The following is a 56,867-nucleotide window of genomic DNA, read 5'->3' as shown; positions in this document are numbered from 1 at the left end:
AGCAATCCCATGCTCCAGCCCCGTCGAGCTGGCGGCACCAGCTCTCCTGCCATGGCCAGCGAGAGCACCAGCATGCAGGCCGCACCCGCCCCTTGCAGGGTGCGAGCGGCAATGAGCCAGCCAATGGAAGGGGCCAGGGCGCACAGCAGGGAAGCCAGCGCGAAGACCCCGGTCCCCCAGAGCAGCACGCGACGCCGCCCCAGACGATCGCCGAGCCGGCCCGCCACCACCGTCAGACTGGTGATCCCAAGCAGGTAGGCCACCAGCACCCATTGCAGGCTGGCGAAGGGCACGCCGAAGTCCTGCCCCAGGGCAGGCAGCACCAGGTTGGCCATGCTGCCCGCCAGCATGGGCAGCAGGGTGGCGAGCCCGAGCCCCGCGAGACCAAGACGGCGCGTCACGGGAGGGGAAACAAGAAGTGGTGTGGACATGGCAGTCTCTCCGGCAAGTGATGATGCACTCAGGCTAGCGGGGGAGATGACAAGGCGGAAGACGCATGGATTGCAGCTTATAGTTGCATCAGGCGCCATATGAAGAGACGGCAACTCGGGTATCATGAAGGGGTCGGCCCGTCAGGCGCCGCCTGCGAGGAGACGACCATGACCCCGGATTTCAACCTGCTGATCACCCTGGATGCCCTGCTGGAAGAGGGCAGTGTGGCGGGCGCCGCCAGACGGCTAGGCCTGAGTGCTTCCGCCATGAGCCGGGCCCTGGCAAGGCTGCGGGAGACCACGGGGGATCCGCTGCTGGTGCGGGCGGGACGCGGCCTGATCCCCACCCCCCGGGCGCAGATCCTGCGGGATGAGGTCGCCCGCCTGGTTCAGGAGACCCGGGCCGTGCTACGCCCCCAGCAGGAAGTAGACCCGGCGAGCCTGGAGCGCACCTTCCGCCTGCGATCCAGCGACGGCTTCGTGGAGGCGGTGGGCCCCGCCCTGCTGGCGCGCCTCGCCGTCGAGGCCCCCGGGGTGCGGCTGCACTTTCTGGCCAAACCCGACAAGGAGAGCGGCCCCCTGCGCCGTGGCGAGCTGGACTTCGAGACCGGGGTCATCGGCACCACCACGGCCCCTGAGCTGCGCACCCAGGCCCTGTTCCAGGACCACTTCGTCGCCGTGGTGCACCCGGACCACCCCCTCTGCGACGGCACCCTGACCGTGGCGCGCTATGCCGCCGCACGCCACGTGCTGGTCTCCCGCCGGGGCCAGCCTCACAGCCCCATCGACGAGATCCTCGCAGGCCAGGGGAGGCGGCGCACCATCACCACCCTGGTTCCCGGGTTTGCGACGGCGCTGGCCCTGGTCAGGGAGAGCAATCTGGTGGCAACGGTGCCGCACCTGCACTGCGCCAGCCTGCTCGGCGATCTGGTCACCCTGCCCCTGCCCTTCGCTCTGCCAGGGATCCGGGTCGCCCTGCTCTGGCACCCCAGTCAGGATGCCGATCCGGGCCACCGCTGGCTGCGCGCCCTGATACGGGACACCTGTGCCCGGCCCCCCTATCACACCGGGGCCACCGACACCCCCTGACCGGGTCAGGCAGCTCCCGGCTCCATCACCAGCCTCTTGTGGCCCGGGCACCCGCACCCGGGACCAGAAGCGCCTTTCACCATCCCGTCACACCGACATGCCTGTGGCTTGGGCACAAGCGGTGGATCCTTCCCCCTGCCGGACGGGGATCACGGCCCCTCAGAGCGGGGCGGATCACATTGCGGGCAAAAAGATCCTATCGCCCGCTTCCGCATTTTTTATACGGTCGTATAATTGCGTACAAAATGCATACACCAGGAGCGCCAGCCAGATGCACCCCACCCGTCAGAAACTGCTCGATACCGGCCTCGCCATCGCCACCGAGAAGGGGCTGCGCGGCCTGACGGTGCGCGAGCTGGCGGCGGCGGCCGAGGTGAACCTCGGCTCCTTCGTCTACCACTTCGGCAACCGCGACGCCTTTATCGACGAGCTGGTGGAGCTCTGGTACGCCCCCCTCTATGACGAGCTCAAGGCCGTGGCAGCCAAAGGCTCCTACCCCTCTGCCATCGCCATGTTCGAGGCCACCATGGAGGCGCTGATCGGGCTGGTGGCGCGCCAGCGCGGCTTCATCAACCACCTGTTTGGCGATGCGCTGGCGGGGGAAGGGGCGGCCCAGCGCTTTCTGCTCAGCCTGCCGCGCCGTCACCCCCTGCTGCTGATCGAGCAGGTACGGATGGCGCAGGCGGAAGGGTCGCTGGTCGCGGGTCACCCGCTCCAGCTGATGATCTTCATCATGGGGTCGGTCGGCCTGCCGCTGGTGATCGCCGGCAGCGGTCGCCAGCTCGGCTGGCTGCCCGAACAGGCCGCCCCCTTTCTCGCCCAGATAGACAACCCCGAGGCCGCCAGACAGCGGCTGGTATGGGCACTGCGCGGCCTGCGCCCCACCGACATGAAAGAAGGAGAAGCGGCATGAAACAACGCATTGCAATCCTGGCCCTGCTGCTAACCGTTATCGGCGGCTACCTCTGGTGGCAGGGGCGCCCAGCCGACGGCTCCATCCTCTACGGCAATGTCGACATTCGCGACGTCAATCTGGCCTTTCGGGTCGGCGGCCGCGTCGATCAGGTGCTGGTCGATGAGGGAGATAGCGTGAAAGCCGGTCAACTGCTGGCCCGCCTGGATCCGGCGCCCCTCACCCACAGCCGCGACAGCGCCCGCGCCAATCTGGCTGCACTCACTGCCGCCAACGCCCTGATGCACAAAGGCTATCGCAGCGAAGAGACCGACCGCGCCCGGGCCGCACTGGCCGCCGCCGAGGCCGCTGCGCTGGAGGCCGACCAGCAGTGGCGCCGCCAGAGCGCATTGGCCGCCACCGGCGCTATCTCCCGCGGTCAGCTCGATACTGCCCGCTCCCAGCGGGATCAGACCCAGGCGCAGGTGCGCTCGGCACGCGAACAGCTCGCCCAGCTCGAAACCGGCTACCGCCCGGAGGAAATCGCCCAGTCCGATGCCCAGCTGGAAGGGGCCAAAGCGGCGCTCGCCAGTGCCGAACTGGCGCTGGCAGATGCCAGCCTGACCGCCCCCAGCGACGGCATCATCATCAGTCGCGCCATCGAGAACGGCAGCATGGTGCAGAGCGGAGTGACCGCCTTCAACCTCTCCCTGACCGCGCCAGTCTGGGTGCGCGCCTATGTGGAGGAGCCCTGGCTCGGCCACTTCCCGAGCGGCGCCAAAGTGACCCTCAACACCGACTCGCGGCCGGATCAGCCCTATCACGGGGTGGTGGGTTTTGTCTCGCCCACCGCCGAGTTCACCCCGAAATCGGTGGAAACCCCGGACCTGCGCACCCACCTCGTCTACCGGCTGCGCATCGTGGTGCAGGATCCCGACCCGGCCCTGCGCCAGGGGATGCCGGTCACCGTCAGGCTGGCTCCATGAGCTGCGCCATCTCCCTCGAGGGGCTCACCAAATGCTTTGGCGAGCGGGTCGCCCTCAACGCCATCTCGGCCACCATTCCGGCCGGTGGCATTACCGGACTGGTGGGCCCCGACGGCGCGGGCAAGAGCACTTTGCTGCGCCTGCTGGCCGGTCTGCTGATCCCCGAAGCGGGCACCATCCGGGTGCTGGGGCTGGACCCGGTGAGCGAGGGGGATCTGTTGCGTCAGCGCCTCGGCTACATGCCCCAGCAGTTCGGCCTCTACGAGGATCTCAGCGTGCTGGAGAACCTCACCCTCTACGCTGACTTGCGCGGCGTACTGGAGCTCGAACGCACACCCACCTTCGCGCGGCTGCTCGCCTTCACCGACCTTGCCCGCTTCACCACGCGACCGGCAGGCAAGCTCTCTGGCGGGATGAAGCAGAAGCTCGGGCTGGCCTGCGCCCTGCTCGGCACCCCGGATGTGCTGCTGCTCGACGAACCGGGGGTCGGGGTCGATCCCATCTCCCGCCGCGCCCTCTGGCAGATGGTGCGCGAGCTGGCCAAGGGGGGGATGACGGTGCTCTGGAGTACCGCCTATCTCGATGAGGCGGAGCTGTGCGACCACGTGCTGCTGATGGCGGATGGCGAGGTGCGCACCAGCGGCACGCCGGCCGATCTGATGGGGGCCATGGCCAGCCGCTGCTGGCTACTGGAGGCGGGGCAACTGGATGGCCGCGAGCGGCGCGCCCTGCTGCGCCGGGCACTGGCTCACCCGGCGGTGATGGATGGCGCGGTGGCGGGGGAGCGGGTTCGCCTGCTGCTGCACCCGGGCATGACGCCCCCACCGCTGGCAGAGCTGCATCTCGCCAACGGCGCCTTTCAACCGGCCCAGCCCCGGTTGGAGGATGCCTTTATCGACCTGCTCGGCGGCGGCCCCGGCGGTGAGTCGAGTCTGGCAACCGGGATGCGCGAAGCGGAACTGCCGCAGGGGGTCTCCCCCGAGGCGGTGATCGAGGCGCGCCACCTCACCAAGCGCTTCGGCGATTTTGCCGCCACCGATGACGTCAGCTTTGCGGTGCGCCGCGGCGAGATCTTCGGCCTGCTCGGCCCCAACGGGGCGGGCAAGTCCACCACCTTCAAGATGGAGTGCGGCCTGCTGCGCCCGAGCGAGGGACAGGCGCTGGTGACCGGCATCGATCTGGCCCACAGCCCCTCGGCAGCGCGCCAGCGTCTCGGCTACATGGCGCAGAAGTTCTCCCTCTACAAGCAGCTCACCGTGGCCCAGAACCTCTCCTTCTTCGCCGGTATCTACGGCCTGTTCGGCCGCCACCAGCAGACGCGGATCGACGCCATGGTGACTGCCTTTGCCCTCGCCCCTTGGCTCGATCAGAAGGCGGAATCCCTGCCGCTCGGCCTGCGCCAGCGCTTATCGCTCGCCTGCGCCCTGCTGCACGAGCCGCCGCTGCTGTTTCTCGACGAGCCCACCTCCGGGGTCGATCCGGTGACCCGGCGCGAGTTCTGGTCGCACATCAACGCGCTAGCCGACCACGGCGTCACCGTGCTGGTCACCACCCACTTTATGGATGAGGCGGAGTATTGCGACCGCATTGCCCTCATCTATCGCGGCAAGCTGCTGGCCCTCGGCACTCCGGACGATCTCAAGGGGCTGGCCGCCAAAGAGGCGGCGACCTCTTTGCCAACCGGCGCCTTGCAGACCTGTTCTTTGCCAACAATGGAAGAGGCCTTTATCACCCTGGTCGAGCGGGCCAGCGAGGAGGACGCATGAGCATCAACCGTCGACGACTGCTGGCCCTCTGCCGCAAGGAGTCGCTGCAAATCGTCCGTGACCCGAGCAGCATTCTCATCGCCTTCATCATGCCGGTGGTGCTGCTGGTGGTGATGGGCTACGCCATCAATCTGGATGTGGACCATCTGCGCCTCGGCATCTGGCGCACCGACAGCGGCGCCCCGGCGGTGCGGCTGGAGCAGGCCCTGCGCGGCTCTACCGCACTGGAGATCCACAGCGGCCCGAGCAAGGAGTCCCTGCTCGCCAGTCTGGCCCGTGGCGAGATCCGCGGCCTGCTGATGATCGATGACGGCTTCTCCCGCGCGCTGGCCGGTCAGGCCAATGGCACGCCGCAGGCGCTGCTGCTGACCGACGGCTCCGAGCCCAACACCGCCAACTTCGTCACCAACTATGTGCAGGGGATCTGGCAGGGATGGCTCGCTGGCGAGGGGGTCGCCATGCCGGTGTCGATAGAGAGCCGCGCCTGGTTCAACCCGGCGCTGGTGAGCCGCAACTTTCTGGTGCCGGGCTCCATTGCGGTGGTGATGACCATCATAGGGGCCCTGCTCACCTCGCTGGTGGTGGCGCGGGAGTGGGAGCGCGGCACCATGGAGGCGCTGCTCGCCACCCCGGTCACCAAGGGGGAGCTGCTGCTCTCCAAGCTGCTGCCCTACTATGGCCTTGGCATCATTGCCATGCTGCTCTGCCTGCTCTTCTCGGTGGCGGTGATGGGCGTGCCATGGCGCGGCTCCCTGCTGCTGCTCTTTCTGGTCACCAGCGTTTTTCTCGGCAGCGCCCTCGGGCTCGGGCTGTTCCTCTCCACCGTGATGCGCAGCCAGTTCAACGCCGCACAGGCGGCGCTGATCGCCGCGTTTCTGCCCGCGGTGATGCTGTCGGGCTTCGTGTTCGAGATCGCCAGCATGCCACCGCTGCTTCGGGCCATCACCCACCTCATTCCGGCCCGCTACTTCGCGAGCTCCCTGCAGACCCTCTATCAGGCGGGCAGCGTCTTCTCGATCCTGCTGGTCAACGGTTTCTGTCTGCTGCTGCTGGCCGGTTTCTGGCTGGCCCTGACCGCCCGCAAGACGCGGCGCACTCTGGAGTAACCCATGCTGATCCGACTCTGGTGGCTGATCCGAAAAGAGCTGCAAGCCCTGATGGGCAATACTCAGGGGCGCTTTCTGCTCATCATGCCGGTGCTGCTGCAAACCGCCCTCTTCCCGTTCGCCGCCACTCTGGAGGTGACCGGCAACACGCTGGCCATCTACAACCAGGATGGCGGTGCCCAGAGCCGCGAGCTGCTGGAGCGCCTCACCCATATGCCCGCCTTCACCACCGTCATGCCGGTGCAAGGCGAGGCGGGCATGACCCGGGCCATCACCGGACAGCAGGCGCTGCTCGGGCTGATTATTCCGGGGGATTTTTCGCGCCGGCTGGCGCGGGGCGAACCGGCCAAGGTGCAGCTGATTATCGATGGCCGTCGCTCCAACGGCGGTCAGGTGGCGGCGGGCTACATCAGTCAGGTGATCGCCCGCTGGCAAAGTGAGGGCAAGGGGCAACCCGAGCTGGCGGTACGCAACCTCTACAACCCCAATGTCGAGTTCCACTGGCATATCCTGCCGGCGCTGGTGGCCATCATCACCACCACCGGCTGTCTTATCGTCACCGCCCTCTCGGTCGCGCGGGAGCGGGAGGAGGGCACCTTCGATCAACTGCTGGTTTCCCCCCTCACCGCAGGCTGGATCATGGCGGGCAAGGCGGTGCCCGGCATCCTGGTGGCGGTGGGGCAAGGGTGCATAGTCGCGCTGGCCGCCCGCTTCGTCTTTCACCTCCCCTTTGCCAGCAGCCTCAGCCTGCTGATGGCGGGCATGGTCTGCTACGGGCTGGCACTGGCCGGGATCGGGCTCTTCATCTCGTCGTTCTGCTCGACCCAGCAGCAGGCCTTTCTCGGGGTCTTCTCCTTCACCGTCCCGGCGGTAATCCTCTCGGGCTACATCTCACCGGTGGAGAACATGCCGCAGGTGTTCCAGTGGCTGGCGGCCATCGACCCCCTCACCCACTTCATCGTGCTGCTCAAGGGGGTCTTTTTGAAGGGGTTAGACTGGTCGGCCGCCTGGCCCCTGCTCTGGCCGCTGCTCGCCATCGCCGGCGTCACCCTGTCGCTGGCGCTCGCCATGTTCCGCCGCCATATTGCCTGACGCGCCACCTTGTTCAGCTGATGCCGGTCTCGCCCAGCGCGAGGCCGGCCTTTTCCGCCAGAAGTTTTCACTCCCCGGCAGTTGGTAAACCGGGCTTTCCCTCCACCATCCCTCACCCCGAGCCAGCCCAGAAATCATTAACTGGTATACCTATTTTTGTATAGTGTTGAATTTTCTCGAATTACCCCTGAGGAGATATATAAATAGACACTTGATTTGCATCAATCGCCCACCCCTGCCGACTGGGTAGCCTAGCCCCAGAATGATGTTTTATTACTCCAAACTTGAGGCAACTATGAGCAAAGTCAGACTGGTCGTTGTGGGCAACGGCATGGTGGGGCACCGCTTCATCGAAGAGCTGATCGAGCGGGCCGATCCGGGCCGCTACGAGATCACCGTCTTCGGTGCAGAACCCCGTCCCGCCTACGATCGCGTCCATCTCTCCTCCTACTTCTCCCACCACACCAGCGAAGATCTCTCCCTCGTCAAACCCGGTTTCTACGACAAGCACGGCATCCGCCTGCTGCTCGGCGAAGCGGTGAAAAAAATCGACAGGGCCAACCGCGAAGTGCACTCCAACAAGGGCACTGTGGTCGAGTACGACAAGCTGGTACTGGCCACCGGCTCCTACCCCTGGGTGCCGCCCATCCAGGGCAGTCAACACCACGAGTGCTTCGTCTACCGCACCATCGAGGATCTGAAAGCCATCCGCAGCGCCGCCAAGAGCGGCAAGAGCGGGGTGGTGATCGGGGGTGGCCTGCTTGGCCTCGAAGCCGCCGGCGCCCTCAAGGCGCTGGGTCTCGAGACCCACGTGGTGGAGTTTGCTCCGGTGCTGATGGCCGAGCAGCTCGACGGTCAGGGCGGCCAGCTGCTGCGCCGCAAGATTGAATCCATGGGCGTGCAGGTACACACCAGCAAGAGCACCAGCGAGATCCTGATGCATGGCGGCGAGCAGGCGAAACACCGCCTCGCCTTCGCTGACGGCAGCCAACTGGAAGTAGACGTGGTGGTCTTCTCCACCGGCATTCGCCCGCAAGATACCCTGGGCCGCTACGGTGATCTCGCCATCGCCGAGCGCGGCGGCATCGTCATCGACGATCACTGCCTCACCTCAGACCCCGACATCTATGCCATCGGCGAGTGCGCCGCCTGGCAGGGCCGCTTCTTCGGCCTGGTGGCGCCGGGCTACAAGATGGCCCAGATCACCGTCGACCATCTGCTCGGCGGCGACAGCCGTTTCGAAGGGGCGGACATGAGCGCCAAGCTCAAGCTGCTCGGCGTCTCCGTCGGCTCCATCGGTGATGCCCACGGCCGCACCCCGGGCAGCCACAGCTATGTGTTCCAGGACGATCAGGCCGGCGTCTACAAGAAGATCGTGGTGAGCGAAGACAACCGTCGATTGCTCGGCGCCGTGCTGGTGGGTGACGTGGAAGATTACGGCAACCTGCTGCAGATGATGCTCAACGCCCTGCCGCTGCCGAGCCACCCGGATACCCTGATCCTGCCCACCTACGCCGGTGCCAAGCCGACCCTGGGGGTAGATGCCCTGCCGGAAAGCGCCCAGATCTGCTCCTGCTTCGACGTCTCCAAGGGCGACATCGCCAAGGCGGTGGCCGAAGGTCACACCACCCTTGCCGCCATCAAGCAGCACACCAAGGCCGGTACCGGCTGCGGCGGCTGTGTGCCGCTCATCAGTCAGGTGCTCAACGCCGAGCTGGTGAAGCAGGGCATCGAGGTCAACAACCACCTCTGCGCCCACTTCCCCCACTCCCGTCAGGAGCTGTTCCATCTGGTCAAGGTGGAGGGGATCAGGAGCTTCGACGAGCTGCTGGCCAAGCACGGTCAGGGCTATGGCTGCGAGGTGTGCAAACCGACCGTCGGCTCCATCCTCGCCTCCTGCTGGAACGAGCATGTGCTGAGCCCGCGCAATATCCCGCTGCAGGACACCAACGACATCTTCCTCGGCAATATGCAGAAGGACGGCAGCTACTCCGTCATCCCGCGCATGGCCGGTGGTGAAGTGACTCCGGAAGGGCTGCTGGCGGTGGCCGAAGTGGCCCGCGACTACAAGCTCTACACCAAGATCACCGGCGCCCAGCGCATCGGTCTGTTCGGGGCCCAGAAGGATGATCTGCCCGCCATCTGGCGCAAGCTGCTGGCGGCGGGTTTCGAGACCGGTCAGGCCTACGCCAAGGCACTGCGCATGGCCAAAACCTGCGTCGGCAGCACCTGGTGCCGCTTCGGCGTGCAGGACAGCGTCGGCCTCGGGGTCTTCCTCGAGAACCGCTACAAGGGCATTCGCACCCCCCACAAGATGAAGTTCGGCGTCTCCGGCTGTACCCGCGAATGTGCGGAAGCGCAGGGCAAGGATGTTGGCATCATCGCCACCGACGCGGGCTGGAACCTCTATGTGGGCGGCAACGGCGGCATGAAGCCGCGCCACGCCGATCTGCTGGCTTCTGACCTCGACCGCGAGACCCTCATCAAGCTGATCGACCGCTTTATGATGTTCTACGTCACCAGCGCCGACAAACTGCAGCGCACCTCGGTCTGGCTCGGCAATCTGGAAGGGGGCGTCGACTACCTGCGCGAGGTGATCGTCGACGACAAGCTGGGGCTGGCCGAGACGCTGGAGCGCGATATCCAGACCCTCATCGACAGCTACGAGTGCGAATGGTCGCGCACCCTCAACGAAGAGGAAGCGTTGCAGCGCTTCAGCCACTTCATCAACAGCGACAAGCGCGATCCGGACGTTCAGTTCGTCAGCGAGCGCGACCAGCACCGACCGGCGACCCCGGCCGAGCGCATCCCCGTCTACCAGATCGAGGTGGAAACCAAATGATGAAACTTGCCTGCCAACTCAACGACATCCTGCCGGGAACCGGAGTCTGCGCTCTGATCGAGGGTCGTCAGATCGCTCTGTTCCGCCCGAGCGCGGCGGCCGAGGTGTTCGCCATCGACAACCGGGATCCCTTCTTCGCCGCCAACGTGCTGTCGCGGGGCCTGATCTGCGAACACGACGGTGATCTCTGGGTGGCCAGCCCCCTCAAGAAGCAGCGCTTTCGCCTGAGCGACGGCCACTGCTTCGACAACCCCGCTATGTCGGTACAGAGCTACCCCGTTGAAGTGCGCGACCAGCAGGTCTGGGTCGCCGTCTAACACCAGACCCCACCCCGGCCCTCCCCTTCACAGGGGAGGGAGCAAAAAGCCCCTCCCCCTTGACAAGGGGGAGGCAGGGAGGGGGTTAAAAAACAGTCAGGGCTGCCCGCGGGCGGCCCTCTTGAAGGAAACAAAAATGTATACCGAAACCATCAACAAGTGCGCCGCCAACGCGGCCCGCATCAACCGCTTCGAGCGCAGCGACAAGCTCGGCTTCTGGCTCAGCTCCGCCATGGCGGGGGCCTATGTGGGCCTCGGCATCATCCTCATCTTCACCCTCGGCAATCTGGTGGATCCCGCCATCCGGCCGCTGGTGATGGGGGCCACCTTCGGCATCGCCCTGACCCTGGTGATCATCGCTGGCTCCGAGCTGTTCACCGGCCACACCATGTTCCTCACCTTCGGGGTGAAGACCGGCAAGATTTCCATGGGGGATCTGCTGCGCATCCTGCCGCAGACCTGGGCGGGCAACCTGATTGGCTCCGTCGTGGTGGCGCTGATCTACTCCTACGGCGGCAGCCTGCTGCCGGACGCAGGCAGTCTGGCCCACAAGGTGGCGCTGGCCAAGACCCAGGCACCGGCGCTGACCCTGTTTATGAAGGGGATCCTCTGCAACTGGCTGGTCTGCCTCGCCATCTGGATGGCGCTGCGCACCGAAGGGGCCGCCCGCTTCATCGCCATCTGGTGGTGCCTGCTCGCCTTCATCGCCTCCGGCTACGAGCACTCGGTCGCCAACATGACCCTGTTCGCCCTCTCCTGGTTCGGTGCCCATTCCGAGGCCTACACCCTGGGTGGCATCGGCCACAACCTGCTGTGGGTGACCCTGGGCAACACCGTCTCCGGCGCTCTCTTTATGGGCCTCGGCTACTGGTATGCCACCCCCAAGGCTGAGCGCCCGGTTGCAGTGAGCGAGACCACCAGCACCGCCAACCAGACCCAAACCGCCTGATCAGGAGGCCCCATGGACTACTTGCCCATCTTTTGCCGACTCGACAACAAACCCGTGCTGCTGGTCGGCGGCGGCGAGGTAGCGGAGCGCAAGGCGCGCCTGCTGCTGGATGCCGGTGCCCAGCTCACAGTAGTAGCGCCCGATCTCGACCCCGAGCTGGCGGAACTGGCTGCCAACGGTAGCATCGAGTGGCTGGCCGGTGAATTCGCGCCGCAGCAACTGACGGGCAAGTGGCTGGTGGTGGCCGCCACCGATCGGCGCGAGGTGAATGCACTGGTCTACCAGAGCGCCAATCAGGCGCGGATCTTTGCCAACGTCGTGGATGACCCGAAACGCTCCAGCTTCATCATGCCGTCGATCATCGATCGCTCGCCCCTGATGGTGGCCATCTCCTCCGGTGGCAAGGCCCCGGTGCTGGCCCGTCTGCTGCGGGAAAAACTCGAAGCCCTGCTGCCCCAGCATCTGGGGGCCGTGGCGACCTTCGCCGGCAGCCTGCGGGAGCGGGTCAAGGCGCGCTTCGCCATCATGGGAGAACGGCGCCGCTTCTGGGAACGGCTGCTCGGAGCGGACCGGCTCGGGCAGGCGCTGGCACGGGGCGATCACGCTTCGGCCAATCAGCTGGCCGACAATCTGTTTGCCGACGAAAGCCAGACCGGTGGCGAGGTGGTGCTGGTCGGTGCCGGCCCCGGCGATCCGGGTCTGCTCACCCTGCACGCCCTGCGCCACATGCAGCAGGCCGACGTGGTGGTCTATGACCGGCTGGTCTCGGACGAGGTGATGGCACTGGTGCGCCGCGACGCCAAGCGCATCTTCGTCGGCAAGCAGGCGGGCAACCACTGCGTGCCGCAGGAGGGGATCAACCAGCTCTTGCTGGAGGAGGCGAAGAAGGGCCAGCGGGTGGTGCGGCTTAAGGGGGGCGACCCCTTTATCTTCGGCCGTGGCGGCGAGGAGCTGGAGACGCTGGTCGGCAGCGGCATCGGTTTTCAGGTGGTGCCGGGGATCACTGCGGCCAGCGGCTGCGCCGCCTACGCCGGTATTCCGCTGACCCACCGCGATCACGCCCAGAGCGTGCGTTTCGTCACCGCCCACGGCAAGGGTGGCGCTCAGGATCTCGACTGGCCGCTGCTGGCCAAAGATCGGCAAACACTGGTCTTCTATATGGGGCTCTCATCCTGCGCCACCATCCGCGAGCAGCTGCTGGCCCACGGCAAGGCGATCAACACCCCGGTGGCGCTGATCGAGCGCGGCACCCAGCCGAGCCAGCGGGTCATTCGCGGCACCCTCGATGAGCTGCCCGCGCTGGCAGTGGGGGTCGAGAGCCCTGCCCTCATCATGGTGGGCTCGGTGGTGACCCTGGCGGACCAGCTTGCCTGGTTCGGGCAAGGATGCGCCGCAGACGCGGCCCTGGCCTCGGCCTGATCGCTGCATCCATTCCAACGCCACCCTCGGGTGGCGTTTCTTTTTCTGCATTTACTGTCATAACCTCTTGTTTTGAGTCTGGTATCCTATGGGGTGTGTCAGCCGGACCACCGAATTCAGGAATTCTGCTTCATGTCCCTCCCCCCCAAGAACAGCGCCAAACAGCGTGAACACGACAGAGCCCGCATCCTTACGCTGCTGCTGGCCGATGACGCCCTCACCGAGAGCCTGCTCGACCCGCAAGGGGAGCAGGACGCAGAGCTTCGGGACCAGACCAGCGAGCTGACCCGGCTGGTCAACAGCCTGCCCGCCGCCGATATCGCCGATGCGCTGGAATCCCTGCCGCCGGACGAGCGCCATGTGCTGTGGCAGCAGGTGGATGCAGACAAGCACGGCCAGATCCTGGTGGAGGCGTCGGAGACGGTGTGGGACAGCCTCATCAGCGGCATGAGCGACAAAGAACTCCTGCACGCCCTGAGCACCCTCGACATCGACGACCAGATCTACCTGGGTCAGTACCTGCCCCGCAACCTGATGGGACGGCTGCTCACCTCCATGGCGCCGATGGACAGGGACAAGGTGCGCGAGGTGATCCGCTACGGCAAGCACACGGTCGGCGCCATGATGGACTTCGAGCTCATCACGGTGCGGCCCGACGTGACCCTGGCCACCGTCCAGCGCTATCTGCGCCTGCGCGGCAAGATCCCAGAGAACACCGACAAGCTGTTTGTCACCGATCGGCGCAACCGGCTGCAGGGGGAGCTGCCCCTCACCGCCGTGCTGCTGCACAAGCCCGAAACCCTGGTGAGCAACGCGATGGAGAAGGATCCGGTCACCTTCGATCCGGAAGACAACGACGAGGCCGCCGCCCGCACCTTCGAGCGGGACGACCTGGTCTCCGCCGCCGTGGTGGATGCCAGGGGCAAGCTGATGGGACGGCTCACCGTCGCCGAGGTGGTGGACCTGGTCTATGAAGAGAGCGACACCGACCTGCGCCGCATGGGGGGGATCAGCGAGGAAGAAGACGTGTTCGCCCCCGTCTCCAAGGCGGTCAAGACCCGCTGGGCCTGGCTCGCCATCAACCTCTGCACCGCCTTCGTGGCATCGCGGGTGATCGGCCTGTTCGAGCACACCATCTCCCAGCTGGTGGCGCTGGCGGCCCTGATGCCCATCGTCGCCGGGATCGGCGGCAACACCGGCAACCAGACCATCACCATGATAGTGCGGGCGCTGGCGCTGCAGCACATCCAGACAGGCAACGTCTCCTTCCTGCTGTGGCGCGAGCTGGGGGTGGCCCTGATCAACGGCCTGGTGTGGGGCGGCATCATGGGCATCGCCACCTTCCTGCTCTATCAGGATGCGGCGCTGGGAGGCGTGATGACGCTCGCCATGATCCTCAACCTGCTGGTGGCGGCCCTGATGGGGGTCATCATCCCCATGACCATGAGCCGGCTGGGGCGCGACCCGGCGGTGGGGGCCAGCGTGATGATCACCGCCATCACCGACACCGGCGGCTTCTTCATCTTCCTGGGGCTGGCGACCCTGTTCCTGCTCTAGGGCCCGAGGCTGACCGTCTGCGGCGCCTGCCATGACGCGGGGCCGCTTTCGCGCAAAAACGGCATTTCCCGCCACTGGGCAAGGAATAGTCGTTGAAATGCCAACCCCACTCCTTATACTGGATCCACCTGTTTCCAGCGGTGGATCTGACACAATGGAATACAACACTTCAGAACTGTGCGACATCTATCAGGACATGGTGGATGTACTCGAACCCATGCTCTGCTCCTTCGGCGGCCGCGCCTCTTTCGGCGGCGTCATCACCACGGTCAAATGCTTCGAATCAAACGGCCTGATCCGTGAACTCGTCAAAGAGAACGGCGTTGGTCGCGTGCTGTTGATCGACGGTGGCGGCTCCATGCGGCGTGCCCTGATCGACAGCGAGATCGCCACCACGGCGGCGGAAAATGAGTGGGAAGGGATCGTCTGCTACGGTTGCGTCCGTGAGGTCGATATCCTGGAAGATCTCGACATCGGTATTCAGGCCCTGGCGGCCATTCCGGTGGGCGCCGACAGCAAGGATATCGGGGAAACCGATCTGCCGGTCAACTTCGGCGGCGTCACCTTCCTGCCGGATGACCACCTCTATGCTGATACCACAGGGGTGATCCTCTCCCCCGATGCCCTCGACATCGAGTAAACAGCGCTGAGTGAAAATGGGAGCCCTGGCTCCCATTTTTTATGCCCGCTGATGGCGGAAAAGACGCAAAAAAAAGAGGGCCAGTAAACTACTGGCCCCTTAACTGGAAGCAATGTGAGCAATGTCGTGCCTTCACAAGAAGTCCATCACGTTGGAACAAATGAAGTCTTTCCCGGAAAACAAGTTAACAATAATCATTCTCATTTAACTATGCAAGCCTTATTTGCGAAGATCGCAAAAAAATTGACCACCCATGGGGGTGGTCAATCTCATCAGGCTTGTCGCGTAGCAGCTTGCAGGCCAGCCAATCCGGCCTCCCCCACCAGCTTGCGGCTGAGATAGCGCAGCAGCACACCGTAAAGCGGCACAAACAACCCCAGACTTATCAGCAACTTGAATACGTAATCTACGGTCGCGATCTCGACCCAGTGCTCGGCCATGAAGGGATCCGTGCTGCGCCAGAAGGCGATGCTGAAGAAGGCGATGGTATCCACCAGATTGCCGAACAGGGTGGAGGCCGCCGGTGCCACCCACCAGGCTTTCAGCAGGCGCAGGCGGTTGAACACCACCACATCCATGAACTGGCCCACCAGATAGGCCATAAAGCTGGCTAACGCGATCCGGGCAACAAAGAGATTGAACTCGGCCAGATTGCCCACCCCCTGGAAGCTCCCTTCGAAGAAGAGCACCGAGAGCACGTAGGACACGGTCAATGCCGGCAGCATCACGGTCTGGATGATCTTGCGCGCCAGGCCTGCGCCGAAGATCCGCACCGTCAGATCGGTGGCCAGGAAAATGAACGGGAAGCTGAAGGCACCCCAGGTGGTGTGGAAGCCAAAGATGGTGATCGGCAGCTGCACCAGGTAGTTGCTGCTGGCAATGATCAGGATGTGGAACAATGAGAGACGCATCAGTGCCGTCTGGTACTGAGCCGGAGTCAGGTTCATATTGTGACCTTTTTGGTTAATGGGGTTAGGGAACCCATATCGCCACCATGGCGATAATCAAGGGGCGAGATTATACGCCCCCAAATTGATAGTTCAATCTTTATGCGGTTATCTCAAGGGATTGACTCGCATCGCACGCCAAGCTCACTCCCGGGACTGCCGAGCCAGCCAGAGCAGCGCCTCCGCGTCGTCCGGCTGCACCGCCGCCAGCCAGCAGCCGCTGTAATGTTCGTACTCGAGCCGAAAGCAGCTGCCTTCAAACTCCAGCAGCCAGCTGTGGCGATCCGCCCCCCACTCCCGCTCGAGTGCCGCCAGCTCCCACTCCTGCAACAGGGCCTCTGCCAGAGTCGGGAAGCTGTCCCAGTCAAGGCCCGGGCAGGTCAGCATCACCACCCCGGCTTCCCTGTCTATCTGCGTGATACGCCAGTTCATCTGCGGCTCCTCAACTGCTGCACGAGAGCTCGCCCCCGCAATACCAGCCCGGATGCGGGGTGGCGAGATCCTCGTATTCGGGTTGGTCATCATAGGGGTGCTGCAGGGCCGCAAACAGCCGCTCGAACGGCGCCATGTCGCCCCGTTCAGCCGCCTCTATCACCTGCTGGGCCAGGGCGTTGCGCAGCACATACTTGGGATTGACCGCGTCCATCTGCCCCTTGCGCACACCATCCACGCTCCCTTCCCGGGCGAGGCGTGCCCGATAGGCCTCAAGCCACCCCTGCCAGACGGCAGGATCGGGCAACAGGGCCAGCAGGCTGGCGGGCCAGTCACCCTGAGCGGTCAATTCCCCCAGCCGTCGCAGGAAGAGGTGGTAATCCACCTTGTGCGCCGCCAGCAGCCGGAACAACTCGCGGAACAGCGCCGGATCGTCGTCTTCCCACACCGCCAGCCCCAGCTTGGCGCGCATCAGCTCGGAGTAGTGCAACATCAGCTGGTGCTCGTACTGGGCCAGGGCCGACGCGAGCGCGTCGCCATCCACATGGCCGGCCAGCGCCTGTGCCAGCTTCTGCAGGTTCCAGTAGCCGACCGCAGGCTGCTGATCCAGCGCATAGCGACCATCCGGATCCGAGTGGTTGCAGACGAAGTCCGGCACATAGGCGTCGATGAAACCGTAGGGGCCGTAATCCAGGGTCAGCCCGAGCAGGGACATGTTGTCGGTGTTCATCACCCCGTGACAGAACCCCGCCGCCTGCCACTTGGCGATGAGCCGCGCGGTGCGGCGCACTACTTCGGCAAACAGCTCGGCGCCATCGGCCAGCTCGGGGAAGTGGTAACGCCGCGCATAGTCGATGAGGGCCGGGATCTTTTCCCCCTGCCCGCTCCAGGCGAAATACTCGAAGTGACCGAAGCGCAGATGGCTCGGCGCGGTGCGCAGCACGGTCGCCCCGCTCTCCACCTGCTCCCGGTAGACAGGCTCGTCACTGCCCAGCAGCACCAGAGCCCGGGTGGTGGGAATGCCGAGGGCATGCAGCGCCTCGGAAGCCAGGTACTCGCGAATGCTGGATCGCAGCACGGCACGGCCGTCGCCGAAGCGGGAGAATGGCGTCTTGCCCGCCCCTTTGAGGTGCAGGTCCCAGCGGCTGCCATCCGGCGCCAGCTGCTCCCCCAGCAGCAGGGCGCGGCCATCCCCGAGGCGCGGGCTGTAACCGCCGAACTGGTGGCCCGCATAGACCTGGGCCACCGGCTGCATGCCCGGCAGAGGCTGCCCCTGGCCGCAACAGGCGAGCCACTGCGCCTCGCTCACCTCCCCGAGCCCCAGCTCACCAAGCAGCGCACGGTTCAGATGCAGCAATCTGGGGCCATGCAGCGGCTGCGGGGCAACAGGCTCGCAAGCCCAGGGGAGTTCGGTGGCAAAAGTGTTGATCAACTTCATGGTGATGGGGGTTGTCCCTGCGTATGCTCGTGTCACTCTTTATACCGCCGTCGGCTCGTCGAGGCTAACAGGCGATCACGATTATTCATTTCAAGGAGAAGACGATGCAAAAGTGGGTCTATACCCTGCCCCTGCTGGCGCTTGCCTGGGGCCATCAGGCCAAGGCGGCCGACATAGACGCAGGCAAGGCCAAATCCGTGGTCTGTGCCGCCTGTCATGGCGCGGATGGCAAGGCGAGCGTCCCGACCTACCCCCACCTCGCGGGCCAGAACCAGGCCTATCTGCTCAAGCAGATGAAGGCGTTCAAGGAGGGTTCCCGTACCGAGCCACTGATGGTTCCCTTCATGGCGATGCTGACCGAGGCGGACATGGAGAATCTGGCGGCCTATTACGCCAACCTCAAATAATGCATGGCGCCGACCAACGGGCGCCTTTCCACTGTTTGTTGTGCCAGCCTACCGGCCTGGGCCTGCTGCGGTCGATGACAAGGTCTACCAGGGCCGACCCTACCGGCGGCAGTAGTCGATGATCAGGTCCATAAAGGCCTCACCGAAGCGCTCCAGCTTGCGGTGACCGACACCGTTGACCGCCAGCATTTCCTCCTCGGTCATCGGCATGAGCTGCGCCATCTCCACCAGAGTCGCATCGTTGAACACCACATAAGGCGGCACCTCTTCATCCTCGGCGATCTGCTTGCGCAGGGCGCGCAGCTCCTTGAACAGCCGCTTGTCGTAGTTGGCGTTGTCGAGCAGCCCGTTGCGCTTCTCCTTGCGGCTGGAGATGGGCTGCAGGCGGGGGACTGCCAGTTCCAGCTTCATCTCGCCACGCAGCACGGGTCGAGCCGCTTCGGTCAGCTGCAACACCAGATTGCGGGTGATGTTCTGGGTCAGCAACCCCTTGTGGATCAGCTGGCGGATGACGCTCATCCAGTATTCGTGGCTCTGATCCTTGCCGATGCCGTAGGTCGACAGCTTGTCGTGACCGTGATCCTTGATGCGCTGGTTCAGCGATCCGCGCAGCACCTCCACCACATAACCCACCCCGAAATTCTGTCCCACCCGCCAGACACAGGAGAGCGCCTTCTGGGCGTCTTCGGTGCCGTCATAACTCTGGGGCGGATCGAGGCAGATGTCGCAGTTGCCGCACGGCTTGTCGTTGTACTCGCCGAAGTAGTTGAGCAGCACCTGACGGCGGCAGGTCTGCGCCTCGGCGAAGGCCGCCATCACGTTGAGCTTGTACTGCTCCACCTGCAACTGCTGGGGGTTTTCGATGTTGTCGAGCAGCCGGCGCACCCTACCGATGTCGGCGGGATCGTAGAGCAGCAGCGCCTCAGCGGGAGTGCCGTCACGCCCGGCGCGGCCGGTTTCCTGATAGTAGGATTCGATGTTCTTCGGGATGTCGTAGTGCACCACGAAGCGCACGTTGGGCTTGTCGATGCCCATGCCAAACGCCACCGTCGCCACCACGATCTCGATGTCATCCTTGAGGAAGGCTTCCTGGGTCTGCTGGCGCAGCTCCAGCGGCAGCCCTGCATGATAGGGTGCCGCCTTGCAGCCGTGGCGGGAGAGCCGCTCGGCCACCTCCTCCACCCGGTTGCGGCTGGAGCAGTAGACGATACCGCAGTTGCCCTTCTGGCTCTGCACGTAGCGCAGCAGCTGCTCGGCCGCCTTGAACTTTTCCACCAGGCTGTAGCGGATATTGGGCCGATCGAAGCTGGCGGTGTGGATGAAGGGATCGTTCAGTTCCAGCCGGTGCAGCATGTCGCTGCGGGTCGCCTCGTCGGCGGTGGCGGTGAGCGCCACCACGGGCACCTGGGGGAACCACTGCTTGAGCCGTCCCAGCGCCGCATATTCCGGCCGAAAATCGTGCCCCCACTGGGAGACGCAGTGCGCCTCGTCGATGGCGAACAGGCCGAGGGGCAGCTCCGCCAACCGGTCCATGAACTCGTGCTGCAGCAAACGCTCGGGGGAAACATAAACCAGCTTGATCTCGCCCCGGCGCATGGCGGCAAAGTTCTGGATCATCTCTTCCCGGCTCAGAGCCGAGTTGATGTAGACCGCCGCCACGCCGTTGGCACGCAGGGTGTCGACCTGATCCTTCATCAGCGAGATGAGGGGGGAGACCACCACCCCGAGCCCGGGTCGCAGCAGCGCCGGGATCTGGTAGCAGAGCGACTTGCCGCCGCCGGTGGGTTTGAGCACCAAGGCATCGCGCCCCGCCACTATCTGCTCGATGATCTCGAGCTGGCCCGGCCGAAACTGCTGATAGCCAAACACCGCCTGCAACAGGGCAAGGGGATTCTCTGGCTGAGGGTCAGGCAGGGTTTCGGCAATGACGGTCATGGGCTCTCCTTTGGGGTCGCCATTCTAAAGCAGCCGCCGCCCACAATAAACCTGCCATTGCGAGTGTTAAGGAAGTGTTGCAGACTGGCTGGAGTTTTTACTCGGCTTTGATGACAGGGCGGACTCAAGGAATGAAACAGATGCTCAAGAAGATGGCGCTCAGTGGCATAGCCAACCTGTTCGCCGAAAAGATGCCCTTCAACAAGCTGATCGGCATGCAAGTCACCCACTACGACTTCGATAAAGTGGAGCTGCGCATCAAGATGGAACAGAAGCTCATCGGCAACCCTTTCCACAACATACTGCACGGCGGCGTCACCGCCAGCCTGCTCGACGTGGCGGGCGGCATGATAGTCGCAGCCTCCTGCATCGACGAGCTGGAGGACTTCTCCCCCAGCTATCTCAAGGAGCGCTTCTCGCGACTTGGCACCATCGATCTGCGGGTGGACTATCTTCGTCCCGGTCGCGGCAACGAGTTCATCGCCACCGCCCACATCATCCGGGCAGGCAGCAAGGTCGCAGTCGCCCGCATGGAGCTGCACAACGAAGAGGGCACTCACATCGCCTTCGGCACGGGGACCTACCTCGTCGGCTAATGGTTTTTATTGCATAAAAAGTGCGCTTCTAAGCTGATTTTAATCATTAGAATTCTCACCCCCTCTTCCGCTCAGGGTCCATACTGAAAGTCGGGATTCTGTGCAGAGGGAGGATTGCAGACGATGAGCGCGATACTGGCTACCCAACCATCCAGAGCCTTGCTGACACGACTTGAGGCCATGCGCGAAGAAGTGCAGACCCCAGAGTGCCGTCACTGGTTGGAACAGGAGCTGGAGGGGTATTCTCTCTGTTCACCCCTGCCCTGGTATCGCATCATTGCCTGTCGGCAACGCGGTCACTTCCTGAATCTGAAGACGGGGAAATATCTGACTTGCCATATCGGCAGCCAAACGCTAAGCCAACGCGACCTGGCCCAAGTTCAGTTCATCTATGCCCGTGAACCCGCCGCCCACTATTTACTGCGTCACGATTCCCATATCGAGCCCTGGCCGGAATCACTGCTGGAAGCGTATCGAGAGCAGCTGATCCCTGGTCATCTCTGCCTGCAAGCCTGGCATGAGCCCGTGTCTTCGCTGCGTTCACAACTGATGGAGGGAATAGCACATTTCATTAGTGAGTACCCCAAGCATGCGGCCCTGCAAACCCAACACGGTTTCAAGGCATTGCGGCATCAACACTGGCATATCTGAATGAGCGCCTGGGGCGCAAGGAGGGCACCATCGACAAGACCCATAACGAGATTGTCACAATCTAGAGTGCCGGAGTCAGGATCAGACTCCACCAGTGGGGCCACCGAGCGGTGGCCCTTTTAGTTGGGCAAATGAGGGGGATCGGAGCAGGAGCAGGAGCAGGAGCAGCAATCGACAATGGAAATGTCAGTTTTTCTTCAACAGACCAAATGCGAAAAGGCCGCTCATTGAGCGGCCTTTTCAAATGTGGTCGGTGTGAGAGGATTCGAACCTCCGACCCCTTCGTCCCGAACGAAGTGCGCTACCAAGCTGCGCTACACACCGATGTCTGCGGGGCGAGAATTTACCGAAAGCCCCGACCCGACACAAGCCTTTTTTTGCATTCACTCTAAAAAAATGGCTTTACGCTCAATAATTCAGCGAGTCGCAGCAAAAATCGCCACAAGGTATCTTTCCGCCTGCCTTCAGTCCTGTCGAGGCAACCTGAACTCGGTCGGCCCCAGCAAACGCCGGCTCCAATCCGCCACCACTCCATGTTCCAGCCAATGGGCCGCATGCTGGCGCCAGTTGGGAGAGAGCGCCGGGTTCTCCAGCAGCAGTTGCAGCTCTTCCTCGTTGCGGGCCTGGTTGAACAGGATGTCGGCGGTGCGCTTCACCGTCAGCTCAGGGTAGGGTCTGTCCACCAGTGTCAGCTCCCCCTGCGGATCCACCCTTCCCTCTTCCAGCACCCGCAGCAGCCAGCCACAGCGGCCATTCAGCTGCATCACCTGGGAGAGCTGGCCATAGCCAAAGCGCTGGTTGAGCTTGAAACAGGGGGATCTGGGCTGGCTTATCTGGATCAGCGCCTCCCCAAGTCGATAGACATCGCCGATGCAGGCCTGCGCCTCCGTCAGCCCCGAACCAGAGAGATTCTCGCCAAAGGCGGCAGGCTGCCAGGGTGTGCGTGGTACAGGTAGTCCCAGCGCGGTTTGCCAGGTTTTCCACCAGGCGTAGTGCTCCGCAGGGTAATGGTGCAGGGCCCGATCCGGGCCGCCATGATGGCGTCTGTCGCTCTGCTCATCCCCGCGAAGGCCGAAGAAATCGCACCACAGAGGGGCGTCGGCAGGCTGCTTGTGGATGGCACTGATGAGGCCGGGGGCCTGCTCTGGGTTCAGTTCGGCGCTCTGGCCGATGAAGAGGGAGATCCGCATTCCATTCTCCTGACGGATGGGGGAATGCGGATCTTATCACGGGGCAGGTCAGGCAACTGCCTGCATCTGGGTGGTCATGGCGATCTCGGCGCGACGGCGTTTCTCCGCCCGGGCCATCAGATACCAGCTACCGAAGGTGAACAGGGATACCGACAGCAGGATCAGACTCGCGATGGCGTTGATCTCGGGCTTCACGCCGAGACGCACCGCCGAGAACACTTCCATCGGCAAGGTGGTCGAACCCGGGCCGGAGACGAAGCTCGCCAGCACCAGATCATCCAGCGACAGGGCAAACGACATCATGCCGCCCGCCGCCAGCGACGGGGCGATCATCGGGATGGTGATCAGGAAGAACACCTTCCAGGGCTTGGCTCCCAGGTCCATGGCCGCCTCCTCGATGGAGAGATCCAGCTCCCGCAGCCGCGCCGACACCACGATCGCCACATAGGCGGTACAGAAGGTGGTATGTGCTATCCAGATGGTCAGCATGCCCCGCTCTGCGGGCCAACCCACCAGCTGGGCCATGGCCACGAACAGCAGCAGCAGGGAAAGACCGGTGATCACCTCGGGCATCACCAGCGGCGCCGTCACCATGCCGCCGAACAGGGTCCGGCCACGGAAGTGAGGGATCCGGGTCAGCACGAAGGCCGCCACCGTCCCCAGCGCCACCGCCGCGATGGCGGTGTAGAAGGCGATCTCCAGGGAGCGGAACACGGACCCGATCAACTGTTTGTTGTCGAGCAGGCCGAAGTACCACTTGAGCGACCAGCCTCCCCACACCGTCACCAGCTTGGAGGCGTTGAAGGAGTAGATGACCATGATGATCATGGGCAGGTAGATGAACAGCAGACCCAGCCACAGCATCAGCTTGGCAAAACCGAAACGTCTCATGCCTTGCCCTCCAGCTCTTTGGCCTGGTTGCGGTTGAACAGGATGATGGGAATGATCAGCACCGCCAGCATCACCACCGCCAGGGCGGAGGCCACCGGCCAGTCACGGTTGTTGAAGAACTCCTGCCACAACACCTTGCCGATCATCAGGGTCTCCGGACCACCCAGCATCTCGGGGATGACGAACTCGCCCACCACCGGGATGAAGACCAGCATGCAACCGGCGATGATGCCGTTCTTGGAGAGTGGCACCGTGATCTGCCAGAACCGGGTCAGGTTGCGGGCACCCAGATCGGAGGCCGCCTCCAGCAGGCTCTGGTCGTGCTTGACCAGGTTGGCGTAGAGCGGCAGCACCATGAACGGCAGGTAGGAGTAAACGATGCCGATATAGACCGCCAGGTTGGTATTGAGGATCTGCAGCGGTTCGTCGATCACCCCGATGCCTAGCAGGACACTGTTGAGCAGGCCGTTGTTGCTGAGGATCCCCATCCAGGCGTATACCCGGATCAGGATCGCCGTCCAGGTCGGCATCATGATGAGCAGCAGCAGAACGGTCTGGGTCTCCTTGTTGGCCCGCGAAATGGCGTAAGCCATGGGATAGCCGATCAGCAGGCAGAGCAGGGTGCTGACCAGGGCTATCTTGAGGGACCCCAGATAAGCCGCGATGTAGAGCTCATCCTCCTGCAGCAGCAGGTAGTTGCCCAGGTTGAGCAGTATGGTGAGCTGATTGTCTGCCCAGCTCACCACGTCCGTGTAGGGCGGGATGGCCACGTCCGCTTCGGCGAAGCTGATCTTCACGACGATGATGAAGGGCAGCAGGAAGAAGAGGAACAGCCAGAAGAAGGGGATGCCGATGACCAGCTGCCGCCCTCCCACCTGTTTGAGTCGTCTCAATGCCTTCATGATTGCAGCACCACGCCGCTGTCATCTTCCCAGTAGAGGAACACCTGGTCATCCCAGGTCGGCCGTTTGCCGTGGCGTTCGGCATTGGCGATGAAAGCCTGAACGATTTTGCCCGAGGGCAACTGGATGTGATACACGGAATGGCCGCCCAGATAGGCGATGTCATAAACCTCGCCCTTGGTCCAGTTGAAGTCCGGATGCTCGATCTCTTCCGGCTTTTGCAGGCTCATCAGCAGTTTTTCCGGACGCAGGGCATAGGTGACCTTCTTGTTCTCCGCCCGGGAGCTGATGCCGTGACCCACATAGATGGGCTGCTCCAGATCCGCACAGGCGATGATGGCGTGGTCCTGCTCATCCTCCACCAGCAGGCCGTCAAACAGGTTGACGTTGCCGATGAACTCGCACACCAGCCGGCTGGCCGGGGTTTCGTAGATGTCCATCGGGCTGCCGATCTGCTCGATGCAACCGAGGTGCATGATGGCGATCCGCTCGGCCATGGTCATGGCTTCTTCCTGATCGTGGGTCACCATGACGCAGGTCACGCCGACCCGCTCGATGATCTCGACCAGCTCGAGCTGCATGGTGGAGCGCAGCTTCTTGTCCAGCGCCCCCATGGGCTCGTCCAGCAACAGCAGCTTGGGACGCTTGGCCAGGGAACGGGCCAGGGCCACCCGCTGACGCTGACCACCGGAGAGCTGGTGCGGCTTGCGGCGGGCGTACTGGGTCATCTGCACCAGCTTGAGCATCTCTTCCACCCGGGCATCGATCTCCGCCTTGGGCAGGCCATCCTGCTTGAGGCCGAAGGCGATGTTCTGGGCCACCGTCATGTGGGGGAACAGGGCGTAGGACTGGAACATCATGTTGATGGGGCGTTCATAGGGCGGCATGTCGGTAATGTCGACGCCGTCGAGGAACAGCCGTCCTTCCGTGGGTCGCTCGAACCCGGCCAGCATCCGCAGCAAGGTGGACTTGCCGGAGCCGGACCCACCCAGCAGGGCGAAGATCTCGCCCTTGTGGATGTTGAGAGACACGTTGTCGACCGCCAGCGTTTCGTCGAACTGCTTGCTTACCCTGTCTATTTTGACCAGCACTTCTTTACGCTGCTGGCTGCCCTCGAGGGCTTTCTTGTAGGCACTGGAGGCTATCGCCATTACCAAACTCCCAAAGGTGATTCCGGCCTGGGCCGATCCATCAATACAATCTGGCGCCCCGGGATGGGCGCCAAGGTTAGGTTCCGGATTTGATCTTGGTCCAACTCCGGGTGATCAGGCGCTGCACTGAGCGGGGATGTGCTTCCTGCACATACAGACGCTCAAGCACCGCCTGGGGGGGATAGACTGACTCGTCCTCGCGCACGGCCTTGTCCATGAACTCTCCCGCCTTGATGTTCGGGTTCGCGTAACCCACATAGTCGCTCACCTTGGCGATGACCTGCGGTTCGAGAATGTAGTTGATCAGGGCGTGAGCCTCTTTCACGTTGGTGGCATCGGCCGGGATCGCCATCATGTCGAACCAGAGATTGCCACCCTCCTTGGGGATGCTGTAGGCAATCTTGATCCCCTTGCCCGCCTCCTCGGCCCGGGACGCCGCCTGCAGGATGTCGCCGGAGAACCCGGCCGCCACGCAGATGTTGCCGTTGGCGAGGTCACCAATGTACTTGGAGGAGTGGAAGTAGGCCACATAGGGGCGCACCTTGAGCAGCTGCTCTTCGGCCCGCTTGATGTCCGCCGGCTCATGGCTGTTGGGGTTAAGCCCCAGGTAGTTGAGGGCAGCCGGGATCATCTCATCCGCCGAATCGAGGAAGGCTACGCCGCAATGGGAGAGCTTCTTCATGTTTTCCGGCTCGAAAATGGTCGCCCAGGAGTCAATCTTGTCGACACCCAGTACTTCCTTGATCTTGTCGACGTTGTAACCGATGCCGTTGGTGCCCCAGAGGTAGGGCACGGCGTACTGATGGCCCGGATCCACCTTCTCGAGCTGCTTGAGCAGCAAGGGATCCAGGTTGCTCAGGTTTGGCAGCAGGGTGAGGTCCAGCTTCTGGAAGGCCCCCGCCTTGATCTGCTTGGCCAGGAAATTGTTGGAGGGCACGACCAGATCGTAGCCGGTGCGTCCGGTCAGCAGCTTGCCTTCCAGCGTCTCGTTGGAGTCAAACACGTCGTAGACGGTCTTGATCCCGGTCTTCTGCTGAAAGTCACTGAGGGTGGTCTCGCCGATATAATCGGACCAGTTGTAAAAATGAACCACAGGGGCTGCCTGGGTCAGATTTGCAAACCCCAGGGTCAGGGCCAGCGTTGCCATCTTGGTCATGTGCACTTATCAGTCCTCATTTGTGTGATTTTGCCAGTCGCGCATCCATACGCGCCGTCCAACCTGTCGGGTGGTCACCACCCTCCCGGCCGAACTGCGGACCGGGAGGGGTACTCGTCACTCTTACTTGCCTGACTTGATCTTGGTCCAGCTGCGGGTCATCAGACGCTGCACCTTGGCCGGCAGATCCGGGAAGGTGTAGATCTTCTTGAGGGTATCCGGCGTCGGGTAGATACCCGGGTCGGTACGGATCGCCTCGTCCACCAGCGGCGTGGCCGCCTTGTTGCCGTTCGGGAACTGCACCACGTTGGTGATGTTCGCGATCACGTCCGGCTTCATCAGGTAATTGATGAAGGTGTGGGCCGCCTCGACGTTCTTGGCATCCGCCGGGATGGCGATCATGTCGAAGAAGCTGCCTGCCCCCTCTTTCGGAATGGTGTAAGTCAGGCTGACACCGTTCTTGGCCTCGGCGGCACGCGCCTTGGACTGCTGCAGGTCACCGGAGTAACCCACTGCCACGCACAGGTTGCCGTTGGCCAGATCCGAAATGTACTTGGAGGAGTGGAAATAGGCGGTATAGGGACGGATGGAGAGGAACAGCTCCTCTGCCTTCTTCAGCTCGTCCGGCTTCTGGCTGTCCGGCTTGAAGCCCAGGTATTGCAGGGCGGCCGGCAGCATTTCGGTCGGCGAGTCGAGGAAGGAGACACCGCACTCCTTCAGCTTGGCCATGTTCTCCGGCTTGAACACCAGATCCCAGGAGTTGACCGGCGCATCGGCCCCCAGCACGGCCTTCACCTTCTCGGCGTTGTAGGCATAGCCGATGGTGCCCCACAGGTAAGGGATGGAGTATTGGTTGCCCGGATCGCTCGGTTCGAGCGCCTTGAGCAGGTCGACGTCCAGGTTCTGCCAGTTGGAGAGTTTGGACTTGTCCAGCTTCTGGAAGACACCTGCCTTGATCTGCTTGGCCAGGAAGGGGTTGGACGGTACGACGATGTCATAGCCCGACTTGCCTGCCAGCAACTTGGCTTCCAGCACTTCATTGCTGTCGAACACGTCGTAGACCACCTTGATGCCCGTCTCCTTCTGGAAGTTTTCCAGCGTATCCGGCGCGATATAGTCGCTCCAGTTGTAGACGTGCAGCACCTTCTCGTCGGCCATCGCCCCGGTACTCATCATGACCAGCGCCACGGAAGCAGCCATCATTCCCTTTTTAAAAGACATAGTCCTTGTCTCCTAAGCAAATTGTATGCGTAAGCCAACCTGCCCGGTTCCCGCCTATTCCCGCAGCTTTGCAGCCGTCAGGTCCAGACTGAGCCTGGCCAGTTTGACCAATTCATCCACCTGTTCCTCGGTGATCACCAAGGGGGGCGATATGATCATGGTATCGCCGACAGCCCTCATCACCAAGCCATTGTTAAAACAGAACTCCCGACAGGTCATCCCGGCATGGAGCTCGGCCGGGAAGCGACGTTTCGTCTGCTTGTCCTGCACTATTTCCAGCGCGGCGACCAGGCCTTTTCCACGGGTTTCCCCCACCAGCGGATGGTCCGCCAGCTCAGCCCAGCGGCGCTGCAAATAGGGGCCGATACTATCATGAACTCGCTTAACTATGCTCTCCCTTTGCATAAGCTGGATGTTGGCAATGGCCACGGCGCAGGCGACCGGATGACCGGAATAGGTGAAGCCATGGTTGAACTCCCCCCCCTCTTCCACCAGCACCCTGGCGACCCTGTCCCCCACCATCACGGCGCCCATCGGCAGATAGCCCGAAGTGATGCCCTTGGCCAGGCACATGAGGTCCGGTTTGATGCCAAAACCTTCACTGGCAAACCAGTGGCCGGTGCGGCCAAAGCCGCAGATCACCTCGTCGGCGATGAGCAGGATGCCGTACTGGTCGCAGATGCGCTGGATCTCGGGCCAGTAGCTCTCGGGTGGAATGATGACCCCCCCCGCACCCTGGATAGGCTCGCCGATGAAGGCGGCCACCTTGTCCACCCCCAGTGCCAGGATCTTCTCTTCCAGCTGGCGGGCACGGGCCAGACCGAACTCGTGGGCGCTCATGCCCTCTCCCTCACCGAAGTGATAGGGCTGGTCGATGTGGACTATGCCCGGAATGGGCAAGCCGCCCTGGGCGTGCATCCCCTTCATGCCCCCCAGACTGGCCCCCGCCACGGTGGAGCCGTGATAGGCATTGTGGCGGCTGATGATCACCTGCTTGTCAGGTTGTCCCTTGCTGGCCCAGTAGTGGCGCACCATGCGCAGCACGGTGTCGTTGCACTCGGAACCCGAACCGGTGAAGAAGACGTGGTTGAGGTGGGAAGGCGTGATCTCGGCCAGCAGGGTGGCCAGCTCGGCAGCAGGGGGGTGGCTGGTCTGGAAGAAGAGGTTGTAGTAGGGCAGCTGCTGCATCTGGCGAGTGGCGGCATCCACCAGCTCCTGACGGCCGTAGCCCATGTTGACGCACCACAGACCCGCCATCCCGTCCAGAATGCGCTTGCCTTCGGAGTCTTCCAGATAGACGCCTTCGGCCTTGGTGATGATGCGACTGCCCTTCTTGTTCAGGGCCTGAAAATCGGTAAACGGATGCAGATGATGGCTGGCTTCCAGTTGCTGCCACTCACGGGTGGTGTGCTGCATTGCTTGCTCCTCGGTTCCTTCGATTCGGCGAATCTTGTCGCCATTCATGAGGGCACGGATGGCCTGCCCGGTCACTGCCATTCACGGGGCTGGCACTCTCTTGCCTGCTCGATGCCTTTCCATGGGGCGAACATCGTCGCCAGTTGATTGCAGGTGACCCCCTCTCCATTGCGAGAGTGGTCCTCACCTTTACTCGGTGCCTTCCGGGTCGCGGGCGCCCCCGCCAGGCGGGCCTTCGGCCCCTTGCTTGCGATATGACGGGGAGAGGCCTCGCCTCCCCCGGGGACAGATCAGACGTTCAGCAACAGGAATTCCCGTTCCCAGCGGCTGATCACGCCGAAGTATGTCTCGTACTCCTTGCGTTTGACGGCCACGAAGGCGCGGATGAAGCGCTCCCCCAGCATGTCCTTGATGGGTTCACACTGCTCCAGGTGGCTCAGCGATTCCTCCAGCGAGCGGGGCAGGCTGTAGGGCAGGTCATAGGCACTCGCCTTCATCTCCTGCATGGGTTCGAGCTTCTCCAGCATGCCGAGGTAGCCGCAGGCCAGGGTGGCGGCCAGAGCCAGATACGGATTGGCATCGGCCCCGGCGAAGCGGTTCTCGACCCGACGTGCGCTCGGTTCGGAGAAGGGGACCCGCAGGCCGCAGGTGCGGTTTTCCACCCCCCACTGCACGTTGCGCGGCGCACTCTCGCCAAAGGTGAGGCGGCGGTAGGAGTTGACGTTCGGCGCCAGCAGAGCGGTCACTGCCGGGGTGTATTTCTGCAGGCCGGCGATGAAATGCATGAACAGATCGGAGTTGCCCCCTTCGCTGGTACCAAACAGGTTGTTGCCATCCATGTCTTCCAGGCTCTGGTGGATGTGCATGGCGGAACCCGGTTCGTTGCTCATGGGCTTGGCCATGAAAGTGGCATAGATGCCGTGGCGATGGGCGGCCTCGCGCATGGTGCGCTTGAACAGAAACACCTGGTCGGCGAGATCGATGGCATCCCCGTGCAGGAAGTTGATCTCCATCTGGGCTGCGCCGGATTCGTGGATCAGGGTGTCCACCTCAAGCTCCTGGGCCTCGCAGTAGTCGTACATGTCCTCGAAGATGGGGTCGAATTCGTTCACCGCATCGATGCTGAACGACTGGCGGGCCGTTTCCGGGCGGCCGTTGCGGCCCACCGGCGGCACCAGCGGATAGTCGGGATCTTCGTTGCGGGTCACCAGGTAGAACTCCAGCTCCGGCGCCACCACCGGCTTCCAGCCCTGCTTCTCGTAGAATGACAGAACCCGGCGCAGCACGGAGCGGGGAGCGATGTCGATGAGCTTGCCGTTGACGTCAAAGCAGTCGTGGATCACCTGGGCGGTGGGCTCCAGCGCCCAGGGTACGAAACGAATGGTGTTGGGATCGGGATAGAGCTGCATGTCCCGCTCCAGCGGGTCTATCATGCTGTCGTCATCCGGGTACTCGCCGGTCACCGTCTGGGTGAAGATGACCTCGGGCAGCCGCATGCCCCCCTCGCGCAGAAACTTGTTGGCTGGAATGATCTTGCCTCGGGCATTGCCGGTGAAATCCGGAAACAGGCACTCCACTTCCGTGATGCGATTGCTCTCCATCCAGCCCTTGATACTGTCCATGTTAAACCCCGACTTTACGGTTGCCATTGTCAAGGGTGTCTAATATAAGGAACACCCTTGTTAAGAAAATGTAATCGACCACACCATAAAAGCCCGTGATAAAGGCCTTTGTCAAGCAGCGGTGTTTAAAAAACTATAAACAACGGCCTGTATAATGACCAGCGCGGCACCAAATACTAAACACTTTGTGTCACGATCAGCCCACTGCAAGCTCGATGCCAACGGCGGCGGGATCTCGTTCGATACTCAGTCAGACCCTGTCGGAGAAGGCCCATTTCTTTGCAAGGGCGCACACTCCTTATCCAATTTCCTTTGCATGTCTGCATTTTTTTGGTACAAGGCCCGCCCTGATTTGCACTCTCCTGCATGGATTTGGTGCAAAACGGGATACAAGGGCTTGGTCTGACGACAGACAGCCCCCATCAATGGGTAACATTGGGAAACTGACTGGTAGCAAACCGTATGTGTGATTTCATGACAGAAGACCAACTGACCTTCTACAAAGGCCAGATCGAGCGACAAATCCTTGAGCTCGAAGAACGTCTCAACTCCCAGGCCAGCCAGGCTATCGCCACCGATACCAACGAGATGGCGGATGAAATTGACCGTGCCAGTGTCGAGGAGGCCCGTCGCCTGGAGCTGAACCGCATCGAGCACGACAAGTTGCACCTGCGCAAGCTGAAAGGGGCGTTGAAGCGGATCAATGAAGGGGATTTTGGCTATTGCGAATCCTGTGGCGACGAGATCTCTCTCAAGCGGCTGCAGGCCCGTCCCGAGTCCCGCTTCTGTGTTGAATGCCAGAGCACCAAGGAATTCAACGACACTCACGTGTTCCGTCGCGTCGCCTGATGCGGCGAACAAGCCCGGCATCGGTACGAGCCGGGCACAGGGCAAGCCATGCCCGAAGATGACGCGGCCGGGTGATCCCCGGCCCCTTTCACAGCAAGAGCGTGACAACTTCTGTTAGACTCCGGGCAAGTCCCGGATCCTACAGGAGATCAAAGCGTGAAATGGCTCATCAGGCTGTGCTTGTGCCTGCCATTGCTGGCACAAGCACAGACGCTCACCGTCAAGGTCCCCAGCCGACCGATCAACGATCTCGACAACGAATACCAGCTCAAGCTGCTGGAACTGGCGCTCAACCACGCCGGGCAGCCCTACAAGCTGGAGCGGGTCGACCTCAATCTCAACCAGTACAGCCTCCAGCAGGCGCTTGCCAAGGGCAAGGTCATCAATGTGTTCTGGATGGGTACCTCCAGCGCGCTGGAATCCTCCCTCACCGCAGTGCCAATCCCGCTGTTTCGTGGCCTGGAAGGGCTGCGCCTCTCCTTCATCCACGCCGATGCCCAGGAGCGGTTCAACCAGATCAACACCCTGGCAGACCTCAAGAAGCTGAAAGCCGCACAGGGGGTGGGCTGGGCCGACAACAAGATCCTGGAACTGGCAGGCATTCCCACCTATGCCGGGCGCTACAGCAACCTGTTTCGCCTGATGAATGACGGCGACAAGCTGGACTTCTTCCCCCGTGGTCTGGTGGAAATCTTCGCCGAACGCAGCGAGCTGGCGGCACAATATCCCAACCTGGTGATCGATCAGCACCTGCTGATCCGCTACCCCTTCGCCGAGTTCTTCTTCGTCAGCCCGGAGTCGCCGAAGCTGGCCAAGGCGATCCAGACCGGCCTCGAGCGTGCCTATGCCGACGGCAGCTTCATGGCGTTCTTTCGGGAGAACCCCAAGATCCGCGAGGCCCTGGCCAGCGCGAATCTGGAGCAGAGAGTCACCATCGCCCTGCCCAATCCCGACATGACCCCCTTGCTCAAAAGCATTCCGGCCCAATATTGGGAATATCCACCGTCGCAGGAGTAAACGGACACGATATCCGGCGTTGAGAATATCCACCGCTGCGAGCGTGAACGGACACGGTATCCCGGCATTGGGAATATCCACCGCCGGGAGCGTGATCAGCCGCGGGTCACCCCATCCGGTGGGCGCAGCCCGCCGCAGACGCACAGGAACGCGAGGTCGCCCGGCCTCAATACGCGCACCAGGGAGGTGCCATGAAACGACTGGATGACTGGTTTCGCGACTACGGCCAGAGCCATCAACACCCCGTCAATGTGGCCATCCACAAGGTGGCGGTGCCAGGCATCTACCTCTGCATCCTGGCACTGCTCTGGTGCCTGCCCGCCGGTCCCCTGCCAGCGTCCTTCAACTGGGCGGGGCTGGTGGCCATCCCGGTGCTGGTCTTCTACCTGCGGCTGTCGTTGACGATCTTTACGGGGATGACAGCCCTGACCGCCCTGGGACTGGCCTTCTGCCACGTCTGGCAGGGGCCGCTGCTGTGGCCTGCCCTTATCGGGTTCGTGCTGTTCTGGATAGCCCAGTTCGTCGGTCACCATATCGAGGGGAAACGCCCCTCCTTTCTCACCGACCTGCAATTTCTGCTGGTAGGCCCCGCCTGGGTGCTGGCCAGCCTCTATCGTCGTTTGGGCATCCCTTTCTGAGGGAGGCCAACAGGAGAGACCATGAGACATCTTCAGACCCTTGCTCGCACCCTGCCCCTGCTGCTGGGGGCACTGATGGCCGGCCCGGTGCTGGCCGACAAGGCCGATCCCGTCGGCGAGGTGAGCACCGCTTTCAAGCTGCTCGGCCCAAACCACAAGATCCTGGTGGAGGCGTTCGACGACCCGAAAATCGCCGGTGTCGCCTGCTATCTGGCCCGCCCCAAGACCGGCGGCGTCAAGGGCGGACTCGGGCTGGCGGAAGATCCCTCCCACGCCTCCCTCTCCTGCCACCAGATCGGCCCCATCACCCTGCCCGCCAAGCTGAAGGCGGGGGAAGAGGTGTTCGATGTCAGCACCTCGCTGGTGTTCAAGGAGCAGAAGGTGGTGCGTTTTTACGACGAGAAGCGCAATGCCCTTGTCTATCTGACTTACAGCACCAAGTTGGTGGATGGTTCGTACAAGAGTGCAGTGAGTGCCGTCCCCATCATGCCCTGGGGTTGAAACAGCACCACTTATCCCGTGATGACGGTCACTATTTGTTGTAATTTAACCACATCATTATCTACGGAGAGCGCACCATGAGAGTCGCCGTTTTCAGTACCAAGAGCTACGACAAGGAACATTTCCACCAGGCCAACGCCCAGTACGGTTTCGATCTGGAGTTCTTCGACGTGCGGCTGGAGGCCAAGACGGCCCGTCTCGCCCACGGCTTCCCCGTGGTCTGCCTGTTCGTCAACGATGATGCCGACCGCGAAGTGCTGACCGAGCTGGCGCAGTACGGCACCAGGGTCATCGCCCTGCGCTGCGCCGGTTACAACAACGTGGATCTGGCCGCCGCCAAGGAGCTGGGACTCAAGGTGGTGCGGGTGCCTGCCTACTCCCCCGAGGCTGTTGCCGAACATGCGGTGGGCCTGATGATGACCCTCAACCGCCGCATCCATAAGGCGTATCAGCGCACCCGGGAGGCCAACTTCTCCCTGGAGGGGCTGGTCGGCTTCAACATGCATGGCCGCACCGCCGGCATCATAGGCACCGGCAAGATCGGCATCGCCACCTTGCGCATCCTCAAGGGGTTCGGCATGCGCCTGCTGGTGAGCGATCCCTATCCGAACCAGGCGGCCATCGATCTGGGCGCCGAGTACGTGGATCTCGATACTCTGTTCCGTCAGTCCGATGTCATCAGCCTGCACTGCCCCCTGTTCAAGGAGAACTATCACCTGCTGAACAAGGAGGCCTTCGCCAAGATGAAGGACGGGGTGATGATCATCAACACCAGCCGGGGCGGCCTGCTCGACTCCAACGCCGCCATCGAGGCCCTCAAGACTGCCCGCATCGGCGCCCTGGGGCTGGACGTCTACGAGGAGGAGGAAGACCTCTTCTTCGAGGACAAGTCCAACGAGGTGATCACCGACGACGTCTTCCGCCGCCTGTCTGCCTGCCACAACGTGCTGTTCACCGGTCACCAGGCCTTCCTGACCCGGGAGGCGCTGCACGCCATCGCCGACACCACCCTCAGCAACATCCAGGCCATCGAGAGCCAGGGCCGCTCTGACAACGAAGTGGAGTGATCCCTGAGGCGTTGTCGCCACGCCATTGATCCCGCCGCCGGGTTGTGAGACCCGGCGGCATCGGGTAGGCTACCAGCCCTTTTTTGTACAGGAGTCTGGCCAGCATGTTCATCGGATTTGATTACGGTACCTCCAACTGTGCCGTCGCCGTGATGGAACAGGGCAGCCCCAGGCTGCTGACCCTCTCCGGTTCCCATTACCTTCCCTCCACCCTGCACGCCCCCCACCGGGACGCCATCGCCGGCCTCCTGGCCGAAGGCCTGGCCCCCGTCCAGCAGAGCGAATACCTCAAGCTGCGCGGTCCCGTGGTGACCCGGGCACAAGCGGTGCGCCGCCAGATGCGCGAAGAGGGACTCATCGACGAGCTGAGCTTCGGCGGTGCGGCGCTGGCGCGCTATCTGGAAGAGCCGGACGAGGGCTACTACATCAAGTCCCCCAAATCCTTTCTCGGGGCCTATGGCCTCAAGGCTCCCCAGATCGCCCTGTTCGAGGACATCGTCTGCGCCATGATGCTGCACGTGCGCCGGGAGGCGGAGCAGCAGACGGGCAGCACCATCCGCCAGGCGGTGATCGGCCGACCGGTCAACTTCCAGGGACTGGCGGGGGAAGAGAGCAACCGCCAGGCCATCGCCATCCTGAGGGAGGCGGCACGCCTCGCCGGGTTCGAGCGGGTGGAGTTCCTCTATGAGCCGGTGGCCGCCGGCTTCGAGTTCGAAGCGCGCCTCACCGAGGATGCGGTTGTGCTGGTGGTGGACATCGGGGGCGGGACCACCGACTGCTCCGTACTGCGCATGGGCCCGAGCCACCGTGACCAGCTGGATCGCAGCGGCGATCTGCTCGGTCACAGCGGCCAGCGCATCGGGGGCAACGACTTCGACATCCGCCTGACCGTGGAGGGCATGATGCCGCTGCTCGGCATGCACGAGACCCTCAAGACCGGCAAGCCGCTGCCCCATCCCCTGTTCTGGGACGCCGCCGCCATCAATGACGTCAGTGCCCAGAGCCGTTTCTACAGCCTGGATACCGCCCGCCAGTTGCAGGATCTCCAGCTCGACAGCCAGCCAGGCAGCAAGCTCCCGCGCCTCGCCAGCCTGCGGGCTCACAAGCTGAGCCATCAACTGGTGTGGCGCGCCGAGCAGGGCAAGATCGCCCTCTCCGACCACGAGCACAATCACCAGACCCTGAACGAGCTGGAAAAAGGGCTGGAGGCGGCACTCACCCGCCCCCAGCTGGCCAGTGCTTCCGCCCCCTTGCTGGAGAAGATTGGCGAGCTGATGGACGAGGCGATCCGGGCGGCAGGCGTGCAGCCTGACCGGGTCTTCGTCACCGGCGGCAGTGCCCGCTCCCCCCTCATCAAGGCCTTCATCCAGCAGAAACTGCCCAAGGTACCGCTGGAGGGGGGGGATGACTTCGGTTCGGTGGCCTCGGGCCTCGCCCGCTATGCCGAGCGCCTGTTTGCGGACTGAGACGGCCAGGGGAGCCATGGGCAACCGGTAGACAGGTTCGCTCGGGGCGGGTGTTGCCATTTGCCGACACCCCCTCTTCCCCCGGGGCGACAGAAGCGGTCGGGCTCCTCCCCCCTCGCCCTGCCGCCCGGGCCCGGGGACGGGTATGCTTGTCATACCCACCACCGGAGCCCCTTCAATGCCCAGATACCTGCTACTGCTGCTCGCCCTGCTTCTGCTCAGCGCCTGCAGCAGTGCTCCCCGCTTTGCCTCGCAAGACCTGCAACACCATCACTGGGTGCTCGATCGGCTGGATGGCCAGGCCATCGCCAGCCGCCGCAGCAATCCCCCCGACATCGAGATCGGTGAACACTTCACCGTCAACGGCATCGCCGGTTGCAACCGCTACTTCGGCCAGGGTCACCTCAAGGGGAACAAGCTCTGGGTCACCAGCCTCGGCAGCACCGCCATGGCCTGCCCCCCCGAACTCGATCTGATAGAGCAGGCCGTGCTCGCCACCCTGACGGAGGGGGCCACACTGAGCGGTTCCACCCAGACCCTGATCCTCCAGGGAAAACGGCACCGTTTGGAATACAGGCTGCAAGACTGGGTGTACTAGGGCTCACAAAACCGCTCGCCAGCAGGAACAACTGGCCAGGCTGTGGCACAATATGAGGCATTGTTAGCAATGGAGGCTGCCTCAGCCATGTCGATGGATCGCCTGTTTGGCAAGATCAAGCAACTGCCCACAATTCCGAAACTGCTGCACGAGCTGATGCAGAGTTTCAACGACGAGAATGCCCGCATCGACGAGATCGCGGCCAAGATCGCCATGGACCAGGTGATCAGCGTCAAGGTACTGCGGATGGCCAACTCCGCTGCCCTGCGCCGTGGCAATGAAATCACCTCCATCGAACAGGCGGTGATCCGCCTCGGTTTCAACCGCCTGCGCTCCGTGGTGGTCGCCTCCGGCATCATCAGCAGCTTCAAGGCCCCTCCCGGCTTTGACAAGCTCCACTTCTGGACCCAGACCTTCCAGGTCGCCACCATTGCCCGCACCCTGGCACAGCAGACCACCTCGGTGGATCCCGAGACCGCCTTCACCTGCGCCCTCATTCACAACATCGGCGAGCTGCTGATCCAGAGCACCCTGCCGGAAGAGGCGGGGCTCATCAATCTGGCCATCGAGAAAGGCAGCAGCCGGGTCGATGCCCAGCGGGAGATGCTGGGTTACGACTATGCCCAGCTCGGCGCAGAGCTGGCGCGGCGCTGGAACCTGTCGCCCGCCTTCGTGGATGCCATCGCCCAGCAGCTCGACCCCCTCTCCCACGATCCGGTCAGCAAGGAGGCCGTGCTCATCCGGCTCGCCGTCTTCGTCTCCTTCGCCTGGCAGGCCGGCGTACCGGCACAGGCTATCATCGCCCGTTTCCCCAGAACCCTGGCTGACCAGCTGGGGCTGGATCCCGCCAGCCTGGCGGATCAGCTGGAGCAGCTCCACGAGCAGGGCAACGCCCTGGCCGATTTGCTGACCCAGTAGATGTACGACGGCCGATCAGCAGGAGCCGGATCCCCGTCTCATTCTGGCGGATCAGCTCGAACAGCTGCACGAACAGGGCAACGCCCTGGCCGATTTGCTGACCCCATAGCGTCACGGCAGACCGCCCAGCCAAGCCGGAAGCACCGTCTCATTCTGGCCGGTTGTCACATACACACGCCCATGGACGGGATAAGATGGCCTGCGCCCATCCCCCATTCCTGAGCCTCTCTGACACAGTAGATACCATGACCCATCCCTTCCTGTTTCACCCCCAGGCGGCACCCTGGTTCAAAGAGAGTGCCGACACCCTGCAGCTCACCCTGTTCAGCGAGCTGGACGCCCCCATCCGCGAGGTGTGGCTGCGCCACGAGCCGGACAACGAGGAGTATCTGGTCGCCATGACGCCGGTCGCCACCCGGGACAGGCTTCAGGTCTGGCAGGTCGAACTGCCGCTGGCCAGAGGGCAGGAGATCCACCTCTACTGCTTCAAGTGCCTCACCGACGAGGAGCAGTGGTGGCTGCACGGGGCAGGCGTCAGCGCCGCCATGCCGCCGCGGGAGCAGCATTTCCGCTTCAACAGCCATCACCAGCCCCCGGCCTGGGTACAGGATCAGGTGTTCTACCAGATCTTCCCCGACCGCTTCTGCAACGGCGACCCGTCGCTGAGCGTCAAGCATCACGAGTACGAGTACAGGGGCAAGGCGGTCATCAGCAAGGCCTGGGGCGAGCCGGTCAGCCGCCACGAAGAGGGGCACGGCGCCTGTGAATTCTACGGCGGGGATCTGGCGGGCATCGACGCCAAGCTGCACTACCTGCAATCCCTGGGGGTGACGGCGCTCTACCTCAACCCCATCTTCGATTCGCCGAGCAACCACAAGTACGACACTCAGGACTACTTCAAGGTGGATGCGCACCTCGGTACCAATGCCCAGTTTGCCGAGCTGACCCGCAACCTGCACCAGCGCGGCATGAGGATCATCCTGGATGCGGTGGTCAACCACACCTCCACCGAGCACCCCTGGTTCTGCCCGCCGCTGGGCGCCCAGAGCAACCCGGACTCCCCCTGGCGCAGCTTCTACACCTTCGATCAGGAAGGGGATTATGTTAGCTGGAAAGGGATCCGCAGCCTGCCCAAGCTGGATTTCTCAAGTGAACAGGTGCAGGACGCCGTTTATCGGGCAGACAACGCCATTCTGCGCTACTGGATGCGCGCCCCCTACCAGATCGATGGCTGGCGCTTCGACGTCATCCACATGCTGGGGGAGCGAGGCACTGCCGAGGGCAATCGCGGCCATGTGCGCGCCATTCGCGGCGCGGTGAAGCAGGAGAATCCGGACGCCTACGTCCTCGGCGAGCACTTCTTCGAGGCGAGCCAGTGGCTGCAGGGGGATCAGGAGGATGGCGCCATGAACTACTACGGCTTCGCCCACCCCATCCGCGCCTTCCTGGCGGGGCAGGACATCGCCTATCACCCCATCAAAATCAGCGCCACCGAGCTGGATCACTGGCTCAAGCTGGCGCGGGCCCATATTCCGTTCAAGAACCAGCTGGCCCAGTTCAACCTACTGGACAGCCACGACACCGCCCGTTTCCTGCACCTGCTGGGGGAAGACAAGCAGCGGATGCGACTCGCCGCCACCCTGCTCATCACCTACATCGGCGTGCCCTCCATCTACTACGGCGACGAGGTGGGGCTCTCCGGCGGCAACGACCCGGACTGCCGCCGCTGTTTCCCCTGGGATACCACCGACTGGGATCACGTGCTGCACGACCACTATCGCCGCCTGATCCAGCTGCGCCGCCAGCGCCCTGCCCTGCGTCGGGGAGACATCCAGACCCTCTACGCCGGCCCTCACAGCTATGTGTTCGCCCGTACCCTGCAAAGCGATCAGGTGGTGGTCGCCTGCAACCGCCACCCCACGGAGCCGCGCACCATCAGCCTGCCCCTGTGGCAGACCGCCAGCCCCGCCAGCCGCTTCACCGACGCCTTCAACGGCGACAAGTTCGAGGTGGTGCAGGGGGAGGTGCAGCTCACCATCCCGGCCAACTCGGCCAGGGTACTGCTGTCGAGCTAGGGATAGCGGCAATAGAAAACCGGCGCTCGGGGCGCCGGTTTTTTTATGCCTGCATCCCCCGAAGTGACGGATGCTGCCTCATCGCTGTTTTTCGATCCGATAGCCCTACGCCGCCATGTGTGATGCGACGAATACATCAAACATCATCTCTTCATCAGTAGTTGATGCTGACATAGGGGACTTCGGTCACATCCCACGCCTGCTTGAGGTAGACGGTGAGCACGAAGAAGAAGTTGGCCAGCAGATTGGCGAAGCGATAGAGGATGGGATCGAAGCGCACGCCGCTCTCTTCCAGGCGCACCAGCAGACGCACCACCTTCTTGCTGCCACAGCGGCACAGGTGCAGGGTGGGAATGGGCTGGGGCCCCTGGGGCAGCACGAAGCCGGTCACCCGGCCGCGACTCGCCTCGTTGTAGTGATCGTACCGCCCCTTCAGCCAGTCCAGGTCCTCCTCGAAGATGCCGAGCCGTCCCCGCACCGAGCCGTTGAGGTTGTAGATGAGCCGCTGCAGGGTCGCCAGATCCGCCATCACGGGCCGGGTATCCTCATCCGGCATCAGATGAGAGAGCACGGCCCCCACCTGGCAGCAGAGCTCGTCGGTGGCGATCTCGTAGTCGCACTGGAACTGGGTTTCGAAGATGAAGGGGTAGCAGAGCTCGCGCTTGTCTCTTGGCTTCTTGGGGTTCATGGCATCGCCGGGCTGGGGAAAAGGGCAGTGTGCCAGCCCGGGGACGGGCTGGCAAACACCCCGCCCCCGCCGGCATCACGGGGGCGTCGCCAGACTAGCCGGTCGCCATCTGCTGGCCAAGCAGCCGCATGGCCTCCAGCATCCGCTGGTTGAAGCCCATGAAGCCTGCCCCCTGGGTCGCCCCGTCCTGACCCCGCGCCGCCAGCACGGTGGGGGTCAGCGCCTCCTGCTGGGAAGGGGGCAGCAGGGCGTCGGCCTGCTGCTGCAACCGGCTGAGCCTCGGCAGGTAGTCCGCCAGGGGCTTGAGGCTCTCCTGCAGGGAACTGGCCCCCTGGTAGGTCTGACTCAACTTGGCCGATTGCTTGAGCTTGAGGGAGTAGGAGACCAGCTGGCTGTCATCCAGTTGCAGCCCGTTCAGCCCGTCCGCCAGGGTCTTGCCGTCGCCCCCCTTGAAGAACTGCCCGGCCAGCTCGTCCAGCCCCTTGACCAGGGTTCCGATGGCATCCATCTCGGCACTGTCGAGATCCCCCTCCAGGGAGAAGTCGAAGCTCTGGCTCGACTTGAGGCTGAACTGGCTGCCACCCCCGTCGCTCTGGGACTTGAACTGCCAGCTGTCGCTGAAGCGCAGCATCACCTTGTCCCCGTCCCGGGTCTCGATCTCGAGGAGGGCCTGCTGGCGGCTGGCCATTCTGGCATCCCCCAGATCCGTGGTCGACACCTTGCCGAAGAACTCCTTCTCGAACTCGTCGAGCCCCTTCTGGATCAGCTTGTAGCTCTGATCCATGCCGGTCTTGATGTCCTCGTTGTCCGCCCAGTCACCGAGCTGCTTCCTGGCGTCACCGAAGCCCTTGTCCACCCCCTTGCGGGCCTGCTCCATCATCTTGGTCAGGTCGTCGTCGGACTTGCCGTCGGCACGGGCCGCGCCTATCCGCCCGGTGACGAACTGCAACACGTTGTCCGCCACCGACTGGAAATCGAACAGGGTCTCCGGAGTAACCTCCTGGGGTTCCTGCACCTTGGGTGCCTTGTAGCCCTGGCCGTTGATCTCCAGCGCAAATTGCAGCGCCTGCTGGATCAGCACCTGGGCCCATTTCGGGGGCTTGTTCAGGGAGACCTCGTCCCCCTTGTCCGCCGTCTTCGACTCCGTCTGTTGAGGCGATTTGGGAGCAATGCCCACTCCCTTGGGTTGGGCTGCGCCCATGCCATCAATTTGCATCATTACTCTCCCGCCTATAGTGGTGGATCGGTTATCGGCCCGACTGGCCACTTCTTGACCACAAAAAACTTGGACAATCCGCAACGGCCTTTTAAAATCCCCACCCTTTGGTTGGCTGCGGCCTTCCCCCGGTCTTTCCCCGGCTCAGCCCGGTGCATGCGAGGTATCCATGACTCAATCCCAGCCCTCTTCCGCCGACGCCCAGGGCAGACGGACTCCTGCCGACTACCAGGCCCAGCTCGACGAGAAGCGCGATCGCCTCACCCAGCTGTTCGCCCCCTTCAATCCGCCTGCGCTGGAGCTGCACGCCTCCCCCGCCGAACACTACCGGATGCGCGCCGAGTTCCGCATCTGGCACGAGGGGGACGACCTGTACCACTGCATGTATGCACCGGCCACCAAGGAGATCATCCGGGTCGACAGCTTCCCCACCGCCAGCTTGCTCATCAACCGGCTGATGCCGGTGCTGCTGGCCGGGCTGCGCCCGCACCCCGTGCTGCGCAAGAAGCTGTTCCAGATCGACTACCTCTCCACCCAGTCCGGCCAGATCTGCGTCAGCCTGCTCTACCACCGCAAGCTGGAGAACGAGTGGCAGCAGGCCGCCGAGGCCCTGCAGGCCGACCTGCGGGCCAAGGGGTTCGAGCTGCAACTGATTGGTCGCGCCCACAAGCAGAAGATCTGTCTCGGGGATGACTTCGTCATCGAACGCCTGACCGTGCAGGGGCGCGAGCTGGTCTACAAGCAGGTGGAAAACAGCTTCACCCAGCCCAACGCCGCCATCAACGAACAGATGCTGGGCTGGGCCCTGGACGTGACCAAGGGGAGCGAGGGGGACCTGCTGGAGCTCTACTGCGGCAACGGCAACTTCTCCATCGCCCTGGCGCAGAACTTTCGCAAGGTGCTGGCCACCGAGATCGCCAAGCCGAGCGTGGACTCCGCCCAGTTCAACATCGCCGCCAACGGTGTCGACAACCTGATCATCCTGCGCATGTCGGCGGAGGAGTTCACCATGGCGATGCGCGGCGAGCGGGAGTTCAACCGCCTCAAGGGGGTCGATCTCGGCGCCTACCAGTGCAACACCATCTTCGTCGACCCGCCCCGGGCCGGTCTGGACGACGCCACCGTCAAGCTGGTGCAGGATTACGACAACATCCTCTACATCTCCTGCAACCCCGAGACCCTGCAGGCCAACATGGCCGTGCTCGGTGAAACCCACGAGATCGCCCGCTTCGCCCTGTTCGACCAGTTCCCCTGGACCCACCACATGGAAGCCGGGGTGTATCTGAAGCGCAAGGGCGGCTGATCCGGGCGGTTCCCCGGCTGCTCCATGGCAGCCGGAGCCGCTATGGCCACTGAAGGGCACGGATCCTGCCTCATCGCGCCGCCCCGACCCGCCACGGGACAAGTGGGGGCGGCCCGATACCAACCGATTCATCCTGTCCCCCCTTCTCCCCCGGGAGAAGGGGCAAAAACCCCCGCATTGATTAGTTATCCCGGTGCAGAGCGCGGACGCAGCCGTTATGCTGGCGACACGCCCACTCACGCCATGACCGGGGAATCACGCCACCATGCCACGCGTTCTGTTTGTTGAAGACGATCCCGAGATTGGCCAGCTCATCAGCAGCTGGCTCGGTCGCCACGACATCGAGGTGCTGCTGGAGACCCGGGGTGACCGGGCTCTCGACAGGGCCCTGGCCGAGCAGCCGGATCTGGTGCTGCTCGACATCATGCTGCCGGGGCAGGATGGCCTCTCCCTGTGCCGGGATCTGCGCCCGCGCTTTGCCGGCCCCATCGTCATGCTCACCTCGCTCGACAGCGACATGAACCAGATCCTGAGCCTGGAGCTGGGGGCCAACGACTACATCCTCAAGACCACGCCCCCCCCGGTGCTGCTGGCCCGGCTGCGGGTCCAGTTTCGCCAGCAGGGGCAGAGCCAGCAGGCCGTGGTCCCCGCCGCCCCACCCCAGCGCCTGCAGTTCGGCCGCCTCCAGATAGACGGCCCGGGTCGGGACGTGCGCCTCGATGGGGAGAGCATCCCCCTCTCCACCGCCGATTTCGACCTCCTGTGGGAGCTGGCCTGCCACGCCGGCCAGATCCTGGGGCGGGAGGCGCTGTTTCGCAGCCTGCGGGGGCGCGACTACGACGGCCAGGATCGCAGCATGGACGTGGCCATCTCCCGTCTGCGCCGCCGGCTCGGGGATGACAGCAACAACCCGACCCGCATCAAGACGGTGCGCCAGAAGGGTTATCTACTCGTACCCCAGGCCTGGGAATGAGCTGGTGTCTCACACGCCTGCACACCAGAAGCCTGGGAATGACAGCAACAACCCGACCCGCATCAAGACGGTGCGCCAGAAAGGTTACCTGCTAGTACCCCAGGCCTGGGAATAAGCCCCGCCGAATGACCTTGATGCTCTCAGCCTTCTCCCCTTGCGGGAGAAGGGTTGGGGATGAGGGGCAACAAGGCAATGTCCAGACGCAATCCAGGCAAGAGGAGAGCCCCGATGCGACGCCTGTTTATCCAGTTCTATCTGCTGCTGATAGGCTGCTTCACCCTCGCCATTCTGCTCATCGGGCTGGTCTATCAGGTCAGTGCAGAGCGGGCGGGGGACCGTTATCTGGAGCGGATGATGCAAGGCTCCCTCGGCCTGCTCACTGGCGAGCTGGCCCGGCTGCCGCCGGAACACTGGGCCACCCGCACCGGCGAGCAGAGCCGCCAGCTCAATCTGCCGCTGCAGATCGGCGTCCTCGCCAACCAGCCCCTGGCCAGCGAGGATCAGGCCTTCCTCGAGGCGGGCAACATCGTCATCGTCGAGGAGGATGACACCTTCCTGCAGCGCATCCCGAACACCGACAAGGTGCTGATCGTCGGCCCCGTCCCCTACCTCTCCTACCTGCACGAGCTGCACTGGGTGGACGTGGGGTTGCTGCTGCTCATCGGCCTTTCCCTCGGCCTGCCCATCCTGCTCTGGCTGCGCCCTCACTGGCGCGGCCTGCAACAGCTCGAACAGACCGCCCGCCGGGTCGGCGACGGGGATCTCTCCTGTCGCACCGGTTTGCCGCCCGGCAGCAGCCTGGGCCGGGTCGGCCGCACCTTCGACCAGATGGCGGAGCAGTTGCAGGCCATGCTGGCCAGTCGCAAACAGTTGACCGACGCCATCGCCCACGAGCTGCGCTCCCCCCTGGTGCGGCTGCGCTATCGCCTCGCCATGCTGGCCGAGCCTCCCTCACCCGAGGAGCAGCAGGGACTGGAGCGGGACCTCGGCGCCCTCGATGCCCTCATCGAGGAGATGCTCACCTATGCCAGGCTCGATCGCCCCGAACTGCCGCTGCAATGCAGCGATCTGGAGCTCGGCAGCTGGGCCGGCAGCCGCCTGGCCGACTGGCAGGCCCTGCGGCCGGACAAGCGGCTCGACTTCGTGCGCCCGGCCATGGCTCTGCCCTGGCGCGGCGACACCCGATTGCTGGACCGGGCGCTGGAGAACCTCATCGGCAACGCCCTGCGCCATGCCACCAGCCAGGCAAGCCTCTGCATAGCGCGACAGGGGGACGACTATCTGCTGGAGGTGGCCGACGATGGCCCCGGCATCGATCCCGCGCTGGCCCCGCAAATCTTCGAGCCCTTCGTGCGCCTGGATCAGAGCCGGAACAGACGCACCGGCGGCGCCGGGCTGGGGTTGGCCATCGTGCGCAGCATCGCCCACCACCACGGCGGCGAGGTGCAACTGCTGCCAAGCCGCAGCGGTGCCCGTTTCTGCCTGACCCTGCCCGTACATTTGGATACAAACCGTCACCAGTCGCTCACTGAACCGCAGGTCGAACAACCCTAGGATGAAGTCATGGAGAAACGCTCCATGTCATCAAACCGAACGAGGAACTGGAATATGAACAAGCTGATCCCCCTGACTCTGGCCGCTGTCTTCGCCCTGACCTCCGGCTTTACCATGGCCGCCACCCCGACCAAGGCCGCCGCTCCCCACGCCACCCAGACCAAGGTCGTGAAAAAGCATCACAAGGCTGCCCACGCCAAGGCGCCGGCCGTCAAGGTTGCCCCCAAGACCAAGTAAGCTGCCCGCTTCCGCCATGAAAAAGGGGCCCCCGACAGGGGCCCCTTCTGTTTTTGCGCGCTTGCCGTGACTCAACCCAGCATGTAATCCGCCGGCAGTTCGATGCGGGCCACCCCGGAGGCAACCGCCGCCAGTGCCACGGCACGGGCAACCCGCGGCAGCAGGCGGGCGTCCATGGGCTTGGGAATGACGTAGTCCTTGCCGAAGGCGAGTTCACTCACGCCAGCGGCGGTCAGCACCTCGGCGGGCACCGGCTCCTTGGCCAGAGCCCGGATCGCCTCCACTGCCGCAATCTTCATGGCATCGTTGATGCGGCTGGCACGGGCGTCGAGGGCGCCGCGGAAGATGAAGGGGAAGCAGAGCACGTTGTTGATCTGGTTCGGGTAGTCCGAGCGGCCGGTTCCCATGATGAGATCCCCGCGCACTCCGTGAGCCAGGGCAGGCTTGATCTCGGGGTCCGGGTTGGAGCAGGCGAAGATCACCGGGTTGGGGGCCATCAGGGCCACCGCCTCGGCAGGCAGTACGTCCGGGCCGGAGACGCCGACGAAGACGTCAGCCCCGTCGATGACATCCATCAGGGTACGCAGGGGGGTGTCGTTGGCGAAACGCTGCTTGTACTGGTTGAGATCGGTGCGGCCACTGTGGATCACACCCTGGCGGTCCAGCATGAAGATGTTGTGCGGCGCAGCCCCGCACTTGATCAGCAGATCCATGCAGGCGGTGGCGGCGGCACCGGCGCCCATGCAGACGATGCGGCTGGTGCCAATCTCCTTGCCCTGCACTTCCAGCGCGTTGAGCAGCCCGGCTGCGGTGACGATGGCGGTACCGTGCTGGTCATCGTGGAACACCGGGATGTCGCAGCGGGCGATCAGCGCCTCTTCAATTTCGAAGCACTCGGGGGCCTTGATGTCTTCCAGGTTGATGCCGCCAAAGGTGTCGGCGATGGCGGCCACCGTATCGATGAACTGGGCGCTGGTCTCGTGCTTCACCTCGATGTCGATGGCGTCGATGCCGGCAAAGCGCTTGAACAGCAGGGCCTTGCCCTCCATCACCGGCTTGGAGGCCAGCGGGCCCAGATTGCCCAGCCCCAGGATGGCTGTGCCGTTGGAGATGACGGCCACCAGGTTGCCCTTGCCGGTGTAGCGGTAGGCATCGGCCGGATTGGCGGCGATCTCGCGTACCGGTTCGGCAACGCCCGGGCTGTAGGCCAGCGCCAGATCGCGAGCGGTCCCGGCGGGCTTGGTGAGGGCGATGGCGATTTTGCCCGGAACGGGTTGGGCGTGGTAGTCGAGTGCCTGTTGGCGGAGATCGTGCTGCTGATCGGACATGGGGGACCCCGATACGGAAATGAATGAGTGATGCGTTGGCTCGCCAGCGGGCGAGGGCTGAGGATCATAAAGAAATCCCCCGCCCTTTCACAGCATAAAATATCGCTGGATAGCAATAACACGCTAGTCAGTAGCATGTCATGCCACCCATAATTACCCAATTAGTTATAGATTCGATTTCAATCCATGACTGGAATGCCGGCTTTTGCCTCTGCCTGCCGGGCGATGGCCTCCGTCATCCCCTGGAAGATGAAGAGGTGAAACGGCAGCATGGCAAGCCAGTAGGCCAGCCCCCAGGCCCCCTGCGGATGCCAGTGGGCCGTCACCCGCAGCCGGGTCAGGCCGGACTCCAGGGGCTGGATGTTGAACTCCAGCCGACCGACGCCGGGGGCCTTCATGTTGAACAGCAGATCCAGCCTGCGTCCTTCATCCACCCCGAGGATCTGCCAGGAGTCCAGCATGTCCCCCTTCACGAAGCGATCCGGGTTGGTACGTCCCCGGGTCCGGGCCGGGCCGCCGATCAGATGATCCATCCATTCGCGCACCACCCACAGCTCGTTCATGTAGAAGTAGCGCTGCTCACCCCCCAGTTGCTGCAACACCTGCCACACCACCTCGGGGGCGGCGAGGCAATCCGCCTCCCCGCTGGCGGTGCGGTCGTAGAAGCCATATTCGGGATGGCGCCAGCGCAGACCAAGGGGCGTCTCCTCCCCGTGCTGCTCGGCACCGAGCCTCTGCTCCAGCGCCAGGCTCTCCGCCAGCGCCTCATCGAAGCTGAGCAGATGCTGGGGCAGCAGGGCGCGCAAGGGGCCGTCATCCGCCGGGATGTCGTGCTTGAGCCCCCCCACCAGCGCCTTGGCGATGGGTTGGGGAACCGAGGTGGCGAACTGCAGCCACCAGGCGGAGAGCCGGGGGCTCAAAAAGGGGATCGGAATGATGGGGCAGCGTTTGCCGATATGGGCGGCGAATTTTTGGAGCTGCTGCTGGTAGCTGAGCAGCTCGGGGCCGGCCGCATTGAAGATCTGGCCATCCACCCCGTCGGCTTCCACCAGCCCGCCCAGATAGTGCAAGAGGTTGGAGAGGGCGATGGGGGGCGTGCGGGAACGCACCCACTTGGGCGTCACCATCATGGGCAGGTTGTACACCAGATCCCGCATCACCTCGAACGCCGCCGAGCCGGGGCCTATGATGATGCCGGCACGCAGCTCTACCGTGGGCACCCCTGCGCTGCGAAACAGCTCCCCACAGTAGCGCCGGGAGTTGAGGTGGCGACTGTTGCAGGGCTCGGGCTGGATGGCCCCGAGATAGACGATGCGGCGCACCCCGGCGGCACGGGCGGCGGCGGCGAAGTTCTTCACTCCCTGCTGCTCCAGCCGGTGAAAACCGGCCCCCGCCCCCATGGCGTGTACCAGATAGAAGACGGTGTCGACCCCCGCCAGCGCAGGGGGCAGGGTGGCAGGCTTGAGGCTGTCGGCGAGGCGAAACGCCACCCCCTCCGGCAGACGGCAGGGACGACGGGCCCCGGCGATGACCCTGTACCCCAGACCCTGCAGATGAGGCACCAGGTAGGATCCTATGTACCCGGCAGCTCCCATCACCAGACATGTGCGCATCGGCTCTTCTCCCTTGGTTGAGCCAACACCATAGGGCAAAGCGGGGAATTACAGAATGGCGGCCAATAAAAAAGGCACCCGATGGGCGCCTTTTTCAGAATTCTTCAGAAGCAAGATTACTTCTTGGAGGTCAAGCCACCGAAACGCTTGTTGAACTTGTCTACGCGGCCGCCGCTAGAAACTTCTTTCTGCTTGCCGGTGTAGAACGGGTGGCACTCGGAGCACACGTCCAGGTTCAGATCTTTACCGATGGTAGAGAAGGTGTTGATGACGTTACCGCAAGAGCACTTGGCGGTGATGGCTACGTAGTCAGGATGGATACCAGCTTTCATGGACAACCTCAATTATCAGGCCGTGTCGCCATCCGATCTCTTGTCGGACACCACACGATTGTTGAACACAGTTTCAAAGGCTGCGAATAATATAGGAAACGCCTGAGATCAGGCAAGTGGCTTCGCAGAAAAAATAGGCAACCCCTGGTGAATTCTTCCCAAACGCTGGATCTGGTTCGTGTGGCTGTGCCGGTGCCGTTACGCCGTCATTTCGACTACCTCTCTCCCCTGCCCTTGCCTGCCCCCGGTTGCCGGGTCGAGATCCCGTTCGGCCCGCAGACCCTGGTCGGTCTGGTGGTGGATCACCCGGCCGACAGCCAGGTGCCGCGCAACAAGCTCAAGCCCATCAAACGGGTATTGGACTCGGCGCCGGTGCTGGGGCCCGACATTCTGGCGCTGATGGCCTGGAGCGCCGGTTACTACCAGCACCCGCTGGGGGAGGTACTGCCCCACGCCCTGCCGGTGCTGGTGCGCAAGGGGGAGCCCGCCGCCTATCGGAAGCTGGAGTTCTGGTTTGCCACCGATGCGGGCATGGCCATCGACCTCAACGAGCTCAAGCGGGCGGCCAAGCAGCAGCAGGCCCTCGCCTTGCTGCGCAAGGGGCCGCAGACCCCCTCCGCCCTCAAACAGGAGGAGATCCAGAGCGCCACCCTCACCGCGCTGGAGAAGAAGGGACTGCTGGAGAAGCGCTCGCTGGAGCCGAGCCATGATGGCGACTGGGCCACCCGCTTCGAGCCGGGTGAGGGGCTGCGCCTCAACGGCGAGCAGGCGCTGGCGGTGGCCGCCGTCACCAGCCAGAGTAACAAGTTCGGTGCCTTCCTGCTGGACGGCATCACGGGCTCCGGCAAGACCGAGGTTTACCTCAGCATCCTCGAGCCCCTGCTCAAGGCGGGCAAGCAGGCGCTGGTGATGGTGCCGGAAATCGGCCTCACCCCCCAGACCATCAACCGTTTTCGCCGCCGCTTCAAGGTGCCCGTGGTGGCAATGAACTCCGCCATGAACGACAGGGAGAGGCTCGATGCCTGGCTCGCCTGCCGCGACGGTGGTGCCGCCATTCTGATCGGCACCCGATCCGCGGTGTTCACGCCGTTCAAGGACCTCGGCATCATCATCATCGACGAGGAGCACGACGGCTCCTTCAAGCAACAGGACGGCTTTCGCTACCACGCGCGGGATCTGGCGGTGATGCGGGCCCATCGCGCCGGCATTCCCATCCTGCTTGGATCTGCCACCCCGTCGCTGGAGACATTGCACAACGCCCGCAGCGGCAAGTATCACCACCTCAGCCTGACCCGGCGCGCCGGCAACGCCCAGACCGCTCGCCAGGTGATCCTGGATATCAAGAACGTGCGGCTGCAGGCGGGGCTCTCCCCCCAGCTGGAACAGCTGATGGCAGAGCACCTGGCGGCGGGCAACCAGGTGATGCTGTTTCTCAACCGCCGGGGCTATGCGCCGGCACTCATCTGCCACCAGTGCGGCTGGAGTGCCGCCTGCGAGCGCTGTGACGCCTGGTACACCTGGCACCAGGCCGGGCGGCGACTGCACTGCCACCACTGCGACAGCGTGCGCCCGCTGCCCCACCACTGTCCCGAGTGTGGCAGCAGCGAGCTCATCGGCTCCGGGGTCGGTACCGAACAGCTGGAGCAGCTGCTTGGCACCGTGTTCCCGCAATATCCGGTGGTGCGCATCGACCGGGACAACACCCGCCGCAAGGGGGAGCTGGAGACCCACCTCGGCGACATCAAGGCGGGCAAGTACAAGATCCTGATCGGCACCCAGATGCTGGCCAAGGGCCACCACTTCCCGGATGTGACCCTGGTCGGACTGCTGGATGTGGATGGCGCCCTGTTCAGCGCCGATTTTCGCGCCGCCGAGAAGCTGGCCCAGCTCTACACCCAGGTGGCGGGCCGGGCTGGTCGTGCCAGCAAACCGGGGCTGGTGGTGCTGCAGAGCCACCATCCCGAACACGCCCTGCTGCAGGATCTGACCCAGAACGGCTATGGCCACTTCGCCGACACGGCGCTGAAAGAGCGCCGCCTGCTGGGGCTGCCACCGTTCAGCCATCAGGGGCTGTTCCGGGCCGAGGCCAACGGCCGCGACGAGGTACAGCTGTTCCTCAGTCGTCTCGCCGATACCCTGCGCAGCGCCCGCTATCCCCAGGTGCAGGTGCTGGGGCCCATCAGCGGCTTCATGGAGCGCAAGGCGGGCAAGTTTCGCATGCAGCTGCTGGTGCAGGGGCCCAACCGAGCACCGCTGGCCCAGTTGCTCGACTGGGCGGTGACGGAGCTGGAGGGGTGGCCCGAGAGCAAGCGGGTGCGCTGGAGTCTGGATATCGACCCCACGGAACTGAACTAGCGCGGCTCTGCCAGCACGGCCTCCGCCAACACCCTGGCCTGTTCCAGAGCCAGAGGCTGCTGATAGCTGTGGGCCATCACCACGGCCCCTTCCAGCAGCAGGCATAACCCGGTGGCCTGCACCTCGGTGCATTCGAGGGCCTCCCTGACCCAGTTCAGCAACGCACGCTTGTGGGCCACCACCAGCTTGCGCACCGGGTGGCGAGGATCGGAGAACTCGGCGCTCGCGTTGATGAAGTTGCAGCCGTAGAAGTCGCTGCGGCCAAACCAGTCCGCAAAGCCATCGAGCAGCGCCAGCAACCTGGCCTCCCGCCCCGACACCCCATCCATCCTGGCATCGAGCAGGGTAAAGAACTCCGCATCCCGTGCCATCAGCACCGCTTCGATCAAGGCATCCTTGGTGGGGAAGTGGCGATAGAGGGTACGTTTGGTACTGCCCGCCTCGGCCCAGATGCGATCGATGCCTGTGGCGTGAAAGCCGTGACGATTGAACAGCCGATAGGCTGTCGTCATCAGCTGTTGCCGTTTGTCGCTCATGGTAACTTTCCTCTTGAAGTACACCGATCTGTCTACCTAATGTCGCAGGCTGGATCAAGTGATCCGGCACAGACAAGGAGACAGGAGATGGAAACAAGACGATGGCGAAGTGCCTGGCTGGCAGGGCTCGGTGCCTGCCTGGCCATAATGTTGCTCGGCTGGCTGGACATGAGCTGGCAGTCGACCCTGTTGATGGCACCGTTCGGGGCAAGCTGTGTGCTGCTCTTCTCACTGCCGGACAGTCCGCTGGCCCGTCCGCAGAACGTGCTGGGAGGCCACCTGTTATCGGCCACCGTGGGGTTGGTGGTGCAATTGCTACCGCTACCGATGGAACTCAAGCTGGCGCTGGGTGTGGGCCTGTCGATTGCACTCATGCAGGGACTGGGGCTGATCCACCCCCCTGCCGGAGCCAATCCACTGTTGATCCTGCTCACCACCCAGTCCTGGCCTTTCCTCTGGCAAACAGTGCTACCCGGCGCCTTGCTGCTGATCATGGTGAGTCATTGCGCCAGGCGGCTGCAAACGTCACGGCTCACACCCACATAAACAACGAGGGGGCCTTGGCCCCCTCGTTGTTTAATAGCAAGGCAAAGATGGCTTATTCGGCGACCTGGGAGACCCCGGTCAGGCGCACCTCGACCCGGCGATCCGGGGCCAGGCAGGCGATCATCTGCGCCTTGGCGCCATCCGGGCAGCTGCCCCCGGTCACGGGCGAAGACTCTCCCCGCCCTTCGGCACGCACCTTGTCGGCAAACAATCCCTTGGCGATGAGATAATCCGCCACCGTGCGGGCACGCTGTTCGGAGAGGGACTGGTTGTAGGCCTCCGAGCCGATGCGGTCGGTATGACCGATCACCGTCGCCACCCCGTCTTTCGGATTGGCCGCCAGGATCTGGGCAAACAGGTTGTCGAGGGCCTGGCTGGCGGCTGGCTTCAGGGTCGCCTTGTTGAACTCGAACAGCACATCGGAATCCAGGCTGAACTGTTTCTCCACCAGCACGGGGGCCGGGGCGGGCGCAGGTTCGGGCGCAGGCGTTGGTGCCACCGGCTCGTCGCCGATCTGGCCGAAGCGATAGAGCATGCCGACCGACAGCAGGCCGTTGTCCATCTCGATGCCTGACTCGTCGAGGGAAGTCTTGCCCAGGGGCGTGGTGTACTGGTATTCGAGGCGGGCGGCCCAATCCTTGTCGATGGCGTATTCGACCCCCAGCGCCCCGACAAAGGCGGCACCATGATATTTGTTGCCCTCATGGGATTCGGAGAGGCTGCTGGTGCCATCGCTGGCCCTGACGTTGAGTGAGCTCTCGGTCCAGGCATAGGCCCCCCCGAGACGGCCGTAGATATCCAGTGCCGAGGTTGCAGGCAGGATAATCTTCATGGTGGCCTGCACCATCTGGGCCTTGGCCTCGCCATCGAGTGCGAAATCAACCCCGTTGCCCGAGTAGTGCTTGTCCACCTGATACTTGCCGAGCCAGTCATAGCCGAGCTCAATCGCCACGTTTCTGTTCACCTGATAACCGGCAAACAGCCCCAGACCGAGATCATCGCTGTTCTCGTTCACCTTGGTCGCATCGAACAGCTCTTCGACCTGAGCGTTGTAATCCACCCCGTAATAATTTGACCAGCCGGCCTTGCCGCCGACATACCAGGTGTTGTCCTGGGCGGCAGCCTGCACCGTCCCTGTTGCCATCAAAGCGCCGATCAGGACGGCGAGCATAGATCTGTTCATGGATGAGCCCCTGCAATGAATTGTTATGACGCGGCTGCGTCTCTCTTCCCTGACGGGGCCCTGAACCCAAGCCCCGCATTCAGATTATCCCATCTGCAACCAGCCTCAAACGACCAGGGACTCAGGAGTGTGATATTGGCGACATTATCAGCCACCGTGCCCCCAATCATGGGGGCCGGCGCGTTGCCCATAAAAAAACGAAGAGCCGGGCTCTTCGTTTTTCATCTGGCAAGGGGATGGCCCCCGCTCACTGACTGCCCTGGCTCGCCAGGAACAGCCGGTAGGCGGGATCCTCGCTCACCTCTTTCCAGCCGTAGCCAATCTCGTGCAGGTAATCGTGGAAAGCCGCCACGTCCTCGTCCGGCAGCTCGAAGGCACAGAGCACCCGGCCGTAGTCGGCGCCGTGGTTGCGGTAGTGGAACAGGCTGATGTTCCAGCGACAGCCCAGGGTCTCCAGGAAGCGCATCAGGGCCCCCGGCTGCTCCGGGAACTTGAAGCTGTAGAGGCGCTCACCGAGGGGCCGGGCCGGGCGGCCGCCAATCATGTAGCGCACGTGGTTCTTGGCCAGCTCGCTCTCGGTCATGTTGACCACCGGATAGCCGTTGCCGCCGAGCTGATCGATGATCTGGCCCAGCTCTTCGTCACCGCCGGTGAGGCGCACCGAGACGAACAGCGACGCCTGCTCGGCATCGGCGTAGCGGTAGTTGAACTCGGTCACCATGCGGGGCCCGAGCTGACGGCAGAAGTCGAGGAAGGCCCCCTTGCGCTCGGGGATGGTCACCGCCAGCATGCCTTCGCGCTTCTCGCCGATCTCGCAGCGCTCCGACACGTAGCGCAGGCTGTGGAAGTTGACGTTGGCGCCGGAGAGAATGGCCGCCATCCGCCCCCCTTTGACCTGCTCCCGCTCGCTGTAGGCCTTGAGGCCGGCCAGCGACAAGGCCCCCGATGGCTCGGCGATGGCGCGGCAGTCGTCGAAGATGTCTTTGAGCGCGGCGCAGATCTGGTCGTTGGAGACGGTCACCACCTCGTCCAGATACTGGTTGCACAGGCGGAAGGTCTCCTCGCCGATGCGCTTGACCGCCACCCCGTCCGCAAACAGGGAGACCCGCTCCAGATTGACCGGCTCGCCGGCCGCCAGCGCCGCCTTGAGGCAGGCGGACCCCTCCGCCTCCACCCCGATCACCTTCACATCCGGCAGCAGCTGCTTGATGTAGACCGCCACCCCGGCGGCCAGGCCGCCGCCGCCCACCGGCACGAAGACGTGGGTGAGGTGGGTATCCTGCTCCAGCAGCTCCTTGCCGATGGTGCCCTGACCGGCGATCACCTCGACGTCGTCAAACGGCGGGATCAGGGTGTAGCCCTCCAACTCGGCGAGGCGGCGGCTCTCGCCGTAGGCCTCGTCGAAGCTGTTGCCAAACAGCAGCACGTTGCCGCCCTGACGGCGCACTGCGTCGATCTTGATGTCCGGCGTGGTCTTGGGCATCACGATGATCGCCTTGATGCCGAGCTTGGCGGCCGACAGGGCGACCCCCTGGGCGTGGTTGCCGGCAGAGGCGGCGATGACGCCGCGTTCTTTCTGCTCCTGGGTCAGGGTGGCGATCTTGTGGTAGGCGCCGCGCAGCTTGAAGGAGTGAACCGGTTGCAGATCCTCCCGCTTCAGGCTGACGTGATTGCCGAGCCTGTCGGAGAGTTTCTTCAGGGTTTGCAAGGGGGTGACCCGCGCCGCCTCGTAGACGGGGGAGAGCAGCACCTTGCGTAGATAATCCGCCGCAGAGACCATGGTTTATACCCCCGTCTCGTGGCGAAGGGCGCGCAATGCGCCCATATCATGACAGTTCATTCTCTCACTCCCCCAGCAGGGTGCGATCGCGCACCGCGCCCTTGTCGGCGCTGGTGGCGAACATGGCGTAGGCGCGCAGGGCAAAGGAGACCTCGCGCTGACGATCGACCGGCTTCCAGCCACGGGCAGAGACGGCGGCGCGACGGGTGGCCAGCACGCTGTCGGCCACCTCCAGCACCATGCTGCGGGCCGGGATGTCGATGTTGATAATGTCGCCATCCTCTACCAGACCGATAGTGCCGCCAGAGGCCGCCTCCGGGGAGACATGACCGATGGAGAGACCCGAGGTACCGCCGGAGAAGCGACCGTCGGTGATGAGGGCACACGCCTTGCCCAATCCCATGGACTTGAGATAGGTGGTGGGATAGAGCATCTCCTGCATGCCGGGGCCCCCTTTCGGGCCCTCGTAGCGGATCACCACCACTTCACCGGCTTTCACCGTGCCGTCCAGGATGCCGCTCACCGCGCTCTCCTGGCTCTCGAATACCCGGGCCGGGCCGCGGAAGGTAAGGTTCTCCTCGTCCACCCCGGCGGTCTTGACGATGGCCCCGTTGAGGGCGAGGTTGCCAGCGAGGACCGCCAGGCCACCTTCCTGGCTGTAGGCGTGATCGAAGGAGCGGATGCACCCCTCGGCGCGGTCCAGATCCAGCTCGGGCCAGCGGCAATCCTGACTGAACGCCTTGGTGGTACGGATGCCGGCAGGGCCTGCACGGTAGAAGTCGTGAACCCCCTTGTCATTGCTGCGGCTGACGTCATATTCGGCCAGCAGCTCCACCAGGGAAGTGCCCAGCACGTTGCGGGTATCCCCGTGCACCAGGCCCGCTTTTTCCAGCTGACCCAGGATGGCGACCACGCCGCCGGCGCGGTGCACGTCTTCCATGTGGTACCTCTGGGTGGAGGGCGCCACCTTGCACAGCTGGGGCACCTTGCGGGACATGCGGTCGATGTCGGCCATGGTGAAGTCGACACCCGCCTCCTGGGCTGCCGCCAGCA

At 63.6% G+C, this 56,867-nt stretch carries 52 protein-coding genes and 1 tRNA gene (2 of these 53 only partly in view); 30 read left to right on the top strand and 23 right to left on the bottom strand.

Going from position 1 to position 56,867, the window contains the following annotated elements:
* Positions 1–431, bottom strand: part of the annotated coding region (locus BN1120_RS13375) for an MFS transporter (protein WP_042016471.1) (this coding region is incomplete at its 3' end). The annotated region extends 776 nt beyond the left edge of the window; 431 of its 1,207 annotated nt are in view.
* Between the two features lie 168 nt (positions 432–599).
* On the opposite strand from BN1120_RS13375, the gene BN1120_RS13370 reads away from it, so the two are divergent.
* The 12 genes from BN1120_RS13370 to rraA all read left to right on the top strand — a co-directional run bounded on the left by BN1120_RS13370 (position 600) and on the right by rraA (position 15,086).
* Positions 600–1,520, top strand: coding sequence for a LysR family transcriptional regulator (locus tag BN1120_RS13370; RefSeq protein WP_042016461.1), 921 nt, complete (start codon positions 600–602; stop codon positions 1,518–1,520).
* Positions 1,521–1,791: 271 nt separating this feature from the next.
* Positions 1,792–2,433 (top strand): TetR/AcrR family transcriptional regulator, encoded by a 642-nt coding sequence (locus BN1120_RS13365; RefSeq protein WP_042016460.1) that lies wholly within the window; start codon positions 1,792–1,794, stop codon positions 2,431–2,433.
* Positions 2,430–3,398, top strand: coding sequence for a secretion protein HlyD (gene hlyD / locus BN1120_RS13360; RefSeq protein ID WP_042016458.1), 969 nt, complete (start codon positions 2,430–2,432; stop codon positions 3,396–3,398). The genes BN1120_RS13365 and hlyD overlap by 4 nt, the downstream gene beginning before the upstream one ends.
* Positions 3,395–5,164 (top strand): ATP-binding cassette domain-containing protein, encoded by a 1,770-nt coding sequence (locus tag BN1120_RS13355; RefSeq protein WP_042016457.1) that lies wholly within the window; start codon positions 3,395–3,397, stop codon positions 5,162–5,164. Before hlyD ends, BN1120_RS13355 begins: the two co-directional genes overlap by 4 nt.
* Positions 5,161–6,270 (top strand): ABC transporter permease, encoded by a 1,110-nt coding sequence (locus BN1120_RS13350; protein ID WP_042016456.1) that lies wholly within the window; start codon positions 5,161–5,163, stop codon positions 6,268–6,270. The genes BN1120_RS13355 and BN1120_RS13350 overlap by 4 nt, the downstream gene beginning before the upstream one ends.
* 3 nt (positions 6,271–6,273) lie before the next feature.
* Entirely contained in the window at positions 6,274–7,362 is a 1,089-nt protein-coding gene (locus BN1120_RS13345; RefSeq protein ID WP_042016455.1) for an ABC transporter permease, read from the top strand.
* Positions 7,363–7,657: 295 nt separating this feature from the next.
* Positions 7,658–10,204 carry a nitrite reductase large subunit NirB gene (gene nirB, locus BN1120_RS13340; RefSeq protein ID WP_042016453.1) on the top strand — a complete coding sequence of 849 codons (2,547 nt, stop codon included), beginning with the start codon at positions 7,658–7,660 and terminating at the stop codon, positions 10,202–10,204.
* Entirely contained in the window at positions 10,204–10,521 is a 318-nt protein-coding gene (nirD, locus tag BN1120_RS13335) for a nitrite reductase small subunit NirD (RefSeq protein WP_042016469.1), read from the top strand. The genes nirB and nirD overlap by 1 nt, the downstream gene beginning before the upstream one ends.
* A gap of 136 nt (positions 10,522–10,657) precedes the next feature.
* The gene (nirC, locus tag BN1120_RS13330) at positions 10,658–11,470 is read left to right on the top strand and encodes a nitrite transporter NirC (protein ID WP_042016451.1); all 813 of its coding nucleotides are present in this window, start codon (positions 10,658–10,660) and stop codon (positions 11,468–11,470) included.
* A gap of 12 nt (positions 11,471–11,482) precedes the next feature.
* On the top strand, positions 11,483–12,889 hold the full coding sequence (gene cysG / locus BN1120_RS13325; protein WP_042016449.1) for a siroheme synthase CysG: 1,407 nt from the start codon (positions 11,483–11,485) through the stop codon (positions 12,887–12,889).
* A 132-nt stretch (positions 12,890–13,021) separates the two neighbouring features.
* Positions 13,022–14,446, top strand: a complete 1,425-nt coding sequence (gene mgtE / locus BN1120_RS13320) for a magnesium transporter (protein ID WP_042016447.1) — start codon at positions 13,022–13,024, stop codon at positions 14,444–14,446.
* Positions 14,447–14,600: 154 nt separating this feature from the next.
* Positions 14,601–15,086, top strand: coding sequence for a ribonuclease E activity regulator RraA (rraA, locus tag BN1120_RS13315; protein WP_010676045.1), 486 nt, complete (start codon positions 14,601–14,603; stop codon positions 15,084–15,086).
* A 272-nt stretch (positions 15,087–15,358) separates the two neighbouring features.
* Here rraA and BN1120_RS13310 read toward each other — a convergent pair whose 3' ends face one another.
* From BN1120_RS13310 to BN1120_RS13300, 3 genes are all read right to left on the bottom strand, one after another.
* Positions 15,359–16,033, bottom strand: a complete 675-nt coding sequence (locus BN1120_RS13310) for a 7-cyano-7-deazaguanine/7-aminomethyl-7-deazaguanine transporter (protein WP_010676046.1) — start codon at positions 16,031–16,033, stop codon at positions 15,359–15,361.
* A 144-nt stretch (positions 16,034–16,177) separates the two neighbouring features.
* Positions 16,178–16,465, bottom strand: coding sequence for a DUF3630 family protein (locus BN1120_RS13305; protein ID WP_041214245.1), 288 nt, complete (start codon positions 16,463–16,465; stop codon positions 16,178–16,180).
* A gap of 10 nt (positions 16,466–16,475) precedes the next feature.
* Positions 16,476–17,903 carry a protein adenylyltransferase SelO gene (locus BN1120_RS13300; RefSeq protein WP_042016445.1) on the bottom strand — a complete coding sequence of 476 codons (1,428 nt, stop codon included), beginning with the start codon at positions 17,901–17,903 and terminating at the stop codon, positions 16,476–16,478.
* 104 nt (positions 17,904–18,007) lie between these two features.
* Here BN1120_RS13300 and BN1120_RS13295 point away from each other — a divergent pair, with 104 nt between their 5' ends.
* Positions 18,008–18,310 (top strand): c-type cytochrome, encoded by a 303-nt coding sequence (locus tag BN1120_RS13295; protein ID WP_041211966.1) that lies wholly within the window; start codon positions 18,008–18,010, stop codon positions 18,308–18,310.
* Between the two features lie 99 nt (positions 18,311–18,409).
* On the opposite strand, the gene recQ is transcribed toward BN1120_RS13295, so the two are convergent.
* The gene (gene recQ, locus BN1120_RS13290) at positions 18,410–20,245 is read right to left on the bottom strand and encodes an ATP-dependent DNA helicase RecQ (protein WP_039039660.1); all 1,836 of its coding nucleotides are present in this window, start codon (positions 20,243–20,245) and stop codon (positions 18,410–18,412) included.
* Between the two features lie 131 nt (positions 20,246–20,376).
* Between recQ and BN1120_RS13285 the strand changes: the two genes are divergently transcribed.
* Positions 20,377–20,841, top strand: a complete 465-nt coding sequence (locus tag BN1120_RS13285; protein WP_039039661.1) for a thioesterase family protein — start codon at positions 20,377–20,379, stop codon at positions 20,839–20,841.
* Positions 20,842–20,964: 123 nt separating this feature from the next.
* The gene (locus BN1120_RS13280; RefSeq protein WP_010676052.1) at positions 20,965–21,492 is read left to right on the top strand and encodes an AbiTii domain-containing protein; all 528 of its coding nucleotides are present in this window, start codon (positions 20,965–20,967) and stop codon (positions 21,490–21,492) included.
* Between the two features lie 247 nt (positions 21,493–21,739).
* On the opposite strand, the gene BN1120_RS13275 is transcribed toward BN1120_RS13280, so the two are convergent.
* From BN1120_RS13275 to BN1120_RS13235, 9 genes are all read right to left on the bottom strand, one after another.
* A tRNA-Pro gene (locus BN1120_RS13275) sits at positions 21,740–21,816 on the bottom strand.
* A 140-nt stretch (positions 21,817–21,956) separates the two neighbouring features.
* The gene (locus tag BN1120_RS13270; RefSeq protein WP_039039662.1) at positions 21,957–22,682 is read right to left on the bottom strand and encodes an MOSC domain-containing protein; all 726 of its coding nucleotides are present in this window, start codon (positions 22,680–22,682) and stop codon (positions 21,957–21,959) included.
* Positions 22,683–22,730: 48 nt separating this feature from the next.
* Positions 22,731–23,573, bottom strand: coding sequence for an ABC transporter permease subunit (locus tag BN1120_RS13265; protein WP_010676054.1), 843 nt, complete (start codon positions 23,571–23,573; stop codon positions 22,731–22,733).
* The gene (locus BN1120_RS13260) at positions 23,570–24,475 is read right to left on the bottom strand and encodes an ABC transporter permease subunit (protein WP_010676055.1); all 906 of its coding nucleotides are present in this window, start codon (positions 24,473–24,475) and stop codon (positions 23,570–23,572) included. The genes BN1120_RS13265 and BN1120_RS13260 overlap by 4 nt, the downstream gene beginning before the upstream one ends.
* Entirely contained in the window at positions 24,472–25,626 is a 1,155-nt protein-coding gene (gene potA, locus BN1120_RS13255; protein WP_010676056.1) for a polyamine ABC transporter ATP-binding protein, read from the bottom strand. The genes BN1120_RS13260 and potA overlap by 4 nt, the downstream gene beginning before the upstream one ends.
* A 76-nt stretch (positions 25,627–25,702) precedes the next feature.
* Positions 25,703–26,782 (bottom strand): polyamine ABC transporter substrate-binding protein, encoded by a 1,080-nt coding sequence (locus tag BN1120_RS13250; RefSeq protein ID WP_010676057.1) that lies wholly within the window; start codon positions 26,780–26,782, stop codon positions 25,703–25,705.
* A gap of 123 nt (positions 26,783–26,905) precedes the next feature.
* Complete coding sequence (locus tag BN1120_RS13245; protein WP_041214238.1) at positions 26,906–28,003, bottom strand: polyamine ABC transporter substrate-binding protein; 1,098 nt, start codon at positions 28,001–28,003, stop codon at positions 26,906–26,908.
* Positions 28,004–28,057: 54 nt separating this feature from the next.
* Positions 28,058–29,419, bottom strand: a complete 1,362-nt coding sequence (locus BN1120_RS13240; RefSeq protein WP_010676059.1) for an aspartate aminotransferase family protein — start codon at positions 29,417–29,419, stop codon at positions 28,058–28,060.
* Positions 29,420–29,709: 290 nt separating this feature from the next.
* On the bottom strand, positions 29,710–31,041 hold the full coding sequence (locus BN1120_RS13235; RefSeq protein ID WP_010676060.1) for a glutamine synthetase family protein: 1,332 nt from the start codon (positions 31,039–31,041) through the stop codon (positions 29,710–29,712).
* Positions 31,042–31,503: 462 nt separating this feature from the next.
* Between BN1120_RS13235 and BN1120_RS13230 the strand changes: the two genes are divergently transcribed.
* From BN1120_RS13230 to malZ, 9 genes are all read left to right on the top strand, one after another.
* On the top strand, positions 31,504–31,890 hold the full coding sequence (locus BN1120_RS13230) for a TraR/DksA family transcriptional regulator (RefSeq protein WP_010676061.1): 387 nt from the start codon (positions 31,504–31,506) through the stop codon (positions 31,888–31,890).
* Positions 31,891–32,046: 156 nt separating this feature from the next.
* Positions 32,047–32,907 (top strand): hypothetical protein, encoded by an 861-nt coding sequence (locus tag BN1120_RS13225; protein WP_010676062.1) that lies wholly within the window; start codon positions 32,047–32,049, stop codon positions 32,905–32,907.
* A 191-nt stretch (positions 32,908–33,098) separates the two neighbouring features.
* Positions 33,099–33,545: an Mpo1 family 2-hydroxy fatty acid dioxygenase gene (locus BN1120_RS13220; RefSeq protein ID WP_041214237.1), complete on the top strand. Its 447-nt coding sequence runs from the start codon at positions 33,099–33,101 to the stop codon at positions 33,543–33,545.
* A 21-nt stretch (positions 33,546–33,566) separates the two neighbouring features.
* Positions 33,567–34,046, top strand: a complete 480-nt coding sequence (locus BN1120_RS13215) for a CreA family protein (RefSeq protein WP_041214236.1) — start codon at positions 33,567–33,569, stop codon at positions 34,044–34,046.
* A gap of 77 nt (positions 34,047–34,123) precedes the next feature.
* On the top strand, positions 34,124–35,113 hold the full coding sequence (locus BN1120_RS13210) for a 2-hydroxyacid dehydrogenase (RefSeq protein WP_042016444.1): 990 nt from the start codon (positions 34,124–34,126) through the stop codon (positions 35,111–35,113).
* A gap of 104 nt (positions 35,114–35,217) precedes the next feature.
* The gene (gene yegD / locus BN1120_RS13205; RefSeq protein ID WP_042016443.1) at positions 35,218–36,579 is read left to right on the top strand and encodes a molecular chaperone; all 1,362 of its coding nucleotides are present in this window, start codon (positions 35,218–35,220) and stop codon (positions 36,577–36,579) included.
* A gap of 178 nt (positions 36,580–36,757) precedes the next feature.
* On the top strand, positions 36,758–37,177 hold the full coding sequence (locus BN1120_RS13200) for an META domain-containing protein (protein WP_010676067.1): 420 nt from the start codon (positions 36,758–36,760) through the stop codon (positions 37,175–37,177).
* Between the two features lie 69 nt (positions 37,178–37,246).
* Positions 37,247–38,095: an HDOD domain-containing protein gene (locus tag BN1120_RS13195; RefSeq protein WP_039039670.1), complete on the top strand. Its 849-nt coding sequence runs from the start codon at positions 37,247–37,249 to the stop codon at positions 38,093–38,095.
* Between the two features lie 245 nt (positions 38,096–38,340).
* Positions 38,341–40,170: a maltodextrin glucosidase gene (malZ, locus tag BN1120_RS13190; protein WP_029314873.1), complete on the top strand. Its 1,830-nt coding sequence runs from the start codon at positions 38,341–38,343 to the stop codon at positions 40,168–40,170.
* Positions 40,171–40,324: 154 nt separating this feature from the next.
* Here the strand turns inward: malZ and BN1120_RS13185 are convergent, their stop codons facing one another.
* Positions 40,325–40,858: an ATP--cob(I)alamin adenosyltransferase gene (locus BN1120_RS13185; RefSeq protein ID WP_042016441.1), complete on the bottom strand. Its 534-nt coding sequence runs from the start codon at positions 40,856–40,858 to the stop codon at positions 40,325–40,327.
* A gap of 94 nt (positions 40,859–40,952) precedes the next feature.
* The gene (locus BN1120_RS13180) at positions 40,953–42,074 is read right to left on the bottom strand and encodes a DUF5610 domain-containing protein (protein WP_042016467.1); all 1,122 of its coding nucleotides are present in this window, start codon (positions 42,072–42,074) and stop codon (positions 40,953–40,955) included.
* A gap of 169 nt (positions 42,075–42,243) precedes the next feature.
* Here BN1120_RS13180 and trmA point away from each other — a divergent pair, with 169 nt between their 5' ends.
* From trmA to BN1120_RS13160, 4 genes are all read left to right on the top strand, one after another.
* Positions 42,244–43,377: a tRNA (uridine(54)-C5)-methyltransferase TrmA gene (gene trmA / locus BN1120_RS13175; protein WP_042016439.1), complete on the top strand. Its 1,134-nt coding sequence runs from the start codon at positions 42,244–42,246 to the stop codon at positions 43,375–43,377.
* Positions 43,378–43,642: 265 nt separating this feature from the next.
* Complete coding sequence (rstA, locus tag BN1120_RS13170; RefSeq protein ID WP_010676073.1) at positions 43,643–44,350, top strand: two-component system response regulator RstA; 708 nt, start codon at positions 43,643–43,645, stop codon at positions 44,348–44,350.
* Positions 44,351–44,578: 228 nt separating this feature from the next.
* Complete coding sequence (gene rstB, locus BN1120_RS13165; RefSeq protein ID WP_042016437.1) at positions 44,579–45,904, top strand: two-component system sensor histidine kinase RstB; 1,326 nt, start codon at positions 44,579–44,581, stop codon at positions 45,902–45,904.
* 54 nt (positions 45,905–45,958) lie between these two features.
* Complete coding sequence (locus tag BN1120_RS13160; protein WP_010676075.1) at positions 45,959–46,141, top strand: hypothetical protein; 183 nt, start codon at positions 45,959–45,961, stop codon at positions 46,139–46,141.
* 71 nt (positions 46,142–46,212) lie between these two features.
* On the opposite strand, the gene BN1120_RS13155 is transcribed toward BN1120_RS13160, so the two are convergent.
* The 3 genes from BN1120_RS13155 to rpmE all read right to left on the bottom strand — a co-directional run bounded on the left by BN1120_RS13155 (position 46,213) and on the right by rpmE (position 49,414).
* A complete protein-coding gene (locus tag BN1120_RS13155; protein ID WP_042016435.1) occupies positions 46,213–47,469 on the bottom strand; it encodes a malic enzyme-like NAD(P)-binding protein in 1,257 nt (418 codons plus the stop codon).
* A gap of 179 nt (positions 47,470–47,648) precedes the next feature.
* Positions 47,649–49,082: a DUF2867 domain-containing protein gene (locus BN1120_RS13150; RefSeq protein WP_010676077.1), complete on the bottom strand. Its 1,434-nt coding sequence runs from the start codon at positions 49,080–49,082 to the stop codon at positions 47,649–47,651.
* A 116-nt stretch (positions 49,083–49,198) separates the two neighbouring features.
* Positions 49,199–49,414: a 50S ribosomal protein L31 gene (rpmE, locus tag BN1120_RS13145; protein WP_010676078.1), complete on the bottom strand. Its 216-nt coding sequence runs from the start codon at positions 49,412–49,414 to the stop codon at positions 49,199–49,201.
* 147 nt (positions 49,415–49,561) lie between these two features.
* Between rpmE and priA the strand changes: the two genes are divergently transcribed.
* Positions 49,562–51,769 carry a primosomal protein N' gene (gene priA / locus BN1120_RS13140; RefSeq protein WP_080768024.1) on the top strand — a complete coding sequence of 736 codons (2,208 nt, stop codon included), beginning with the start codon at positions 49,562–49,564 and terminating at the stop codon, positions 51,767–51,769.
* Here the strand turns inward: priA and BN1120_RS13135 are convergent.
* On the bottom strand, positions 51,766–52,305 hold the full coding sequence (locus tag BN1120_RS13135; RefSeq protein WP_042016434.1) for a TetR/AcrR family transcriptional regulator: 540 nt from the start codon (positions 52,303–52,305) through the stop codon (positions 51,766–51,768). The genes priA and BN1120_RS13135 overlap by 4 nt on opposite strands.
* An 87-nt stretch (positions 52,306–52,392) precedes the next feature.
* Between BN1120_RS13135 and BN1120_RS13130 the strand changes: the two genes are divergently transcribed.
* On the top strand, positions 52,393–52,851 hold the full coding sequence (locus BN1120_RS13130) for an HPP family protein (protein WP_010676081.1): 459 nt from the start codon (positions 52,393–52,395) through the stop codon (positions 52,849–52,851).
* 52 nt (positions 52,852–52,903) lie between these two features.
* Here the strand turns inward: BN1120_RS13130 and ompA are convergent, their stop codons facing one another.
* From ompA to ilvD, 3 genes are all read right to left on the bottom strand, one after another.
* Positions 52,904–54,034 (bottom strand): porin OmpA, encoded by a 1,131-nt coding sequence (ompA, locus tag BN1120_RS13125; protein WP_041211986.1) that lies wholly within the window; start codon positions 54,032–54,034, stop codon positions 52,904–52,906.
* A gap of 247 nt (positions 54,035–54,281) precedes the next feature.
* Positions 54,282–55,814: a threonine ammonia-lyase, biosynthetic gene (gene ilvA / locus BN1120_RS13120; protein WP_039039678.1), complete on the bottom strand. Its 1,533-nt coding sequence runs from the start codon at positions 55,812–55,814 to the stop codon at positions 54,282–54,284.
* Positions 55,815–55,878: 64 nt separating this feature from the next.
* Positions 55,879–56,867: the 3' portion of a dihydroxy-acid dehydratase gene (ilvD, locus tag BN1120_RS13115; RefSeq protein ID WP_042016432.1), read on the bottom strand. 853 nt of this gene lie beyond the right edge of the window; the window shows 989 of its 1,842 coding nt (coding positions 854–1,842); the start codon falls outside the window, past its right edge; the stop codon is at positions 55,879–55,881.

It is taken from the genome of Aeromonas caviae (assembly GCF_000819785.1).
In the GTDB taxonomy this organism is placed as follows: domain Bacteria; phylum Pseudomonadota; class Gammaproteobacteria; order Enterobacterales; family Aeromonadaceae; genus Aeromonas; species Aeromonas caviae.
The sequence above is the reverse complement of the archived record's forward strand: the minus strand, read 5'-3'. Positions and strand labels throughout refer to the sequence as shown.

Bases quoted from the DNA above. Each gene is read 5' to 3' on its own strand.
- BN1120_RS13370 (WP_042016461.1), top strand. From the start codon at position 600: ATGACCCCGGATTTCAACCTGCTGATCACCCTGGATGCCCTGCTGGAA.
- BN1120_RS13365 (WP_042016460.1), top strand. From the start codon at position 1,792: ATGCACCCCACCCGTCAGAAACTGCTCGATACCGGCCTCGCCATCGCC.
- hlyD (WP_042016458.1), top strand. From the start codon at position 2,430: ATGAAACAACGCATTGCAATCCTGGCCCTGCTGCTAACCGTTATCGGC.
- BN1120_RS13355 (WP_042016457.1), top strand. From the start codon at position 3,395: ATGAGCTGCGCCATCTCCCTCGAGGGGCTCACCAAATGCTTTGGCGAG.
- BN1120_RS13350 (WP_042016456.1), top strand. From the start codon at position 5,161: ATGAGCATCAACCGTCGACGACTGCTGGCCCTCTGCCGCAAGGAGTCG.
- BN1120_RS13345 (WP_042016455.1), top strand. From the start codon at position 6,274: ATGCTGATCCGACTCTGGTGGCTGATCCGAAAAGAGCTGCAAGCCCTG.
- nirB (WP_042016453.1), top strand. From the start codon at position 7,658: ATGAGCAAAGTCAGACTGGTCGTTGTGGGCAACGGCATGGTGGGGCAC.
- nirD (WP_042016469.1), top strand. From the start codon at position 10,204: ATGAAACTTGCCTGCCAACTCAACGACATCCTGCCGGGAACCGGAGTC.
- nirC (WP_042016451.1), top strand. From the start codon at position 10,658: ATGTATACCGAAACCATCAACAAGTGCGCCGCCAACGCGGCCCGCATC.
- cysG (WP_042016449.1), top strand. From the start codon at position 11,483: ATGGACTACTTGCCCATCTTTTGCCGACTCGACAACAAACCCGTGCTG.
- mgtE (WP_042016447.1), top strand. From the start codon at position 13,022: ATGTCCCTCCCCCCCAAGAACAGCGCCAAACAGCGTGAACACGACAGA.
- rraA (WP_010676045.1), top strand. From the start codon at position 14,601: ATGGAATACAACACTTCAGAACTGTGCGACATCTATCAGGACATGGTG.
- BN1120_RS13310 (WP_010676046.1), bottom strand. From the start codon at position 16,033: ATGAACCTGACTCCGGCTCAGTACCAGACGGCACTGATGCGTCTCTCA.
- BN1120_RS13305 (WP_041214245.1), bottom strand. From the start codon at position 16,465: ATGAACTGGCGTATCACGCAGATAGACAGGGAAGCCGGGGTGGTGATG.
- BN1120_RS13300 (WP_042016445.1), bottom strand. From the start codon at position 17,903: ATGAAGTTGATCAACACTTTTGCCACCGAACTCCCCTGGGCTTGCGAG.
- BN1120_RS13295 (WP_041211966.1), top strand. From the start codon at position 18,008: ATGCAAAAGTGGGTCTATACCCTGCCCCTGCTGGCGCTTGCCTGGGGC.
- recQ (WP_039039660.1), bottom strand. From the start codon at position 20,245: ATGACCGTCATTGCCGAAACCCTGCCTGACCCTCAGCCAGAGAATCCC.
- BN1120_RS13285 (WP_039039661.1), top strand. From the start codon at position 20,377: ATGAAACAGATGCTCAAGAAGATGGCGCTCAGTGGCATAGCCAACCTG.
- BN1120_RS13280 (WP_010676052.1), top strand. From the start codon at position 20,965: ATGAGCGCGATACTGGCTACCCAACCATCCAGAGCCTTGCTGACACGA.
- BN1120_RS13270 (WP_039039662.1), bottom strand. From the start codon at position 22,682: ATGCGGATCTCCCTCTTCATCGGCCAGAGCGCCGAACTGAACCCAGAG.
- BN1120_RS13265 (WP_010676054.1), bottom strand. From the start codon at position 23,573: ATGAGACGTTTCGGTTTTGCCAAGCTGATGCTGTGGCTGGGTCTGCTG.
- BN1120_RS13260 (WP_010676055.1), bottom strand. From the start codon at position 24,475: ATGAAGGCATTGAGACGACTCAAACAGGTGGGAGGGCGGCAGCTGGTC.
- potA (WP_010676056.1), bottom strand. From the start codon at position 25,626: ATGGCGATAGCCTCCAGTGCCTACAAGAAAGCCCTCGAGGGCAGCCAG.
- BN1120_RS13250 (WP_010676057.1), bottom strand. From the start codon at position 26,782: ATGACCAAGATGGCAACGCTGGCCCTGACCCTGGGGTTTGCAAATCTG.
- BN1120_RS13245 (WP_041214238.1), bottom strand. From the start codon at position 28,003: ATGTCTTTTAAAAAGGGAATGATGGCTGCTTCCGTGGCGCTGGTCATG.
- BN1120_RS13240 (WP_010676059.1), bottom strand. From the start codon at position 29,419: ATGCAGCACACCACCCGTGAGTGGCAGCAACTGGAAGCCAGCCATCAT.
- BN1120_RS13235 (WP_010676060.1), bottom strand. From the start codon at position 31,041: ATGGACAGTATCAAGGGCTGGATGGAGAGCAATCGCATCACGGAAGTG.
- BN1120_RS13230 (WP_010676061.1), top strand. From the start codon at position 31,504: ATGTGTGATTTCATGACAGAAGACCAACTGACCTTCTACAAAGGCCAG.
- BN1120_RS13220 (WP_041214237.1), top strand. From the start codon at position 33,099: ATGAAACGACTGGATGACTGGTTTCGCGACTACGGCCAGAGCCATCAA.
- BN1120_RS13215 (WP_041214236.1), top strand. From the start codon at position 33,567: ATGAGACATCTTCAGACCCTTGCTCGCACCCTGCCCCTGCTGCTGGGG.
- BN1120_RS13210 (WP_042016444.1), top strand. From the start codon at position 34,124: ATGAGAGTCGCCGTTTTCAGTACCAAGAGCTACGACAAGGAACATTTC.
- yegD (WP_042016443.1), top strand. From the start codon at position 35,218: ATGTTCATCGGATTTGATTACGGTACCTCCAACTGTGCCGTCGCCGTG.
- BN1120_RS13200 (WP_010676067.1), top strand. From the start codon at position 36,758: ATGCCCAGATACCTGCTACTGCTGCTCGCCCTGCTTCTGCTCAGCGCC.
- BN1120_RS13195 (WP_039039670.1), top strand. From the start codon at position 37,247: ATGGAGGCTGCCTCAGCCATGTCGATGGATCGCCTGTTTGGCAAGATC.
- malZ (WP_029314873.1), top strand. From the start codon at position 38,341: ATGACCCATCCCTTCCTGTTTCACCCCCAGGCGGCACCCTGGTTCAAA.
- BN1120_RS13185 (WP_042016441.1), bottom strand. From the start codon at position 40,858: ATGAACCCCAAGAAGCCAAGAGACAAGCGCGAGCTCTGCTACCCCTTC.
- BN1120_RS13180 (WP_042016467.1), bottom strand. From the start codon at position 42,074: ATGCAAATTGATGGCATGGGCGCAGCCCAACCCAAGGGAGTGGGCATT.
- trmA (WP_042016439.1), top strand. From the start codon at position 42,244: ATGACTCAATCCCAGCCCTCTTCCGCCGACGCCCAGGGCAGACGGACT.
- rstA (WP_010676073.1), top strand. From the start codon at position 43,643: ATGCCACGCGTTCTGTTTGTTGAAGACGATCCCGAGATTGGCCAGCTC.
- rstB (WP_042016437.1), top strand. From the start codon at position 44,579: ATGCGACGCCTGTTTATCCAGTTCTATCTGCTGCTGATAGGCTGCTTC.
- BN1120_RS13160 (WP_010676075.1), top strand. From the start codon at position 45,959: ATGAACAAGCTGATCCCCCTGACTCTGGCCGCTGTCTTCGCCCTGACC.
- BN1120_RS13155 (WP_042016435.1), bottom strand. From the start codon at position 47,469: ATGTCCGATCAGCAGCACGATCTCCGCCAACAGGCACTCGACTACCAC.
- BN1120_RS13150 (WP_010676077.1), bottom strand. From the start codon at position 49,082: ATGCGCACATGTCTGGTGATGGGAGCTGCCGGGTACATAGGATCCTAC.
- rpmE (WP_010676078.1), bottom strand. From the start codon at position 49,414: ATGAAAGCTGGTATCCATCCTGACTACGTAGCCATCACCGCCAAGTGC.
- BN1120_RS13135 (WP_042016434.1), bottom strand. From the start codon at position 52,305: ATGAGCGACAAACGGCAACAGCTGATGACGACAGCCTATCGGCTGTTC.
- BN1120_RS13130 (WP_010676081.1), top strand. From the start codon at position 52,393: ATGGAAACAAGACGATGGCGAAGTGCCTGGCTGGCAGGGCTCGGTGCC.
- ompA (WP_041211986.1), bottom strand. From the start codon at position 54,034: ATGAACAGATCTATGCTCGCCGTCCTGATCGGCGCTTTGATGGCAACA.
- ilvA (WP_039039678.1), bottom strand. From the start codon at position 55,814: ATGGTCTCTGCGGCGGATTATCTACGCAAGGTGCTGCTCTCCCCCGTC.